Annotated in this window: 55 protein-coding genes (1 of these 55 only partly in view); 13 read left to right on the top strand and 42 right to left on the bottom strand. The window is 65.0% G+C overall.

The window, feature by feature from the left end:
• Positions 1-85: 85 nt before the first annotated feature.
• The 3 genes from LDO29_RS02580 (at position 86) to LDO29_RS02570 (ending at position 2,963) form a co-directional block, all read left to right on the top strand.
• A complete protein-coding gene (locus tag LDO29_RS02580) occupies positions 86-1,069 on the top strand; it encodes a tripartite tricarboxylate transporter substrate binding protein BugE (RefSeq protein ID WP_224078216.1) in 984 nt (327 codons plus the stop codon).
• 13 nt (positions 1,070-1,082) lie between these two features.
• Positions 1,083-1,973, top strand: a complete 891-nt coding sequence (locus LDO29_RS02575; protein WP_224078215.1) for an N-formylglutamate amidohydrolase — start codon at positions 1,083-1,085, stop codon at positions 1,971-1,973.
• A gap of 204 nt (positions 1,974-2,177) precedes the next feature.
• Positions 2,178-2,963: a BspC domain-containing protein gene (locus LDO29_RS02570; RefSeq protein ID WP_368013926.1), complete on the top strand. Its 786-nt coding sequence runs from the start codon at positions 2,178-2,180 to the stop codon at positions 2,961-2,963.
• A gap of 83 nt (positions 2,964-3,046) precedes the next feature.
• Here LDO29_RS02570 and LDO29_RS02565 read toward each other — a convergent pair whose 3' ends face one another.
• Both LDO29_RS02565 and yaaA read right to left on the bottom strand, forming a co-directional pair.
• Positions 3,047-4,189: a M14 family metallopeptidase gene (locus LDO29_RS02565; protein ID WP_224078214.1), complete on the bottom strand. Its 1,143-nt coding sequence runs from the start codon at positions 4,187-4,189 to the stop codon at positions 3,047-3,049.
• Between the two features lie 23 nt (positions 4,190-4,212).
• Positions 4,213-4,998, bottom strand: coding sequence for a peroxide stress protein YaaA (gene yaaA / locus LDO29_RS02560; RefSeq protein ID WP_224078213.1), 786 nt, complete (start codon positions 4,996-4,998; stop codon positions 4,213-4,215).
• A 39-nt stretch (positions 4,999-5,037) separates the two neighbouring features.
• On the opposite strand from yaaA, the gene LDO29_RS02555 reads away from it, so the two are divergent.
• Positions 5,038-5,562: a putative toxin-antitoxin system toxin component, PIN family gene (locus tag LDO29_RS02555; protein ID WP_224078212.1), complete on the top strand. Its 525-nt coding sequence runs from the start codon at positions 5,038-5,040 to the stop codon at positions 5,560-5,562.
• A gap of 88 nt (positions 5,563-5,650) precedes the next feature.
• Positions 5,651-6,823, top strand: coding sequence for a pyridoxal phosphate-dependent aminotransferase (locus LDO29_RS02550; protein WP_224078211.1), 1,173 nt, complete (start codon positions 5,651-5,653; stop codon positions 6,821-6,823).
• An 83-nt stretch (positions 6,824-6,906) separates the two neighbouring features.
• On the opposite strand, the gene LDO29_RS02545 is transcribed toward LDO29_RS02550, so the two are convergent.
• Positions 6,907-7,548 (bottom strand): glutathione S-transferase, encoded by a 642-nt coding sequence (locus tag LDO29_RS02545; RefSeq protein WP_224078210.1) that lies wholly within the window; start codon positions 7,546-7,548, stop codon positions 6,907-6,909.
• A 183-nt stretch (positions 7,549-7,731) separates the two neighbouring features.
• Here LDO29_RS02545 and LDO29_RS02540 point away from each other — a divergent pair, with 183 nt between their 5' ends.
• The 5 genes from LDO29_RS02540 (at position 7,732) to LDO29_RS02520 (ending at position 13,250) form a co-directional block, all read left to right on the top strand.
• On the top strand, positions 7,732-9,255 hold the full coding sequence (locus tag LDO29_RS02540; RefSeq protein WP_224078209.1) for a 3-hydroxyacyl-CoA dehydrogenase: 1,524 nt from the start codon (positions 7,732-7,734) through the stop codon (positions 9,253-9,255).
• Between the two features lie 42 nt (positions 9,256-9,297).
• Positions 9,298-10,077 carry an oxepin-CoA hydrolase, alternative type gene (locus LDO29_RS02535; protein ID WP_224078208.1) on the top strand — a complete coding sequence of 260 codons (780 nt, stop codon included), beginning with the start codon at positions 9,298-9,300 and terminating at the stop codon, positions 10,075-10,077.
• A gap of 87 nt (positions 10,078-10,164) precedes the next feature.
• Positions 10,165-10,890, top strand: coding sequence for a histidine phosphatase family protein (locus tag LDO29_RS02530; protein ID WP_224078207.1), 726 nt, complete (start codon positions 10,165-10,167; stop codon positions 10,888-10,890).
• 61 nt (positions 10,891-10,951) lie between these two features.
• A complete protein-coding gene (locus LDO29_RS02525; RefSeq protein ID WP_224078206.1) occupies positions 10,952-12,028 on the top strand; it encodes a phosphotransferase in 1,077 nt (358 codons plus the stop codon).
• A 220-nt stretch (positions 12,029-12,248) separates the two neighbouring features.
• Complete coding sequence (locus LDO29_RS02520; RefSeq protein ID WP_224078205.1) at positions 12,249-13,250, top strand: Bug family tripartite tricarboxylate transporter substrate binding protein; 1,002 nt, start codon at positions 12,249-12,251, stop codon at positions 13,248-13,250.
• 82 nt (positions 13,251-13,332) lie between these two features.
• On the opposite strand, the gene ggt is transcribed toward LDO29_RS02520, so the two are convergent.
• The 3 genes from ggt to LDO29_RS02505 form a co-directional block, all read right to left on the bottom strand.
• On the bottom strand, positions 13,333-15,216 hold the full coding sequence (gene ggt, locus LDO29_RS02515) for a gamma-glutamyltransferase (RefSeq protein WP_224078204.1): 1,884 nt from the start codon (positions 15,214-15,216) through the stop codon (positions 13,333-13,335).
• Positions 15,217-15,340: 124 nt separating this feature from the next.
• The gene (locus tag LDO29_RS02510) at positions 15,341-16,510 is read right to left on the bottom strand and encodes a CAP domain-containing protein (protein ID WP_224078203.1); all 1,170 of its coding nucleotides are present in this window, start codon (positions 16,508-16,510) and stop codon (positions 15,341-15,343) included.
• Between the two features lie 210 nt (positions 16,511-16,720).
• The gene (locus tag LDO29_RS02505; RefSeq protein WP_224078202.1) at positions 16,721-17,659 is read right to left on the bottom strand and encodes a LysR family transcriptional regulator; all 939 of its coding nucleotides are present in this window, start codon (positions 17,657-17,659) and stop codon (positions 16,721-16,723) included.
• 176 nt (positions 17,660-17,835) lie between these two features.
• Between LDO29_RS02505 and LDO29_RS02500 the strand changes: the two genes are divergently transcribed.
• On the top strand, positions 17,836-19,098 hold the full coding sequence (locus LDO29_RS02500) for an acyl-CoA dehydrogenase family protein (RefSeq protein WP_224078201.1): 1,263 nt from the start codon (positions 17,836-17,838) through the stop codon (positions 19,096-19,098).
• A gap of 137 nt (positions 19,099-19,235) precedes the next feature.
• Entirely contained in the window at positions 19,236-19,928 is a 693-nt protein-coding gene (locus LDO29_RS02495; RefSeq protein ID WP_224078200.1) for a glutathione binding-like protein, read from the top strand.
• A 50-nt stretch (positions 19,929-19,978) separates the two neighbouring features.
• On the opposite strand, the gene LDO29_RS02490 is transcribed toward LDO29_RS02495, so the two are convergent.
• Positions 19,979-20,818 (bottom strand): hypothetical protein, encoded by an 840-nt coding sequence (locus LDO29_RS02490; protein WP_224078199.1) that lies wholly within the window; start codon positions 20,816-20,818, stop codon positions 19,979-19,981.
• A 262-nt stretch (positions 20,819-21,080) separates the two neighbouring features.
• Here LDO29_RS02490 and LDO29_RS02485 point away from each other — a divergent pair, with 262 nt between their 5' ends.
• Positions 21,081-21,470 (top strand): helix-turn-helix domain-containing protein, encoded by a 390-nt coding sequence (locus LDO29_RS02485; protein ID WP_224078198.1) that lies wholly within the window; start codon positions 21,081-21,083, stop codon positions 21,468-21,470.
• A gap of 6 nt (positions 21,471-21,476) precedes the next feature.
• Here the strand turns inward: LDO29_RS02485 and ureG are convergent, their stop codons facing one another.
• From ureG to LDO29_RS02310, 35 genes are all read right to left on the bottom strand, one after another.
• Positions 21,477-22,106: an urease accessory protein UreG gene (ureG, locus tag LDO29_RS02480; protein WP_224078197.1), complete on the bottom strand. Its 630-nt coding sequence runs from the start codon at positions 22,104-22,106 to the stop codon at positions 21,477-21,479.
• A gap of 14 nt (positions 22,107-22,120) precedes the next feature.
• Positions 22,121-22,813: an urease accessory protein UreF gene (locus LDO29_RS02475; RefSeq protein ID WP_224078196.1), complete on the bottom strand. Its 693-nt coding sequence runs from the start codon at positions 22,811-22,813 to the stop codon at positions 22,121-22,123.
• Between the two features lie 21 nt (positions 22,814-22,834).
• The gene (gene ureE, locus LDO29_RS02470; RefSeq protein WP_224078195.1) at positions 22,835-23,416 is read right to left on the bottom strand and encodes an urease accessory protein UreE; all 582 of its coding nucleotides are present in this window, start codon (positions 23,414-23,416) and stop codon (positions 22,835-22,837) included.
• 19 nt (positions 23,417-23,435) lie between these two features.
• A complete protein-coding gene (gene ureC / locus LDO29_RS02465; protein ID WP_224078194.1) occupies positions 23,436-25,151 on the bottom strand; it encodes an urease subunit alpha in 1,716 nt (571 codons plus the stop codon).
• Positions 25,151-25,456 carry an urease subunit beta gene (locus LDO29_RS02460; RefSeq protein WP_224078193.1) on the bottom strand — a complete coding sequence of 102 codons (306 nt, stop codon included), beginning with the start codon at positions 25,454-25,456 and terminating at the stop codon, positions 25,151-25,153. The genes ureC and LDO29_RS02460 overlap by 1 nt, the downstream gene beginning before the upstream one ends.
• 10 nt (positions 25,457-25,466) lie before the next feature.
• Complete coding sequence (locus LDO29_RS02455) at positions 25,467-26,078, bottom strand: HupE/UreJ family protein (RefSeq protein ID WP_224078192.1); 612 nt, start codon at positions 26,076-26,078, stop codon at positions 25,467-25,469.
• A 31-nt stretch (positions 26,079-26,109) separates the two neighbouring features.
• A complete protein-coding gene (locus tag LDO29_RS02450; RefSeq protein ID WP_011297175.1) occupies positions 26,110-26,412 on the bottom strand; it encodes an urease subunit gamma in 303 nt (100 codons plus the stop codon).
• Between the two features lie 45 nt (positions 26,413-26,457).
• Positions 26,458-27,327 carry an urease accessory protein UreD gene (locus tag LDO29_RS02445; protein WP_224078191.1) on the bottom strand — a complete coding sequence of 290 codons (870 nt, stop codon included), beginning with the start codon at positions 27,325-27,327 and terminating at the stop codon, positions 26,458-26,460.
• A 134-nt stretch (positions 27,328-27,461) separates the two neighbouring features.
• Positions 27,462-28,154: an urea ABC transporter ATP-binding subunit UrtE gene (gene urtE, locus LDO29_RS02440; RefSeq protein WP_224078190.1), complete on the bottom strand. Its 693-nt coding sequence runs from the start codon at positions 28,152-28,154 to the stop codon at positions 27,462-27,464.
• A 2-nt stretch (positions 28,155-28,156) separates the two neighbouring features.
• The gene (urtD, locus tag LDO29_RS02435; RefSeq protein WP_224078189.1) at positions 28,157-29,005 is read right to left on the bottom strand and encodes an urea ABC transporter ATP-binding protein UrtD; all 849 of its coding nucleotides are present in this window, start codon (positions 29,003-29,005) and stop codon (positions 28,157-28,159) included.
• Positions 29,002-30,219 (bottom strand): urea ABC transporter permease subunit UrtC, encoded by a 1,218-nt coding sequence (gene urtC / locus LDO29_RS02430; protein ID WP_224078446.1) that lies wholly within the window; start codon positions 30,217-30,219, stop codon positions 29,002-29,004. The genes urtD and urtC overlap by 4 nt, the downstream gene beginning before the upstream one ends.
• The gene (gene urtB, locus LDO29_RS02425) at positions 30,219-31,880 is read right to left on the bottom strand and encodes an urea ABC transporter permease subunit UrtB (protein ID WP_224078188.1); all 1,662 of its coding nucleotides are present in this window, start codon (positions 31,878-31,880) and stop codon (positions 30,219-30,221) included. The genes urtC and urtB overlap by 1 nt, the downstream gene beginning before the upstream one ends.
• Before the next feature lie 137 nt (positions 31,881-32,017).
• Entirely contained in the window at positions 32,018-33,274 is a 1,257-nt protein-coding gene (gene urtA, locus LDO29_RS02420; RefSeq protein ID WP_211951526.1) for an urea ABC transporter substrate-binding protein, read from the bottom strand.
• Between the two features lie 350 nt (positions 33,275-33,624).
• Positions 33,625-33,975, bottom strand: coding sequence for a cytochrome o ubiquinol oxidase subunit IV (cyoD, locus tag LDO29_RS02415; RefSeq protein ID WP_224078187.1), 351 nt, complete (start codon positions 33,973-33,975; stop codon positions 33,625-33,627).
• The gene (cyoC, locus tag LDO29_RS02410) at positions 33,976-34,626 is read right to left on the bottom strand and encodes a cytochrome o ubiquinol oxidase subunit III (RefSeq protein ID WP_224078445.1); all 651 of its coding nucleotides are present in this window, start codon (positions 34,624-34,626) and stop codon (positions 33,976-33,978) included.
• Between the two features lie 5 nt (positions 34,627-34,631).
• Entirely contained in the window at positions 34,632-36,605 is a 1,974-nt protein-coding gene (cyoB, locus tag LDO29_RS02405; protein ID WP_224078444.1) for a cytochrome o ubiquinol oxidase subunit I, read from the bottom strand.
• Between the two features lie 8 nt (positions 36,606-36,613).
• Positions 36,614-37,585, bottom strand: coding sequence for a ubiquinol oxidase subunit II (gene cyoA, locus LDO29_RS02400; protein ID WP_224078186.1), 972 nt, complete (start codon positions 37,583-37,585; stop codon positions 36,614-36,616).
• A gap of 569 nt (positions 37,586-38,154) precedes the next feature.
• On the bottom strand, positions 38,155-38,631 hold the full coding sequence (locus LDO29_RS02395; RefSeq protein ID WP_224078185.1) for a MaoC family dehydratase: 477 nt from the start codon (positions 38,629-38,631) through the stop codon (positions 38,155-38,157).
• 39 nt (positions 38,632-38,670) lie between these two features.
• Positions 38,671-39,114, bottom strand: coding sequence for a MaoC family dehydratase (locus tag LDO29_RS02390; protein ID WP_224078184.1), 444 nt, complete (start codon positions 39,112-39,114; stop codon positions 38,671-38,673).
• Positions 39,115-39,272: 158 nt separating this feature from the next.
• Positions 39,273-40,391: an acyl-CoA dehydrogenase family protein gene (locus tag LDO29_RS02385; protein ID WP_224078183.1), complete on the bottom strand. Its 1,119-nt coding sequence runs from the start codon at positions 40,389-40,391 to the stop codon at positions 39,273-39,275.
• A 13-nt stretch (positions 40,392-40,404) separates the two neighbouring features.
• The gene (locus LDO29_RS02380) at positions 40,405-41,607 is read right to left on the bottom strand and encodes an acyl-CoA dehydrogenase family protein (RefSeq protein WP_224078182.1); all 1,203 of its coding nucleotides are present in this window, start codon (positions 41,605-41,607) and stop codon (positions 40,405-40,407) included.
• An 86-nt stretch (positions 41,608-41,693) separates the two neighbouring features.
• Positions 41,694-42,152 (bottom strand): DUF1178 family protein, encoded by a 459-nt coding sequence (locus LDO29_RS02375; RefSeq protein ID WP_224078181.1) that lies wholly within the window; start codon positions 42,150-42,152, stop codon positions 41,694-41,696.
• A gap of 155 nt (positions 42,153-42,307) precedes the next feature.
• The gene (locus LDO29_RS02370; protein ID WP_224078180.1) at positions 42,308-42,922 is read right to left on the bottom strand and encodes an NUDIX domain-containing protein; all 615 of its coding nucleotides are present in this window, start codon (positions 42,920-42,922) and stop codon (positions 42,308-42,310) included.
• A 45-nt stretch (positions 42,923-42,967) separates the two neighbouring features.
• Complete coding sequence (locus LDO29_RS02365) at positions 42,968-43,276, bottom strand: DUF2818 family protein (RefSeq protein ID WP_011297158.1); 309 nt, start codon at positions 43,274-43,276, stop codon at positions 42,968-42,970.
• Between the two features lie 19 nt (positions 43,277-43,295).
• On the bottom strand, positions 43,296-44,771 hold the full coding sequence (gene nuoN / locus LDO29_RS02360) for an NADH-quinone oxidoreductase subunit NuoN (RefSeq protein WP_224078179.1): 1,476 nt from the start codon (positions 44,769-44,771) through the stop codon (positions 43,296-43,298).
• Positions 44,772-44,789: 18 nt separating this feature from the next.
• Positions 44,790-46,256 carry an NADH-quinone oxidoreductase subunit M gene (locus LDO29_RS02355; protein ID WP_224078178.1) on the bottom strand — a complete coding sequence of 489 codons (1,467 nt, stop codon included), beginning with the start codon at positions 46,254-46,256 and terminating at the stop codon, positions 44,790-44,792.
• 27 nt (positions 46,257-46,283) lie between these two features.
• Entirely contained in the window at positions 46,284-48,371 is a 2,088-nt protein-coding gene (gene nuoL / locus LDO29_RS02350; protein WP_224078177.1) for an NADH-quinone oxidoreductase subunit L, read from the bottom strand.
• A 61-nt stretch (positions 48,372-48,432) separates the two neighbouring features.
• Positions 48,433-48,738, bottom strand: a complete 306-nt coding sequence (nuoK, locus tag LDO29_RS02345; RefSeq protein ID WP_011297154.1) for an NADH-quinone oxidoreductase subunit NuoK — start codon at positions 48,736-48,738, stop codon at positions 48,433-48,435.
• A gap of 17 nt (positions 48,739-48,755) precedes the next feature.
• A complete protein-coding gene (locus LDO29_RS02340) occupies positions 48,756-49,400 on the bottom strand; it encodes an NADH-quinone oxidoreductase subunit J (RefSeq protein ID WP_224078176.1) in 645 nt (214 codons plus the stop codon).
• Positions 49,401-49,542: 142 nt separating this feature from the next.
• Positions 49,543-50,034, bottom strand: a complete 492-nt coding sequence (nuoI, locus tag LDO29_RS02335) for an NADH-quinone oxidoreductase subunit NuoI (RefSeq protein ID WP_011297152.1) — start codon at positions 50,032-50,034, stop codon at positions 49,543-49,545.
• A 68-nt stretch (positions 50,035-50,102) separates the two neighbouring features.
• Positions 50,103-51,167 (bottom strand): NADH-quinone oxidoreductase subunit NuoH, encoded by a 1,065-nt coding sequence (gene nuoH / locus LDO29_RS02330; RefSeq protein WP_224078175.1) that lies wholly within the window; start codon positions 51,165-51,167, stop codon positions 50,103-50,105.
• A 27-nt stretch (positions 51,168-51,194) separates the two neighbouring features.
• Positions 51,195-53,570 (bottom strand): NADH-quinone oxidoreductase subunit NuoG, encoded by a 2,376-nt coding sequence (gene nuoG / locus LDO29_RS02325; protein ID WP_224078174.1) that lies wholly within the window; start codon positions 53,568-53,570, stop codon positions 51,195-51,197.
• A 12-nt stretch (positions 53,571-53,582) separates the two neighbouring features.
• The gene (gene nuoF, locus LDO29_RS02320) at positions 53,583-54,878 is read right to left on the bottom strand and encodes an NADH-quinone oxidoreductase subunit NuoF (RefSeq protein ID WP_224078173.1); all 1,296 of its coding nucleotides are present in this window, start codon (positions 54,876-54,878) and stop codon (positions 53,583-53,585) included.
• A 1-nt stretch (position 54,879) separates the two neighbouring features.
• Positions 54,880-55,377: an NADH-quinone oxidoreductase subunit NuoE gene (gene nuoE / locus LDO29_RS02315; RefSeq protein WP_224078172.1), complete on the bottom strand. Its 498-nt coding sequence runs from the start codon at positions 55,375-55,377 to the stop codon at positions 54,880-54,882.
• A gap of 193 nt (positions 55,378-55,570) precedes the next feature.
• Positions 55,571-56,024: the 3' portion of an NADH-quinone oxidoreductase subunit D gene (locus tag LDO29_RS02310; RefSeq protein ID WP_224078171.1), read on the bottom strand. Its footprint extends 800 nt past the window's final position; the window shows 454 of its 1,254 coding nt (coding positions 801-1,254); its start codon lies beyond the right edge, outside the window; it ends in the stop codon at positions 55,571-55,573.

The following is a 56,024-nucleotide window of genomic DNA, read 5'->3' as shown; positions in this document are numbered from 1 at the left end:
CGTTTGCCGCGCCCTTGCCCGCGCGAGCAGAATCGGGGAAACCGCTTTTCTCCCCACTCCAATCCCTCCCTGCTTCGCAAGAACCATGCAACGTCGACAACTCTTCCGCGTTCTCGTCGCAGCCTCGGCCGCTTTTGCCGCCGCCGCGCTGCCTGCCGCCGCCCAGACCAACTATCCGACCAAGCCGATCACGCTGGTGGTGCCCTTCCCGGCCGGCGGCACGACCGACATCGTGGCGCGCATCGTCGCCGACAAGCTGGGCCAGCAGCTCGGCCAGGCTGTGGTGGTGGACAACCGCGGCGGCGCGGGCGGCAGCATCGGCACTGCCTACCTGGCCAAGGCCGCGCCGGATGGCTACACGCTCGGCATTGCCACGGCCTCGACGCACGGCATCAACCCGGCGGTGTACCCGCGGCTGTCCTATGACGCCACCAGGGACTTCACGACCATCACGAACCTGGCGTCCGTGCCCAACGTGATGAGCATCAACCCGGCGGTGAAGGCCACCGACATGAAGTCGTTCATTGCGCTGGCGCACTCGCAGCCGAACAAGCTGGCCTACGGCTCGGCCGGCAATGGCAGCGTGTCGCACATGATGGGCGAGTTGTTCAAGATGAGCAGCAAGACGGAATTGCTGCACGTGCCGTACAAGGGCGTGGGACCGGCGCTGAATGACGCGCTGGCCGGCCAGGTCCAGGTGCTGTTCGACAACCTGCCGTCGTCGCTGCCGTTCATCGAAGGCGGCAAGCTGCGCGCGCTGGCCGTGGCCGCGCCCAAGCGCATCGCCGCACTGCCCAATGTGCCGACGTTTGCCGAACTGGGCCTGCCCGAGGTCAACGACGCCGCCTGGTTCGGCCTGATCGCCCCGGCGAACCTGCCCGCCGACCTGCAGAACAAGCTGAACGCGGCTGCCGTCAAGGTACTGGCGTTGCCCGAGGTGAAGGCTAAACTGGAAAAGCTGGGCGCCACGCCGGTGGGCAACTCGCCTGCGCAGTTTGCCGCGCAGATCAGGAGCGAAGTGGCCAAGAACAAGCGCGTCGCCGCCGCAGCCAAGATCTCCCTCGACTGATTGCCGCAGCACCATGACCGAAGCAGACCGAAAGAGCGCGGACAGTCCTTACCAGCTTTACATGCCGGAAGGCCCGGTGAGCGCGCTGTTCCTTGACTCGCCGCACAGCGCCACCACCTATCCCACGGACTTCCGCCCGGATGCCAGCCTGCCCCTGCCGCTGCTGCGGCAGGCCGAAGACACCTTTGTCGACGAGCTCTACGCGGGCGCCCCGGCACGCGGCATTCCGCTGCTGTGCGCGGGCTTTCCGCGCAGCTACCTGGATGCCAACCGCGCGCTCGAGGAAATCGACGAAGCCCTGCTCGACGCGCCGTGGCCCGGCGCGAAGCAGGAAACGGCAAAAACCCGCCTCGGCAAGGGACTGGTCTGGCGTGTGCTCGACACCGGCGAAGCGATCTACGACCGCAAGCTGAGCGTGGAGGAAGTGCAGTCGCGCATCAACCGCTGCTACCTGCCCTACTATGCCCAGTTGCAGAAGCTGGCCGACCGGGCCGTCGCCGAACACGGCGCGGCCTGGCATATCAATTGCCATTCGATGCCGAGCCAGGCGGCCCAGTACGCCACCGAGTTTCCGGGGCTGCAACACCCCGATTTCGTGGTGGGCGACCGCGACGGCACCACCTGCGACAAGCGCTTCACCGACCGTGTCGAAGGCGTGCTCAAGGACATGGGCTATGACGTCTGGCGCAACCACCCCTACAAGGGCGTGGAAATCGTGCGCGTGGTGGGACAGCCGCAGACCGGCCGCCACAGCCTGCAACTCGAGATCAACCGCAAGCTCTACATGGACGAAGCGGGCCTGACCCACACCGCCGGCTTTGCCAGGCTGCGGCACGACCTGAACGCCATGCTCGATGAACTGCTGAAGTTCACGCGGTCCATGCCTGCCCGCGCGCTGCGCTAAACCGCGGCGCAATGCTCACCGGATGCAGCGTGCTGCATCCGGGTTCATCTCAGTTGCACGATATGCAGGCTTTCTGCTAAGCCCCACAATCGCCGGTGTATTAGAAGAATGGGTAACAAAGTTTAGGAACTTTGCAAGATAGGTTTCCTCTATCATGGCAATCCTTTGCGAACCCATACTTGCCGGAATGGCAAGACAGACACCGTGATCCGACGAATTTCCGAACTGATCGGCAGCCGCCTCAGCATGCTGGCCGCCGCAGTCACCGGCGCGTTGGTGCTGGCGGGCTGCGCCAACATGCCGGCTGATGGCACCGATGCCGCCAGCCAGTCCGCGGCCCCTGCCGCGCCTGCCCGCCCTGCCGCCGCGTCCGCTGCCCCGCCAGCGCCCGCCGCCGAGCCGACCAAGACCATCACCCTGCCCGACCGCGGCCGCGTCAGCCTGGCCGAATACCGCGCCAGGATGCGCGAGCAGTTGATGAAGACAGAGAACGCGACCAGCGATGTGGCCGACTGCGCAGCCCACGCGAGCTGGGTCGTGCCGCGCTCCGCCAGCTACGACGCGCTCAAGATCCCCACCGGCGCGCTCGCCAACGGCCATGCCGCGGTGGAACCCTGGAACGGCCGTTTCTCGCAGGGCAAGCAGGCCGTGCCGGTCAGCTCGGTGGTGACATTCTCTGCGCTGGCCCACAAGCGTCGTGGCGAAGAACAATGGCAGCCTGTCAAGGTGCGCTGCGGCTATGACGACGGCATGATGCTGGCCTACGAACTGCTGGATAGCAGCGGCGCCACCATCTCGGAACCCGCAGCGGCACCGGCCGTCGCGACGTCCAGCCGCGCCTCGGCCAGCAAGAGCCGCAAGGGTGCGAAGGGCAGCAAGGCCAAGGCCGCGTCGACAGGCACGTCCAAGAGCAGCAGCGCGTCGGCAAAATCTTCGGCGTCCTCGTCCAAGTCCTCGGGCAAGAGCACGAGCAAGAAGAAGTCGCAGTAAGCGAATCTGTTCGGCGGGTTTCTCTCCTCTCCCACATCGCGGGAGAGGAGAGAAACCGTCAGGCCCGAGCCCTACTGCCTGCCTCAGCCGAGGAAATCCAGAACCGCCTCCAGCATCGCCGTGCCCAGCAGCGCGCTGCGCGCACCGTTCCAGCCCACCACGGCATCGGGCAGGTCGGCATTGTCCTTGAATGGCATTTCCAGCGTCAGCGACAGGCAGCCGAAGGTATGGCCGATGTACTTCGACGCCAGCTTGAGCGCGTCGGCGTTGTACTTGCTGGCCGCATAGCCGTGCACATCCTGGAAGTCCGGGGTGGCACGCTTGAAGGCTTCGATAAAGCGTGCCTGCTCGTCGCGCTGCTTCTCGCTGAAGCTCGGCAGCATCTCGCTGCCGGCGACGAAGTTGTAAGGCAGGCCCTCATCGCCGTGAATGTCGAAGAACAGGTCACAGCCGGTGGCCTCGATCGCGCGGCGCACGTGCCAGACCTCGGGACTCGTGTCCGGGCTCGGCGTCATCCATTCGCGGTTCAGGTTGGCGCCCGCGGCATTGGTGCGCAGGTTGCCGCGCGCCGAGCCATCCGGGTTCATGTTCGGCACGATATGGAACACAGCGCGTTCGAGCAGCCGGCGCGCGACCGGGTCGTGCGCCCACATGCCGGTGCCGGTCAGGCGCTGCAGCACGCCCTCGCAGAACCATTCGGCCATGCTTTCGCCGGGATGCTGGCGCGCGATCATCCAGATCGTCTTCTTGCCCGGGCCAGGCTGCCCCACGGTGACGCGGGTCATGTCGCGGCCATCGACCGTGCTCCCCAAGTGCGAGAGCCTGGCCAGCGGCGAGCGCTGGCAGGTCGCCAGCAGCGACAGGTGGCGCTCTTCCGGATAGGGCTCGAAATAGGCGAACCACACGCTGTCATGCTGAGGCGTGAATTCGACGGTCAGCGCCTGGCCGTCATAGCGCGTCGGCACGCGGAACCAGTTGGCGCGGTCGTACGATGCCACCGCGCGGTAATCGCGCCAGCCGTCCGGATAGGTGCAGTCGCCGGCGTTGAGGAACTGCAGCCGGCACGCCTGCCCGGCCGCGCCTTGCAGGCGGAAGTGGAACCACTGGCGGAAGTCCGCGTGTGAATCGGCGCGGATGCGCAGGCGGATGTCGTCGGCATGGTCGAGCGCTTCGACTTCGATCGCACCGGAATCAAAGTGGGTCGAGATATGCAGGCCTGAAGTCATGAAGGGGAGCTCCGTGGCAGGGTTCAGTCTTCAAGGCGGCGGCGGAACACCCAGCGGCCGTCGTCGGAAGCGGCGGCATCGAAGGCGTAGCCGTCTTCGGCAAAGCGCTTGAGCGCAGCCGGCTCCGTAACGCGATGCGTCACTGCATAACGGGCCATGGTGCCGCGCGCACGCTTGGCATGGAACGAGATGATCTTGTAGCGCCCGCCCTTCCAGTCCTCGAACACCGGCGTGATGATGCGCGCATTCAGCACCTTGGGGCGCACCACCTTGAAATACTCTTCCGACGCGAGATTGACCAGCGTGGGCGCACCCTCGTGCTTGAGCGCGGCCATGTCACCGTTGAGCATCTGCGTGACATCGTCGCCCCAGAACGCATAGAGGTCCTTGCCCGTCGCCGTGTCGAGGCGCGTGCCCATCTCCAGGCGGTAAGGCTGCATCCAGTCCAGCGGGCGCAGCACGCCGTACAGGCCGGACAGGATGCGCACGTGCTTTTGCGCAAAGCCGAGGTCATCGGCCGACAGGTTCTTCGCATCAAAGCCGTCGTAGACGTCGCCGTTGAAGGCCAGCACCGCCTGCTTGCTGTTGGCAGCGGTAAATGTCTCCGACCAGTCCGCATAGCGCGTGACGTTGAGTACGGCCAGCTTGTCGGAGATATCCATCAGCGCGCCGACATCCTGCGGCGCGAGCTTGCGCAGGCGCTCGATCAGCACTGCCGAGCGGTCGATGAAACGGGGCAGCGTATGGGTCTTGATGCGCGCGGGTGTCTCGTAGTCCAGGGACTTCGCGGGAGACAGGACGATGAGCATGGCAAAATCGCGGGAAACACAAAGCCAAGATTGTAGCGAATGACCAACCTGAACTCCGGCGACACTTCGGCGCCCAGCCTCGCCGGCATCACATCCGCCGCCGGCAATCCCCCGCGCGTGGTACTGGACTCCAATATCTGGGTCGACCTGCTGGTCTTCGGCGACCCGCACGTCACGCCGATCCGCGCCGCACTGGAGGCCGGCACCATTGCCCCGGTGATCCGCGCCGACTGCCGCGAAGAACTGCGCCGCGTGCTGGCCTATCCGCAATTCGCGCGCTTTGCCGTCGATATCGACGCAGCGCTGGCTATTGTGGACCGTTTCAGCACGCTGCAGCCCCTGCCCGCCCGGGAAGATGCCGAGGCCATCCGGCTGCCGCGCTGCAAGGACACCGACGACCAGAAATTCGTCGAACTCGCGCACTTCTCGCAGGCCGCCTGCCTAGTGTCGAAGGACAAGGCCGTGCTCAAGCTCAGGAGCCGGCTGCGCCGCTCCAGCGGTGTGGAAGTGATGACGCCGCCCGCGTTCGGCCAATGGCTGGCCGCGCTGGCAGCCGCAGCCTGATCGCCCGAATCCCTTTAGAATTGCCGCTATCGCCGCCAATGCCGCTCCGGCAAGCCGTTTCCCGCCCTCGCACCCCAACGTCGCAGCCATGTCCGCAGACTCCACCCTCGCCCCGCTGACTCCGCCCTTGTCGCGCCTGCCCTCGGTCGGCACCACGATCTTTACCGTGATGTCGGCGCTGGCGGCCGAGAAGAACGCCGTCAACCTGGGGCAGGGCTTCCCCGACTTCGATTGCGACCCGCGCATCGTCGATGCCGTGGCCCACGCGATGCGCACCGGCCACAACCAGTACCCGCCCATGGCGGGCGTGCCGCGCCTGCGCCAGGCGATCGCCGACAAGATCGCCACGCTGTACGGCCACCGCTACAGCTGGGAAAGCGAGATCACCGTCACGGCCGGCGCCACACAGGGCATCCTCACAGCCATCCTGTGCGCGGTGCGCCCCGGCGACGAGGTGATCGTGCTCGAGCCGTGCTACGACAGCTACCTGCCCGCCATCGAGCTGGCCGGCGCCACTGCGGTACCGGTCACGCTGGAGGCCCCTGACTTCCGCGTGCCGTTCGACCGCATGGCCGCGGCCATCACGCCGCGTACGCGGATGATCCTCATCAACACGCCGCACAACCCGACCGGGACGATCTGGCGCGCCGCCGACATGGACAAGCTGGCGCAGCTGCTGGCCGGCACCGACATCCTGCTGCTGTCGGACGAGGTCTACGAGCACATGGTCTACGACGGCCAGCCGCACGCCTCGGTGTCGCGCCATCCGGAACTGGCGCGGCGCAGCTTCGTGATTTCCAGCTTCGGCAAGACCTACCACGTGACAGGCTGGAAAGTCGGCTACGTGGCCGCGCCCGCGGCGCTGTCGGCCGAGTTCCGCAAGGTCCACCAGTTCAACGTGTTCACCGTGAATACGCCGATGCAGCACGGCCTGGCCGACTACATGGCCGATCCCGCGCCCTACCTTGAGCTACCTGCGTTCTACCAGGCCAAGCGCGACTATTTCCGCGCGGGGCTGGCCAACACGCGCTTCAAGCTGCTGCCGTCCGAAGGCACGTACTTCCAGTGCGTGGACTATTCCGCGATCTCCGACCTGAGCGAAGCGGACTTCTCCATGTGGCTGACGCGCGAGATCGGCGTGGCGGCGATCCCGGTCTCGGCCTTCTACACGCAGCCGCGCGAATCCGGCGTGGTGCGCTTCTGCTTCGCCAAGAAGAAAGAGACGCTGGCGCTGGCACTGGAGCGGCTGGCCAAGCTCTGAATTCCGGCAACCGGATAGGGAAACGCCCGCGCATGTGCCGCGGGCGTTTTGCTTCATTTTGTGCCTTGCGCAGTGACCGGCGCCTACTTGTTCCGGCTCAGCATCAGCTCGGTATTGGCCTTGCGGTCGGCATTGACCTTCTGCACCGACGGGCGCTCCGACAGCGTCTTCAGGTATTCCTTGACCGGCAGGTCGGCCAGCAGGTCCTTGCCGTAGATGATCTTCGTGCACGAAGACACCAGCGGCAAATGGACTGCGGCGGCGCAATCGGCCAGCGTGAAGGTATCGCCCGCCACATAGGGCGAGAACTTCGCCAGCTTGGCGAACGCGGGAATGTAGCGCGTCAGCAGCTTGAGCTGGCGTTCCTTCACGTTATCGCTGACCTTGCCGCCGAAGAACGCTTCCGGATACAGCTCGCGCGCGGTCAGCTCCAGGTACAGCTCCATGAATGTGATGATCTCGCGTACCTTGCCGGCCTGCATCGGGTCACGCGGCAGCAGCGGCGTCTGCGGATAAGCGGCTTCCAGGTACTCGTTGATGACTTCCGACTCGCACAACGAACCCGATTCAGTGATCATGTAGGGCACCTTGCCTGTCGGCGTTGCGGCCGGGTCAGTCTCGCCGATCCACGCCAGCACCTCCTCGAACGGCACATTCTTCTCCAGCAGCGCCAGCTTGACCTTGTTGTAGTAGTTGCTGGCGGCAAACCCGCACAGTTTCAGCATGTCGTCTCTCTCCTGTTGGAATCGTCGCTTGCGGTGCAAGCCCGCAGCGATTGTGAACCATCCCGGTCTTCTGGTGCCGCCGGACTGGCCGATCAGCGCACGCCGCCTGCCTTCCGGCCATTTCCGGAAAGATGCAAAAAACGTACGATCGTGCTAATTTAACCACAACTTTAGGGACGCAAGATGAGCACTTTCACTATCGAGACGCTCGGTATCGTGGGGACCGGCGCCATGGGCCGCGGCATCGCGCAGATCGCCGCGCAGGCGGGCCTGACCGTCAACCTGTACGACGCCAACGCGCAAGCGGTGGAAGCGGCGCGCAAGTACCTGCAGGATACGCTCGCCAAGCTGGCTGAAAAAGGCAAGATCTCGGCAGCGGACGCTGAAGCAACTCTGGCCCGCGTGAAGCCGTGCGGTGCGCTCGAAGACCTGGCCGGCTGCGACATGGTGGTGGAAGCCATCGTCGAGAAGCTCGAAGTGAAGCGTGACCTTGTGGCCAAACTCGAGGCCGTGCTGCGTCCCGACGCGATCATCGCTTCGAACACCTCGTCGCTGTCGATCACCGCGGTCGCCGTCGGCGCGAAGGAACCGGGCCGCATCGCCGGCTACCACTTCTTCAACCCGGTGCCGCTGATGAAGGTGGTCGAGGTGATCGACGGACTGTCCGGCAACCCGGCCGTGGGCGATGCGCTGATGGCGCTGTCGCGCCGCATGGGCCATACGCCGGTGCGGTGCAAGGACATGCCCGGCTTCATCGTCAACCATGCCGGCCGCGGCATGAACATCGAAGGCATCAAGGTTGCGCAGGAAGGCGTGGCCGGGTTCGCCGACATCGACAACGTCATGCGCGAGCAGGCCGGCTTCCGCATGGGGCCGTTCGAGCTGATGGACCTGACCGGGCTGGATGTGTCGCATCCGGTGATGGAGTCGATCTACAACCAGTTCTACCAGGAGCCGCGCTACCGCCCGTCGCCGATCACGGCGATCCGCTCGGTCGGCGGGCTGATCGGCCGCAAGGCTGGCGCCGGCTTCTATCGCTATGTGGATGGCCAGAAGCAGGTTCCGGCCACGGCTGTCGTCCCCTCAGCGCGTCCGGCCAGCGTGTGGGTCAGCCGCGCCAGCGAACGCGGCCATGCCATGGTGACGAAGCTGCTCGGCGCGCTCGGTGTCACGCCGGAAAGCGGCGACCAGCCTTCCACCGATGCGCTGATCGTGGTCACGCCGCTGGGCCTGGATGCCACCACCACTGCGCTCCAGCAAGGCCTGGACGCCTCGCGCACGGTTGCCATCGATACCCTGCTGCCGTTCGAGGCTACGAAACGCCGTACGCTGATGACCACGCCCGCCACCGGCGCCGCCGCGCGTGACGCCGCGCACGGCCTGTTCGCGAGCGACGGCGTGCCGGTCACGGTGATCCGCGACTCGGCCGGCTTCGTCGCCCAGCGCGTGCTCTGCTGCATCATCAACATCGCCAGCGACATCGCCCAGCAGCGCATTGCCTCGCCGGCCGACATCGACCTGGCCGTGAACCTCGGCCTCGGCTATCCGAAGGGTCCGCTGGCCCTCGGCGACGCCGTCGGCCCGCAGCTCGTGCTGGAAGTGCTGCGCAACATGGAGACCCTGACCGGCGACATGCGCTACCGTCCGAGCCCGTGGCTGTGGCGCCGCGCCGGCCTGGGCCTGTCGCTGCTGACCGAAGAGAACTGAGGAGCCTCGGCTCCCCCGCCCCCGCAACGCCCGAGGCTGCCCATGACCGCACAATTGCTTTCGTCCCGCGTCGATTCGACGCTGGTGCTGACCATCTCGAATCCGGAGGCCCGCAATGCGCTGCATCCGGACATCTACGCCGCCTCGTTCGAGGCACTGAACGCCGCTGCCAGCGATGATTCGCTGCGCGCCGTCATCATCACCGGTGCTGACGGCATCTTCTGCGCCGGTGGCAACCTGAACCGGCTGCTCGGCAACCGCTCAAAGCCGCCCGCGGTGCAGGCGGAGAGCATCGAGACCCTGAACCACTGGATCGAAACGCTGCACGCATTTCCCAAGCCGGTCATCGCGGCGGTGGAAGGCGCGGCGGCCGGTGCGGGCTTCTCGGTGGTGCTGGCCTGCGATTTCGTGGTGGCGGCCAGCGACGCCAAGTTCGTCATGGCCTACGTCAAGGTCGGCCTGACGCCCGACGGCGGCGGTTCGTACGAACTGGCGCGCGCACTGCCGCGTGCGTTGGCCAGCGAACTGATGATGGAAGGCAAGCCGGTGGATGCCGCCAGGCTGGCGCAGTTCGGCCTGGTCAACCGCGTGGTGCAACCGGGTCAGGCGCTGACCGAATCACTGCGCCTGGCCGAGGGGCTGGCCGAGCAGTCGCCGCACGCGGTCGGCCGAATCAAGGGCCTGATCAACCACGCGGCCACGGCCTCGCTCTCCGAACACCTCGTGGCGGAGCGCGACAATTTCGTGGCCGCGCTGCACCACCCGGACGGCGGCGAAGGCATCAGCGCCTTCCTGGAGAAGCGCAAGCCGCGCTACCGCTGAACATTGCGCCGAACATGGCGGCGCTTCACGGCGCCGCCGCAGCCAGCCCGCGCAAGACGGGCCTGCTCACACAAGAGGGAGACATGCATGGAATTGCCACCGTCCTCGCGCCGCCGCATCTACCTGATGCGCCATGGCGCCGTCTCATACTTCGATGAAGGCGGCCGCCCGGCGCTGCCGGAGATGGTGCCGCTCAACGAGACCGGCCGCATGCAGGCCACCGCCGCGGGGCGGGCCTTCGCGGCCGAGAACATCCGCTTCGACCGCGTCATCGTCAGCGGCCTGCCCCGCACCGTCGAGACCGCGCAGCGCGTGCTGGCCGAGTTGCCGGACATGCAGGGCGTGCAGCCCGATATCTGGCCGGAATTTCAGGAGATCCGCGGCGGCGACCTTTCCGCCATTGCCACCGAGGACCTGCGCGATGCCTTCGTCGGCGCCTTCGAAGGCGAGGTGCCAGAGAACAAGCGCTTCCTGAACGGCGAGACCATCGGCCAGTTCCTCGACCGCGTCCTGCCCGCGCTGCAACGCCTGCGCGATGACCCGGGCTGGGACACGGTGCTGCTGGTCTTGCATGGCGGCACCAACCGCGCGATCCTGTCGCAGGCCATCACCTGCGGCCACCGGGTATTCTTCGGCTCGCTGCTGCAGACCGCCGGCTGCATCAATGTGCTGGACATGGGCGACGATCCGCTCGACTGGGTATTGCGCATGACCAACTATTCACCGCCCACACCGGTGCACAGCGGCACGCGCCACACCACGATGGAAGTCCTGCTGCACCAATACCTGCGCGGACGGCAGCCCGCTGCCTGAATCCACCAGCCCGCATACCGATCTTCATACCCGATACCGTCAAAAAATCACCGGAGACAGCATGAGCAGCAACGTATCGCACTTCGAAGGCACGCGCCCCGTGGCGGACCAGCAGCGTTTCGACACCGCCGCGCTGGAAGCCTGGATGCGCCAGCATGTGGACGGCTTTGCCGGCCCGCTGACCGTGGAGCAGTTCAAGGGCGGCCAGTCCAACCCGACCTTCAAGCTCATCACGCCGGGCCAGACCTACGTGATGCGCGCCAAGCCCGGCCCCAAGAGCAAGCTGCTGCCGTCGGCCCACGCGATCGAGCGTGAATACCGCGTGATGGCCGCGCTGGCCGGCACCGATGTGCCTGTGGCAAAGATGTATGCGCTGTGCGAGGACGAATCGGTGATTGGCCGTGCGTTCTACATCATGGAATTCGTCAGCGGCCGCGTGCTGTGGGACCAGTCGCTGCCCGGCATGACCCCGGCCGAACGCGCCGCCATCTACGACGAGATGAACCGCGTGATCGCAGCCATGCACAGCGTCGACTACCAGGCCATTGGCCTGGGCGACTACGGCAAGCCCGGCAATTACTTCCAGCGCCAGATCGAACGCTGGAGCAAGCAGTACAAGCTGTCCGAGACCGAGTCGATCCCGGCCATGGATTCGCTGATGGACTGGCTGCCGCAGCATATTCCGCAGGAGGATGCCGACCTCACCTGCATCGTCCACGGCGACTACCGCCTCGACAACCTGATGTTCCACCCCACCGAGCCGCGCGTGCTGGCCGTGCTGGACTGGGAACTGTCGACGCTGGGCCATCCGATGGCGGACTTCGGCTACCACTGCATGAGCTGGCACATCGCACCGGGCCAGTTCCGCGGCATCGCGGGCCTGGACCATGCCGCGCTGGGCATCCCCGACGAGGCAACCTATCGCCGCATGTACGAGCAGCGCACCGGCCGCGCCATCACCGGCGACTGGAACTTCTACCTGGCCTTCAGCATGTTCCGCATTGCCGGCATCCTGCAGGGCATCATGAAGCGCGTGGTGGATGGCACTGCATCCTCGGCACAGGCGCTCGACGCCGGCAAGCGTGCGCGGCCGATGGCGGAAATGGGCTGGGAATACGCGAAGAAGGCGAAGCAGTAAGTTCCGGTCCGGCGGAAGCCCACGGCTCCGCCGCCCGAACCCAGTCATCAGACAACAGCGCGCTACGGCGCGCTGTTGCGTTTTCGGCCCGTAACCCCTCATTTCATAGGGTTATGCAGGTTTCTCAGTATTTTCCCGATGTCGAAGTCTCGCAAAGCCGTCTAATATTCAAGTCATGTTGTATGACGACTGATAATTAAGCGATTTCCGGAGACATTGTATGACCTCTCGTCGCATTTTCCTGCAGCAAGCATCCAGCCTGGCCGCGCTTGGCGCGCTTGGCGGCGCGTCTGTGGCGGTGCCACGCCTGGCCCGCGCCGCCGACGCGTGGCCCAACCGCCCGATCCGCCTGATCGTGCCCTACCCCGCCGGCGGCTCGTCGGACATCATCGCGCGGATGATCAGCAAGCAGCTCGGCGAGGCGCTGGGCCAGCCCATCGTGGTGGACAACCGCCCCGGCGCCAATGGCAACATTGGCGCAGCCATGGCCGCGCAGGCCGGCTCGGACAACCACACACTGCTGCTCTGCGACGTGGGCGCGCTGGCCATCAGCCCGTCCGTGTACACCAAGCTGACCTTCAATCCGGCCAAGGACCTGAAGGGCGTGGCGATGCTGGCCTATTCGCCGCACCTGCTGGTCGTGCATCCGTCGATCAAGGTGTCGAACCTGAAGGAGCTGGTGGACCTGTCGCAGAAGACGCAGCTGAACTTCGCCGTCACGGCCATTGGCAGTGCGCCGCACCTGGCCGGCGTGGCCGTGGCCCAGGCTACCGGCGCAAAGTGGCAGTACGTGCCCTACAAGGGCGGTTCGCAGGCGATTGCCGATACCGTCGGGGGCACCGCGCAGGTGCTGATGAACGGCATGCTCGCCACGTTGCCGCAGGTGCAAGCCGGCAAGCTGAAGCTGCTTGCGGTGTCCAAACGCACGCGCATGCCGCTGGTGGGCCAGACGCCGACCATCGCCGAACAGGGCGTGCCTGGCTTCGAATCGGGCACTTGGCAAGGCGTGATGGCGCCGGCCGGCATGCCCGATGCGATCGTGGCCCGGGTCAACGCCGAACTGGTCCGCATCATCCGCTCGCCGGATATCCGCGCTCAGTTGGCCGGCCAGGGGGCTGAAGTGGTGACGATGACGCCTGCGGAAACCAGCCGCTTCTTCCAGACCGAGGAAACGCGCTGGGCCAAGGTGGTCAAGGTCGCCGGCGTGAAGCTGGACGCCTGAAGGCACCCGGCGTATTGAAGAAAGTCCGATAGAAAACAAAAAAGGCGGGACCGCAGATCCCGCCTCCGCCTGCCTCAGGCGCTCAGTCCCCGAGCGCCACCCCTTCGCGCCGCGGATCGGCACCGCCTGCCCAGACCAACCGCCCGTCCGCGCGCTGACGCCGCATGATGGCCTGCGTGCCGCTGGTCATCTCGATTTCCGCCACCTGGTGGCCACGCTGCTTCAGGGCCTCGGCCAGCGCCGGCGTAACCAGTCCCTTTTCCAGCTCGGTCGGCCCGTTGCGGCTGCCGAAGTTCGCCATGCCGATGGCCGCCTGCACGTCCATGTTCCAGTCCAGCAGGCCCACCAGTGTCTTGGAGACGTACTCGATGATCTGCGAGCCGCCCGGCGAACCCACGGTACCCAGGAACTTGCCGCTCTCCCGTTCGAACACCAGCGTCGGCGCCATGGTCGAGCGCGGGCGCTTGCCCGGCTCGACACGGTTGGCCACGGGCTTGCCGTTCTCGCTCGGCAGGAAGGAAAAGTCCGTGAGCTGGTTGTTGAGCATGAAGCCGCGCACCATCAGGTGCGAACCGAAGTAGGACTCCACCGTAGTGGTCATGGAAATGGCGCCACCGCGGCTGTCCACGGCGACGATCTGCGACGTGGAGATACGCGGCGGCGAGCGGTCCGGCGCAAATGCCACCGTGGTGCCTGGCGGCACACCGGGCTGGGCCTTGCCCATGCTTTTATCGCCGATCAGCGCCGCGCGCTGCTCCAGGTAGCCGGGGTTGACCATGCCAGCGATGTCGACCGGCACGAAATCCGAGTCCGCCACGTAGAGGCCGCGGTCGGCATAGGCCAGCCGGTCGGCCTCGGAGATCGCGTGGACGGCATCAGGATTGGCTTCCATCACGGCCGGCGTGCTGACGGCAGTCGGCTTGAGCGCCGCCAGCGCGTACTTCGGGTTGCGCGTCTCCAGCGCCTGCAGCGTACCGAGGATCTGGGCCAGCGCGATGCCACCCGACGACGGCGGCGGCATGCCGCAGACCTTCCAGCGCTTGTAGTCGGTGCAGACCGGCACACGCAGCTTGGCCCGGTAGGTCGACAGATCGCGCGTGGACAGGCTGCCGGGATTGGCACTGCCGTTGACCTTGGCGACGATATCGCGCGCGATCGGGCCGGTGTATAGCGCATTCGGGCCGTATTTGGCGATCGTACGCAGCGTCTGCGCGAGCTGCGGGTTCTTCAGGATCGTGCCCGCCGGCTTGGGCTTGCCCTGCGCGTCGAGGAAGTACGCGGCCATTTCAGGTGAATTCGCCAGGAACTTGTCGCTGGTCACCTGTGTGTAGAGGCGCGGAGAGATCGGGAAGCCCTTCTCCGCCAGCGAGATCGCGCGCTGGAAGAGTTGGGCCCACTTGAGCTTGCCGTGCTCGCGGTGTGCCATTTCCAGCGCACGCAATACGCCGGGCGTGCCCACCGAACGCCCGCCGATCTGGGCTTCACTGAACTCCATCGGCTTGCCATCGGGCCGCAGGAACAGGTTCTCGGTGGCACCGGCCGGGGCGGTCTCGCGGCCGTCGAAGGCCTGCACGCGCTTGCCGTCCCAGTACAGGATGAAAGCGCCGCCGCCGATGCCGGAGGCCTGTGGCTCCACCAATGACAGTACCGCCTGCATGGCAATGGCGGCGTCGATGGCCGAGCCGCCCTGGCGCAGCACGTCGCGCCCGGCTTCGGTGGCAAGCGGGTGGGCCGCCGCCGCCATGTACCGCTCGGCGTAGACCGTCGACATGTCGGTGCGGTAGCCCGACGCAATCTCCGGTGCGGGCGGCAGCGTTGCCGTGGCGGGAGGGGGTGCCGCGGGCGTGGCCGTGGCTGTGGGCGCTGCGGGGGCGCCGCCCTGCGTGCCGCAGGCAGCCAGCAGCGCAGAAAGCGCCACAATCATTGAACCGCGCCACGCCGATCGGGATGCAAGCAGGTGAGCCATGCGATATCTCCGCCAGGAACGATCTGCCGATTGTAGTGGCCGCGGGCGCACGGCGGTGTCAGACAAAACCTGACAGGATCCCACCGGCTCCTGCCGGTGGGCGTGGCAAGGTGGCGAAGGCGGCTCAGCGCGTGGTGAACGACCAGCCCAGGTTGACCGCCTGCCCGCCCAGCTTGCCGCTCACGGCAACGTTGTAGCGCTGGCCGCTGGCCAGCGGCGCCAGCGGTGTGCAGATCGCCAGGCCGCGCGCCGCGCCGGACAGGCCGGACGAGCGGCTGTCCACTTTCAGGCAGTCGACATTGCGGCCCTGCGCGTCGGTGATGGTGAAGCTGTCGGCATCGAACTGCAGCGACGTGTTGATTGCCTGCAGCGACACCGGATAGCCCAGCGTCTTGCCGTCGTAGCCGGGCGCCGGATTGGGGCTTTCCGAGTTGACCCAGCTGGCCGGCACGTCGGCCTGCCCGTCGAACGGATACGCGACCATCTGGTTATCCGTGCCGCCCTTGGACGCATCGGCCAGGTCGATGGTCTGGTAGTAGTAGGCCGCGGTGCCGCTGCCATTGGGGCCCACGCTCTCGGCATAGCCGCTGCCCGCGGACCCGTAGCTGCCCAGCAGCGCGGCGCGGTGGAATGGCGCGTTGACGAGATCCGACACGAGCGAATCTTTCGGCGACAGCGATAGCTGCGCGTTGGCCACCGAAGTGAACTTGTTCGCGCCCGCCACCACTTCCGCATCGGCATTGGTCGGGTATGCAGCCTGGATACGCGCATCAGGCGTTGCGCCGGTATAGCCGGGCTTGCCCGAGACTTCGTCGTGCGTCAGCGTCTGGTTGGCCAGCATGTAGTCTGTGTGGTCCTGCGCAACCTTGTTGAGCGCATCGCGGGCCGTCAGCGGCGGCAGGCCAACCTGCTCGCGCCGGTAGTTGGCATAGCACAGGCCCGCACTGCGCGCGTCGTCGAGCACGCGATAGTCGCTGACGGCGCTGCCGCGCGCGGGCAGCAGTGTCACGCCACCGCCGGACGGCGCGGAAGGCCTGGTGCCGCTGACCGTGTAGCAGCCACCGGCAGTCACCGGCGTCGTCGACCCCGCCTGGGTCGAACTGCTCTGGCCCGATGGCTGCGTGCTGCCGGCCGCCGCCGTGCCACCGCCGCCATCCCCACCATCACCGCCGCCACCGCAGGCCGCAAGCGCTGACAGCAGCACGGCGCCGCAGAGCGTTCGCAGACGCAGCGGCACCGTGCGCGAAACAGATGAAATGGATGTGTTCTCGGCAGGCAAGCGTTTCCCGGTCATCGATCTGGATAGTCGTGGTTCTGATGGAGAAACTGCCCGTGGCAGCCCGGCAAGGCGAGCGCAGCAGGACATCACCGGAACGCAGGCGCGGGCTTGCGGGGTGACGCCGGGGGCAGACGTGACCCGACGATGGTAGGGAGGGGGTATGCGCGCGTCCAGCCTGCTAACAATGGCTTACGTGTGACCCGCGCGCGCTGCACCAGCGCGGTATCAGGCCGCCGGCGCGGGTTCCGGCGTGCCGCCGCTGAGCGAGGACATCACGGCCATGAGCTGCTCGCGCAGCCAGCGGTTGGCGCCATCGTTCTCGCCGCCGGCATGCCAGTACAGGTGCAGCTCGAGCGACGGCACCTTGAACGGCAGCGACAGGATGCGGTTGGCATAGGGTTCGTTGGCGATGCGCGCGTAGCGCAGCGGCAGCGTGGCCAGCAGGTCCGTGCAGCTCACCACGCGGCAGGCCGCTGCGTAATGCTGGCAGCGCAGCCGTACCCGGCGCGTCAGCCCCATGCGATGCAGCGCCTGGTCTTCCAGCCCGGCGCCGCGCCGCCGCGAGGACACATGCACGTGCTCGGCGGCCAGGTAGCGCTCCAGCGTCAGTTCCTTCTTCACCAGCGGATGGTCGCGGCGCGCCAGCACGATCATCGGGTCCGCCATGAACGGGGCATGGTGGATCGCGGGCGATACCGGCAGCAGGATGTCGATGGCGGCATCGATGGTCCCGGCAAGCAGCTCCGACTCCATCTCGCGCCGGTCAAAGCGGATGGCGGCGATCTCCACCTGCGGCGCCACCGCGGTCACGCGCGCCATCAGCGGCGGCAGCAGCGTGGATTCCAACGCGTCGCGCATGCCGATAGTGAAGCGGCGCACGGTGTTGATGGGATCGAAATGCGGCGTGTCCTGCAGCGTGCGCGCAAAGGACTGCAGCGCCGCGCGGACCTCGGAGGCCAGCGAGCGCGCCAGCGGCGTCGGCGCCATGCCCTGCCCGCGCCGCTCGAACAGCGGGTCATCGAACAGGCCCCGCAACCGGCCCAGCGCGTGGCTCACGGCGGGCTGCGTCAGGTTGAGCTGGCGCGCGGCCGCAGTGATGCTGCCTTCGCTGTAGATGGCGTCGAACACCACGAAGAGATTGAGGTCGATGCGGGATAGCTGCATGGCTGCCATTCTGGCACGGAATGCAGGACATTGATACTGACAAATCCAGAAAATTCATTTTTGTTATTACCAGGTTTCAGATAGAGTGCATTCCATCGGCATATGCCGCGTACTGACCGTACCAAACCGTGCCGCCGGAACCCCGGCTCACCATCACCTGGTTGCGAGGAGACCACATGCAATTCGAGTACACGCCGAAGGTCAAGGAAATGCAGGCCAAGCTGCTGGCCTTCTTCGACCAGTACATCTACCCGAACGAAAAGCGCTTCTACGAGGAAGTCAACGCCAACCGCCAGGCCGGCAACGCCTGGGTGCCCACCAGGCTGATCGAAGAACTGAAGCCGAAGGCGCGCGAAGCCGGCCTGTGGAACCTGTTCCTGCCGCGCTCGACGCGCGCACCGGAAGGCCTGTCGAACCTGGAATACGCACCGATGTGCGAGATCATGGGCCGGGTACCCTGGTCGGCCGAGGTCTTCAACTGCGCCGCGCCCGACACCGGCAACATGGAAACGCTGGAGCGCTACGCGTCCGAGGAACTGAAGGACCAGTGGCTGGAGCCGCTGCTGCGCGGCGAGATCCGCTCGGCCTTCCTGATGACCGAGCCGGCAGTCGCATCGTCGGACGCCACCAACATCGAATGCCGCATCGAGCGCGACGGCGACCACTACGTGATCAACGGCACCAAGTGGTGGTCGTCGGGCGCCGGGGATCCGCGCTGCAAGGTCTACATCGTGATGGGCAAGACTGATCCGAACGCGGGCCGCCACGAGCAGCAGTCGATGATCGTGGTGCCGGCCGACACGCCGGGCATCACCATCAAGCGCTTCCTGCCGGTGTTCGGCTATGACGACGCGCCCCACGGCCACATGGAGATCGAGCTCAAGAACGTGCGCGTGCCGGCTTCGAACATCCTGCTTGGCGAAGGCCGCGGCTTCGAGATCGCGCAGGGCCGCCTCGGCCCGGGCCGCATCCACCACTGCATGCGCAGCATCGGCGTGGCCGAGCGCGCGCTGGAGCTGATGTGCAAGCGCAGCCTGGAACGCGTGGCCTTCGGCAAGCAGATCGCGCGCCAGGGCGTGACCCAGGAGCGCATTGCCGAGGCCCGCTGCGAGATCGAGATGGCCCGCCTGCTCACCCTCAAGGCCGCCTACATGATGGACACCGTGGGCAACAAGGTGGCCAAGGCCGAGATCGCGATGATCAAGGTGGTCGCCCCGAACGTGGCGCTGAAGGTCATCGACTGGGCCATCCAGGTGCACGGCGCGGCCGGCGTGTCGAGCGACTTCCCGCTGGCCAACTGGTGGGCACACCAGCGCACGCTGCGCCTGGCGGACGGCCCGGACGAGGTGCACCGCAACGCCATCGCCAAGCTGGAACTGGCCAAGCACATGGGCCTGGACCCGAAAGAGGTGAAGATGCCGGTGGCACGCGGCTTCTGAGCCCGTCCCGGACGAACTGCCGGTCACCCCTGCCGGCAGTATGGAAACGCGCAGCCTGTCTGCGCGTTTTTTTCTTCTGTGCTTAAATCGCTCCGCCCTTCCCTGAACCACGTATCGCAGCCAGGAGGCTTCTTGCGATGATCGATGTCTACAGCTGGCCGACGCCCAACGGCCACAAAGTCCATATCATGCTCGAGGAGTGCGGCCTCGAGTACAGGGTCCACCCGATCAATATCGGCGCTGGCGACCAGTTCGGCGAGGACTTCCTCAGGATCAGCCCGAATAACAAGATCCCCGCCATCGTCGACCCCAACGGCCCGGACGGCGAGCCAATCTCGCTGTTCGAGTCCGGCGCCATCCTGCTCTACCTGGCCGGCAAGACCGGCAAGTTCCTGCCGGAGAGCGTGCGCGGCAAGTACGACGCGCTGCAATGGCTGATGTTCCAGATGGGCGGTGTCGGCCCCATGCTCGGCCAGGCCCATCATTTCCGCATCTATGCACCCGAGAAGATCGAGTACGCTGTCAACCGCTACACCAATGAAGCAAAGCGCCTGTACGGCGTGATCGACACGCAGCTCGCGCGCCACGAATGGCTGGCCGGCGACCAGTACACGATTGCCGACATCGCCACCTTCCCGTGGCTGCGCAGCTGGCAGAACCAGGGCGTGGAACTCGACGACTACCCGAACCTGAAGCGCTGGTTCAACACCATCGCCGAACGCCCGGCCGTCAAGCGCGGCGTGGAAGTCCTGGCCAACGCGCGCAAGCCGCTGCAGGACGACAAGGCGCGCGAAATCCTGTTCGGCGCCACGCAGTACAAGCGCCACTGATGCCGATGGCCGCTGGCGGCATGCGTTGCCACCAGCGGCTGCGCTGCCGTTCAGGCCGGCAGGCACTCCGCCTGCGTTCCGTACGGTGCTCGCGGCATTTCGACGACGCCACCACGCCCGACCGGCAGTCGACAAACGGCGCTGAACGCATCCATCGCTTCGGTCTCTGTGGCATCGCTGCAGTACAGCAGCCCGGTGGCGGGCAGCAGCACTTCCACGCTGTACGATTCGTGCGAATCCGGCACGAACAACGTGCCCGGTTGAACGAAATTCAGATAATTCTCCCCGCCCTGACGCCAGCGCAGGCACAGCGCGCCACGATGGCATAGCGCCCAGCGCAGTCCGCTGGCGAGCAGGCACTCCCCTGCCTGCAACTGCGCGAACCCGGCGTGCCTGCTCGCGGCGGCAGGCGACTCGCCGTCCGCAATCTCCAGCATCGGGCCTGCCTCATTGCCGAGCGCGGCGACACACCCCAGGGAATAACGCAGCACCTCACCTTGCAACAAGGTGTCTTCGGATGGCCGTGCATCGGCTGACGACGGGCTATCATCCGGCGCGACACGAATCAGGATGCTGTCGAGCACGACATGCACCTGCATTGGCAAGTCAGGCGTCGGCGCAAACATGTCGGCGCTACCGATCAGCACGGGCTCATGGCCCGGCGCGGCAATGCGGATGCCTCCGCGCAGGCACGCCCACCATTCACCGCGCCCGGCCACGAAGACCTGCTGCGTCTGGCCAGCTTGCAGGAAGACGTAGTCGCATGTGGTGTCCGGCCCCGCGCAGGGCGGCAACAGGCGTGAATGAAATCCGATGAGAAGGTCCGCGGAAGCTGCGCGGCCATGGCTGAAGGCACGCATCGGCGCGTCGAACAGCGAGTAGATCTGCATGGCAATCCCCTGACAGAGCGAAGGAGACACGATGGTCCCCATAGACGCAACGACACCCGCGCATTCGACGCGAGCCTGCCTTTGCGTGTTGCCCCGTTTGGCACGGCCACCAGGCCGCCCGGTTCATGCCATGGTGCCGCGCCTTTTATCTTGCGCATCCCTCGAACTGCGGATCAGGCACCAATGGTGAGTGCGAATATAAGTTGTCGTGACCGCAGCGTCAAACTCCTAGCCTCTGGCCGATCGAAAAGCCACATCCCCCATGACTGAACAGACTCTCAGACAATTCGGATTGCATCTTGCCCGGCTGCGCAAGCAGCGCGGCTGGTCGCAGGAAACGCTCTCGCTGGAAAGCGGACTGGCCCGCTCGTACCTGAGCGGTATCGAACGCGGCAAGCGCAACCTGGCGCTGCTCAACATCTGCATGCTGGCGGACACGCTGGGCGTGCCGCCTTCGCAGATGCTCGACTTCGAAAAGCATGGCAGCACTGCCGTGCAAGTGGAAGAGCCGCGCTCGGTGTTCGGCAATGCGCAGAACGCCGCCATCGAAGCGACGCTCCGGCACATGGCCGAACTCAACGAAGCCGAGGTGGACCTGGTGGCTGCCGTGGCCCGCGCGCTCGCGCGCAAGGGCAGCTACAGGCAGGGCTGAATGGGCTCAGACGCCCAGCATGCCCTGGCGCTCGATGAAGCGGATCACCTCATCCAGGCCCTGCCCGGACTTGACGCTGCCCATCACGAACGGGCGCTCGCCGCGCATCTTGCGCGCATCGCTTTCCATCACGTCCAGCGAAGCGCCGACATACGGCGCCAGGTCGGTCTTGTTGATCACGAGCAGGTCGGACTTGGTGATGCCCGGACCGCCCTTGCGCGGGATCTTCTCGCCGCCGGCCACGTCGATCACGTAGATGGTCAGGTCGGACAGCTCCGGGCTGAACGTGGCGGCCAGGTTGTCGCCGCCGGACTCGATGAAGACCACGTCGGCATCCGGGAACTTCGCCAGCATGCGGTCGACGGCTTCCAGGTTAATCGACGCGTCCTCTCGGATGGCCGTGTGCGGACAGCCGCCGGTTTCCACACCCATGATGCGCTCGGCAGGCAAAGCGCCGGAGATCGTCAGCAGGCGCTGGTCTTCCTTGGTGTAGATGTCGTTGGTGATGGCGACCAGGTCATAACGGTCGCGCATCGCCTTGCACAGCATCTCCAGCAGCGTGGTCTTGCCGGAGCCTACGGGACCGCCGACGCCGACGCGCAGCGGAGGATGCTTCTTGGTACGAGCCTGGGTCATGATGGCTTCGGGATTCAGGAACGGAACAGCCGGGAGTATTGCGTTTCGTGCCGCGACGAAAGCAAACCCAGCATCGGTGAAAACGTGGAAAGTTGCGGCGGTGACGCCGCGGCGCGCTGCACGGCCTCTTCGACCGTAGCCAGCACGGCATCGTGCAGACGCCGCAACATGTGCTGCCCGGCCACCTGGCCGAGCGGCACTGCCTTGATGGCGGCAGCCACCTGGTTCTCCGCCCAGTTGAAGCAGTAGGCGGCGAGGCCCTCTCGCTCGTCCACCTCCAGGGCCACGCAGGCAGCGGCAAAAGCGGTGGGCAGGCAGATCGGCGACAGCGTGGCCAGATGCTCCCGCAGGGCCTTGTCGCCCCACGCCATCTGCCCCACCAGCTTCGCCAGCGACCACCCCATCTGCTCGGTCTCCAGGCGCAGCTCGGACGTCTCGCGCGTGGCGTGGAACCAGTCGTTCCACTCGCGCACCGCCTCGACGTCCATGGCCTGCCAGTGGCGATGCAGCAGCAGCCACAACGGGGCCTCGCATTGCGCCTGTACATGCAGCAGGTTGTCGCGTATCCAGCGTTCGGCGGAATCCGCGTCGCACACATGGCCGTTGTCGATGGCGGCTTCGAGGCCTTGCGAGTAGCTGAAGCCGCCGATGGGGAGTGCGGGTGAAGCCAGGTGCAAGAGGGAAATGAGCTGACGCAGCGGTGTCATGGCCGGCGAGGCGTTCTGCACTCAGTGCTTGTGTCCGCAACTGGGGCCGTGGACGTGCCCCGCTTCGCCATGACCATGGTCGTGCCCATGATGCTCATGAAACACCGCCTGCGCCGCCGCATAGTCCTCTGCGAACGTCGCATCATGGCCATGCTTGTGTCCGCCGCCATAGGCACCTGCCTCGGGCTCGAACGGCGCGTCGGCCTGTACGGCCTGTACACCGAGGCGTGCAAGCATGTCAGCCAGCACCGGATCGAACTCCAGCCGCAGATAGTCCCGCCCCACCTCCACTGGCGTGTGCCGATTGCCAAGGTGATACGCCGCACGCATCAGCGCGTGCGGGTCTGCAGCGCGCACTTCCAGCACGCGTTCCGGCGCGGCCTGCACTTCGACAAAGCTGCCATCCTCGGCAACCAGCAGATCGCCGCCGCGCAGTACCGTGCCGCGCGGCAGGAACAGCGCGGCTTCTTCGCCGTTGTCGAGCACCGCGCGCAGGCGGCTCTTGCTGCGTTCGGCGAACGGCAGGACCAGCTTCGGGGCGCGGCGCACCAGCACGGCGGCAATGCCGTGCGGAGCACTCAGGACTTTATCGATCTTCAGCATGCGGGAAATGCGGAGAATGTCAGAACAAGAAGTAACGCTGCGCCATGGGCAGCTCGGTCGCGGGCTCGCACATCAGCAATTGGCCATCGGCCACGACCTGGTAGGTCTCCGGGTCCACGGTGACGTGCGGCTGCCAGTCATTGTGCACCATGTCGCGCTTGCTCACCGTGCGCGTGCCGCGCACCGCCGACAGCGTCTTGGCCAGGCCGTAGCGCTCGCCGATGTTTGCCGCGAGTGCGGCCTGCGAGACAAAGGTCAGCGACGACCGGTGCAACGCCCCGCCCGCCGACGCGAACATGGGACGGTAGTGCACCGGCTGCGGCGTCGGGATCGAGGCATTGGGATCGCCCATCGCCGCGGCGGCGATCATTCCGCCCTTCAGGATCAGGCTCGGCTTCACGCCGAAAAACGCCGGGCGCCACAGCACGAGGTCCGCCCATTTCCCCACTTCGATGGAACCGACCTCATGGGCGATACCATGCGTCAGCGCCGGATTGATCGTGTACTTCGCGATATAGCGCCTGACGCGGAAATTGTCGTGCCCGCCACGCGCGTCGTGCGGATCGCCGGGCAGCTTGCCGCGCTGCGCGGCCATCTTATGCGCGGTCTGCCAGGTGCGGATGATGACCTCGCCCACGCGTCCCATGGCCTGCGAATCGCTCGAGATCATCGAGAACGCGCCGAGGTCGTGCAGGATGTCTTCCGCGGCAATGGTCTCGCGGCGGATGCGGCTTTCCGCAAAGGCGATGTCCTCCGCAATGGCCGGGTCCAGGTGGTGGCACACCATGAGCATGTCGAGGTGCTCGTCCAGCGTGTTCACCGTGTACGGCCGCGTCGGATTGGTCGACGACGGCAGCACGTTGGCCTCGCCGCACACCTTGATGATGTCAGGCGCATGGCCGCCGCCGGCGCCTTCCGTGTGGTACGTATGGATGGTGCGGCCCTTGAACGCGGCGATGGTCGCCTCGACGAAACCCGCCTCGTTGAGCGTGTCGGTGTGGATCGCCACCTGGGTATCGGTCGCATCGGCCACGGACAGGCAGGTATCGATCGCCGCCGGCGTAGTACCCCAGTCCTCGTGCAGCTTGAGGCCGATGGCACCCGCTTCCACCTGCTCCAGGATCGGCGCCTGCTGGCTCGCGTTGCCCTTGCCCAGCAGCCCGATATTCATCGGGTACGCATCGATGGCCTGCAGCATGCGCTCCATGTGCCACGGCCCCGGCGTGACGGTGGTGGCGAACGTGCCCGTGGCCGGGCCCGTGCCGCCGCCGATCATGGTAGTCACGCCGCTCATCAGTGCCTCCTCGATCTGCTGCGGGCAGATGAAGTGGATATGCGTATCGATGCCGCCTGCGGTGACGATCATGCCCTCGCCCGCAATCACTTCGGTGCCGGGACCGACCACGATGGTCACGCCCGGCTGGATGTCCGGGTTGCCGGCCTTGCCGATCCCGGCGATGCGCCCGCCCTTCAGCCCGATATCCGCCTTGACGATGCCCCAGTGGTCCACGATCAGCGCATTGGTGATGACGGTATCGACGCAGTCCTTCGCCATGCGCTGGCTCTGCCCCATGCCGTCGCGGATCACCTTGCCGCCGCCGAATTTCACTTCCTCGCCGTAGACCGTGAAGTCCTTTTCGACTTCGATCACCAGCCCGGTATCGGCCAGCCGTACGCGGTCGCCGTTGGTCGGGCCGAACATTTCCGCATAGGCCTGCCTGGAGATCTTCACCATCACAGCGCTCCCATGATCTTGCCGTTGAAGCCGTAGACAATGCGGTCGCCGTCGAGCGCCACGAGTTCCACGGTGCGCGTCTGGCCCGGCTCGAACCGCACCGCGGTCCCCGCCGCGATATTGAGGCGGAAGCCACGCGTGGCCTCGCGATCGAACGACAGTGCGGCGTTGGTTTCGTAGAAGTGAAAATGCGAGCCCACCTGGATCGGCCGGTCGCCGGTATTGGCGACCGTCACGCTCACCGTGGGACGGCCCGCATTGAGCTCGATCTCGCCGTCCGCTGGCATCAGTTCACCGGGAATCATCGCCGTCTCCTCAGGCCACCAGCAGGCCGACACCGTACAGCGCCACGCCCGCACCCGCCACGCGCGCGAGCCACCCCGCGCGATGGCGCAGATACGTGCCCGCCACGATGCCCAGCAGATGCAGCGCCATGGTGGCTGCCGCAAAGCCACCGACATACGCCAGCACGGCCGGCAGCGCCGCTGCGGTACCGGGCAGCTCGGCGCCATGCGCATAGCCGTGGAACACAGCGAAGCCGCCAACGACCGCCATGCCGGCCCACGCCGGCAGCTTTGCGCGAATCGCGACCAGCACGCCGACCACGAGCAGCGAGGCGGCAATCATCGGCTCCACCGCGGGCAGCGCCAGCCCGGCCAGTCCGAGCGCTGCGCCGACCAGCATCAGCGCGACGAAGGCGAGCGGCAGGCGCAGCGTATCTGCGGCCGAGCGCGCGCACAGTGCGCTCCAGACGCCCACCGCGGCCATCGCCAGCAAGTGGTCAACGCCCGTGAACGGATGCAGCAGGCCTGCCCACAGGCTGGCAGTGACGGTGGCGGCATCATGGCCCGGGTGGGCAAAGGCGGAGACTGCAGCGAGGGACAGCGTGGCGCCCAGGGCCATGCGCGTGCAGGCGGAACGGTTCATATCGGCTCTCGGTTGATGTTGTTGGTGTTCGTCAGACGATGGGATGGTGTACGGTGACCAGCTTCGTGCCATCCGGGAAGGTCGCTTCGACCTGGATCTCGGGGATCATTTCCGCCACGCCGTCCATCACGTCGTCGCGGCTCAGCACGGTGGTGCCTTCGTGCATCAGTTCGGCAACCGTGCGGCCGTCGCGCGCGCCTTCCATGATGGCCGCGGTGATCAGCGCCACCGCCTCCGGATAGTTCAGCTTGAGGCCGCGCGCGCGGCGCCGCTCCGCCAGCAGCGCGGCGGTGAAGATCAGCAGCTTGTCTTTCTCTCTCGGTGTCAGTTCCATCGTCGGTGTCCTTGTTGTTCTCGTATTCGTTGCCCTTGCCGCCGTTCACGTGGCCCACAGGCGCAGCGGCCGCGCCGGCACGCCGTGGATCGGCTCGCGCAGCGCGCTCCACGCTTCGACCATGAGCTGCCGCACCGGCTCCATCTGTCGGCCCAGCACACGCAGCAGCAGCATCGACTGGCCCGGTGACGACAGGCAAGTCACACCGGCGCGCAGGTCAGCCGTGTACGGCAGGCGTTCGGCCAGCGACTCGGCCAGTTCCTGCGTCGCCCCGCTGCCCACCGCCCAGAGCGTGCCCAGCACGGACATGCCGTCCAGGCCTGGCACTGCGCCACGCAACGGCGACGCGGCATCGAAATGCGACTGCTCGATCCACAGCGCGCGGTCGCCGCAGCGCACCTGCGTATCGAGCCAGAGCGCGCCCCGCGCCCATTGCTCGCCGGACGCCTGCCGCCCGAGCACCACGGCATCCCAGCCGATGGCGCTTCCACCCGGCGCGATGGCAACCTCGGTGGCAATGCGCGCGCGCGCATCGTCGAACACGATGTTCTCTTGCGGCAGCCAGTCGATCCGCGCACCCTCATCCACGGTCAGGCGCACATGCTGCGACGCGTCACGGCCCAGCGACTTGTACCACTTGGTGGCACCCGGTGTGGCGATCACGGCATGCGTGCCGGCTTCCGCATGCACGGCGATATCGAGGATGTCGCCGCCGGCCACGCCCGCGGGCGGATGCAGAACGACGGCATGGCAGATGCCGCCTTCCGGATAGAGCGGCTTCTGCACCATCAACGGGCCGCGGTGCTGCCGCCCGGCCAGGACGGTGCGCCCGCCGCGCGCGGCAAAGCGCAGGCACAGGCTGGCCTGCCATGCGGGCGGCACGGCAAGAGTCGAAGGAAAATCGGGATGACGCATGGCTCGATGAATAGACCGGCGATGCAAGCGGGGGCAAGCTGCGGCATACGCCGCGGCAGATGCCGGAAATCATAGCGCGCTGCTCGCCGCCACGGAAGCGCAGCGAACGGCACCGGCTTCCCCGCCCTGCCCCATCACACGGCAATCAGCTCCCGCACGCCGTCCTGCTCCATATTCGCGCCTTCGCCCTTTGCCACGACTTCGCCTCGGCTCATCACCACGTAGTGATCGGCGATGTGGCGCGCGAACTCGTAGTACTGCTCCACCAGCAGCACCGTCATGCCGAACTCGTCGACCAGCAGGCGCAATGCGCGCCCGATGTCCTGGATGATGGACGGCTGGATGCCTTCGGTCGGCTCGTCCAGGATCAGCAGGCCCGGCTCGCTCATCAGCGCGCGGCCGATGGCAAGCTGTTGCTGCTGCCCGCCCGACAGGTCGCCGCCGCGGCGCTGGCGCATGGTGCGTAGCACGGGAAACAGCTGGTAGATCCGGTCCGGCACGCCGGATGGCCGCGCACGGCTGGCGGCGCCGATCAGCAGGTTCTCTTCCACCGTCAGCCGCGGGAAGATCTCGCGCCCCTGCGGCACATAGGCCAGCCCCGCGGAGACCCGCTCGTAGGGCGGCTTCTTCTCCAGCGCGCGGCCATCCCAATGGATGCTGCCGCTGCGCGTCGGCACCACGCCCATCAGGCACTTGAGCAACGTGCTCTTGCCCACGCCATTGCGGCCCAGCAGCGTGGTGAGCTTGCCGCGCGGCACCTCGAAGGTGACATTGCGCAGAATGTGGCTGCCGCCGTAGAACTGGTTCAGTGCGTTGACCTGCAGCATGGCTATCTTCCCAGGTAGGATTCGATCACGCGCTCGTCGCGCTTGACGCTGTCGAGCGTGCCTTCGGCCAGCACGCTGCCTTCCGCCAGCACCGTGACCCTGCCCTCGTCGCCGGCCAGCGCCGCGACGAACTCCATGTCGTGCTCGACCACCATCATCGAGCAGCTCCCTCGCAGGCTGTTCAGCAGCGCGGCGAGCTGCATGGTTTCCTCATCGGTCATGCCGGCCACGGGTTCATCCAGCAGCAGGAGCTGCGGCTGCTGCATCAGCAGCATGCCGATTTCCAGCCGCTGCTTCTGGCCATGCGACAACAAGCCTGCCGGACGGTAGGCTTCGTCTTCCAGCCCGGTCAGCGCCAGCGTTTCCTCGATGCGCCGATGCCCTTCCCCGGTCAGCCGCGCCCGCAGCGACGACCACCAGCGCTTGTCGGCCTTCATCGCGAGTTCCAGGTTTTCCCAGACGGCATGCTGTTCGAACACCGTCGGCTTCTGGAACTTGCGGCCAATGCCGACCTGCGCGATGCGCGGCTCGGTCATGCGCATCAAATCGATGGTCTGGCCCAGGAACACGCGGCCGCTCACGTTGGCGTTGCGCGGGCCGGTCTTGCCGGTGATGACATCCATCATCGTGGTCTTGCCCGCGCCGTTGGGGCCGATCACGCAGCGCAGTTCGCCGTGGTCGATCGACAGGCTCAGCCTGTTGAGCGCGCGGAAGCCGTCGAACTGCACCGTCAGGTCTTCCAGGTAGAGGATGGGACCATGCGAGACATCGATCGTGCCCGGCTCCACCACGCGGCCAAGTCCCGTGGCATTGCCGCTTTCCGCCTGGCCGTATTCGAGCGCGGCATTCATGCTTCACCTCCGGTACGTCCTGCCACGGCGGCGGGACTGGATACGGCTTCCGCGGGCGCGGGCGCCGCCGGCGTCGCGCGGCTGCCGCGTTCGCGCAGGCGCTTCCACAGCCCGATCACGCCATCCGGCAGATACAGCGTGACCAGCACGAACATCGCGCCGAGCAGGAACAGCCAGTATTCGGCGAAGTACGCCGTGAACATCGTCTTGGCGCCATTGACCAGGAACGCGCCGATCACCGGCCCGAGCAGCGTGCCGCGGCCGCCCACGGCGACCCACACCGCCATTTCGATCGAATTGCCCGGCGACATCTCTCCTGGATTGATGATGCCCACCTGCGGCACGTACAGCGCACCGGCGATGCCGCACAGCACGGCCGAGAACGTCCACACGAACAGCTTGTAGCCGAGGGGGTTGTAGCCCGAGAACATCACGCGCATCTCGGCATCGCGCACCGCTGTGACCACACGGCCCAGCTTGGACGTCACGATATAGCGGCACGCCACGAACCCGGCGATCAACGCCAGGAACGTCAGCACGAACAGCGCCGTGCGCGTCTGCGGCGCGGCAATGGCAAAGCCGGCGATGCGCTTGAAGTCGGTGAACCCGTTGTTGCCGCCGAAGCCGGTCTCGTTGCGGAAGAACAGCAGCATCGCCGCATACGTCATGGCTTGGGTGATGATCGACAGGTACACGCCCTTGATGCGCGAGCGGAACGCGAAGAAGCCGAACAGCCATGCCAGCACGCCGGGCACGAGCACCACGAGCAGCAGTGCATAGCCGAGGTGCTCGGTGCCATGCCAGAACCACGGCAGCTCCTTCCAGTCGAGGAACACCATGAAGTCCGGCAGGTCGCTCTTGTACACGCCTTCGCGGCCGATGGCGCGCATCAGGTACATGCCCATCGCATAGCCGCCCAGCGCGAAGAACAGGCCATGGCCAAGGCTCAGGATGCCGCAGTAGCCCCACACCAGGTCCAGCGCGATCGCCGCGAGCGCGAAGCACATGATCTTGCCGACCAGCGTCAGCGCATACGCCGACAGATGCAGCGGATGGCCTTCGGGCACCAGCAGCGCGCACACCGGCACACCGACCGCCACCACGAGCGTCAGTATCGCCAGCATTGCCCAGGCTTGCCGCGTGAAAAGCGGCTGGCGCTCGGGCACGGCAAGCCGGAACGGCGTGACGGGGGAGTTGGAATGAACGCTCTGCATCATGCCTCCGCGCTGCGCCCCTTGAGCGCAAAAAGTCCCTGCGGCCGCTTCTGGATAAAGAGCACGATCAGCACCAGGACGAAGATCTTGGCCAGCACCGCGCCATAGAACGGCTCGATGAACTTGTTGATGATGCCCAGCCCGAAGGCGCCGACGATGGTACCGGCCAGTTGCCCCACCCCGCCGAGCACCACGACCATGAAGGAATCGATGATGTAGGCCTGGCCCAGGTCCGGGCCGACATTGCCGATCTGCGACAGCGCGCAGCCGCCCAGGCCGGCAATGCCCGCGCCGAATGCAAACGCGTAGCTGTCGACCTTCCAGGTGCGCACGCCCACGCACGCGGCCATGGTCCGGTTCTGCGTCGTGGCCCGTACGAACAGGCCGAGGCGCGTACGGTTGAGCACTGCCCACGCGATTGCAACGACGGCCAGCGCAAACAGGATGATCACGATGCGGTTGTAGGGAATCACGAGACCCGGCATCCATTCGACGCCGCCGCTCATCCACGCGGGATTGGCCACTTCAACGTTCTGCGCGCCGAACAGCGTGCGTACCGCCTGCATCAGCAGCAGGCTCACGCCGAACGTAGCCAGCAGCGTCTCCAGCGGGCGGCCATAGAGATGGCGCAGCACCAGCCGTTCGAGCACGAAGCCGACGATGCCAGCCGCCAGGAACGACGCCGGCAGCGCGGCGGGCAGGTACCAGTCGAACGCACCGGGCGCATAGGTGCGGAACAGCGTCTGCACCACGTAGGTTGCATAGGCGCCAATCATCAGGAATTCGCCATGCGCCATGTTGATGACGCCGATCAGGCCGTAGGTGATCGCCAGGCCCAGCGCGGCCAGCAGGAGCACGCTACCCAGGCTCAGGCCCGCGAACAGGTTGCCGACCAGCTCCGAGCGGCGCTGATCGCTGCGCAGCGCATCGAGGGCTTGCTGCGCGGCGACGCGCACCTCGACATCGGACTCGCGGTACTTGCCGTCGCTGCCGCGCTCGACCAGCGGCGCGAGCTTCTGGCGGCTTTGCGGATTGCTGTCGCGGCCGAGGATGCGGATGGCTTCGAGCCGCGCCTCACGCTGCGCCGCGTCATCGGGCTTCGCCTCTTCCGCGAGCACGGTCGTGGCCCAGATCACGTCCAGCCGGGCACGCAGGCCGGGATCGGCCTCGGCCTTGCGCGCGGCTTCCACGCCGGCACGCGAAGCGTTCTCGGGCTGGTCGTACAGGGTATTGATCGCCTGCGTGCGTACCGAGATATCGGGCGACTGCAGCAGGAAACTGCTTGCAGCGCTATCGACGATCGCGCGCAGGCTGTTGTTCAGGGTCAGCGACTCCAGTTCATCGGCCTTGACCGTCACCGGCTTGCCGGTGATCGCATCGACGGCCTTGTCACCTTCCTGGCGCACCATGCCCACCGATGGCGCATATTGCAGCGTATCGTCCTGCAATGCCTTGAGGATCGGACCGGCCTGCTCGGCCGGGGCCTTGGCCAGCGCGGACAAGGCCGCGGTCTTGGCATCGAAATCGTCCTCGGCCAATGGCTTGAGGTCGGCCTGCGTCAATGCGCCCGCGGCGGCGGCCCATAGTGGCGCCGCAAGCAGCAGCGCAGCCAGCATGGCGCGCAGCCACGACATGGCGATCTTCGGTAACGATTGGGACATAGGTGCTGGCGATTGGGCGGCGCGTGGCCGCGCCTGCTTTTTTCTGGGAACCCCCGGCCTGGCTGGCCCGCACCGCCACCAGCCGGCAACGGAGAGCCGGCGGTGCGCGCCCGCCAGGGGTGCAGCGGCTGGCTGCCTTACATCACCTTGTCCGGCTTGCCTTCGTTGCCGGAGATGAACGGGCTCCACGGCTGCGCGCGGATGGGCTTGGCCGTCTTCCATACCACCGTGAACTGGCCGTCGCCCTTCACTTCGCCGATCATCACCGGCTTGTAGAGGTGATGGTTGTCACCCATGGTCAGCGTGAAGCCATCCGGAGCCTTGAAGGTCTGGCCATACATGGCGGCGCGCACCTTGTCCGGATCGGTCGTACCGGCCTTTTTCACGGCCTGCGCCCACATGTGGATGCCGACATAGGTGGCTTCCATCGGGTCATTGGTCACACGCTTGTCGCCGCCGGGCAGGTTGTTCGCCTTGACCCAGGCCGCCCATTGTTTCTTGAACGCCTCGTTCTCGGGGTTCTTGACCGACATGAAGTAGTTCCATGCCGCCAGGTGGCCCACCAGCGGCTTGGTGTCGATGCCGCGCAGTTCTTCCTCGCCCACCGAGAAGGCCACCACCGGCACGTCCTTGGCCTTCAGGCCGGCGTTGCCGAGCTCTTTATAGAACGGCACGTTGGAATCGCCGTTGATGGTGGAGATCACGGCTGTCTTGCCGCCCTGCGCGAACTTCTTGATATTGGCGACGATGGTCTGGTAGTCGCTGTGGCCGAACGGGGTGTAGACCTCTTCGATGTCCTTGTCCGCCACGCCCTTGCTCTTCAGGAACGCACGCAGGATCTTGTTGGTGGTGCGCGGGTAGACGTAGTCGGTGCCCAGCAGGAAGAAGCGCTTGGCGCCGCCGCCCTCCTTGCTCATCAGGTACTCAACGGCCGGGATCGCCTGCTGGTTAGGTGCCGCGCCGGTATAGAAGACGTTCTTGGACATCTCCTCGCCTTCATATTGCACCGGGTAGAACAGCAGCGAATTCAGTTCCTCATAGACCGGCAGCACCGACTTGCGCGACACGGAGGTCCAGCAGCCGAACGTGACAGCGACCTTGTCCTTGGTAATCAACTGGCGCGCCTTCTCGGCGAACAGCGGCCAGTTCGATGCCGGATCCACGACCACGGGCTCAAGCTTGCGGCCAAGCACACCGCCGCTCTTGTTGATCTCGTCGATGGTCATCAGCGCCACGTCCTTGAGCGACGTCTCGGAAATGGCCATGGTGCCGGACAGCGAATGCAGGATGCCGACCTTGATCGGCTCCTTGGACTGCGCCATCGCCAGCGGGCTGGCGCTGATCATCGCCGCGGCGGCTACCGCCGACAGCTTCAGCATGTCACGTCGTTTCATTGCAGCTCCCAGTTTGTCGTGTGGTTACGGGACTCAACGCACCCCGGGTGATGCATCTGCAACTAGCGTGCCATGGCATGCCGGGCGACGCGCCCACGGCCGGACGCCGCCGGGCGACCGGCGAGAGACAATTCCCTGGGAGATTACGCGCGGAAGCACCACGCTGGTGCTGCGCTGGGGTGGATGGCCACGCACCGCCATCGTGCACGGCGCAATCGGGTGCAGGCGGGCCGCAGACCGCGCCGAGTTGGGGAAGCCGCCGCCGGGGAAGGCGGCGCCGCGGTGCGTGATGCACCGCCACAAACACGAACGGGGCCCGAAGGCCCCGTTCACTCAATGCCGAAAGACGATTACTTCACCATCCACGGCATCATGTTCGCGTTCATGTTGTGCATGATCCAGAGCGAGCCGGCCAGCACGATGAACAGGATCAGCAGCGTGAACAGGAACGACATCACGTTCCAGCGCTGTTCCTTCGAACCGTCCATATGCAGGAAGTACTTCAGGTGGACGACGACCTGCACCGCGGCCATGCCGAGGACGATCAGCAGCATCGTGCCGCGGTCCATGGTGCCGTCCATCACGATCTTGAACGGGATGACGGTCAGGATCACCGCCAGCACGAAGCCGATCGCATAGGACTTGAAGCTGCTGTGGCCGTGCGACTCCGCGTGTGCGGACGCTGCGTGTTGCTGTGCCATTTACATTGCCCCCATCAGGTAGACCACGGTAAAGACGCCGATCCAGACGATGTCCAGGAAGTGCCAGAACAGGCTGAGGCAGTTCAGGCGCTTGGACATCACCGGGGTCAGGCCCTTCTTGCTGACTTGCCACATCAGGACCAGCATCCACACCATGCCGCTTGCGACGTGCAGGCCGTGGGTGCCCACCAGCGTGAAGAACGACGACAGGAACGCGCTGCGGTTCGGGCCGGCGCCTTCGGCGATCAGGTGATGGAACTCGTTGATTTCCATGTACATGAACGCGGCGCCCAGCAGGAAGGTGATAGCCAGCCAGACCAGCACCCGCCCCTTCGAGCGGTTCTGCAGCGAGATCATCGCAAAGCCGTACGTGATCGACGAGAACAGCAGGATGAAGGTCTCGCCCAGCACGTAATTGAGCTCGAACAGCTCTTTGCCCGACGGGCCGCCCGCCACTTCGCCGCGCAGGACGGCGAAGGCGGCGAACAGGCACGCGAACACGATGCAGTCGCTCATCAGGTACAGCCAGAAACCGAAGACGGTGTTCTCGCTGGTGTCGTGGTGATGCGCGTGGTCGTGCGCCTCGTCATGCGAGTGCGCGTGCGCGGGGGCTTGCGCCGCCCCGAAGCGATCAAGGACTTCTGTCGACATGGTCATCAGGCCTGCGATGCAATGCGCTGCAGTTGGCGCGTTTCAATCTGCTCGACCTCGGCGGCCGGCACGTAGTAGTCGATGTGGTCGTCGTTGGCGCGGCGGATGAACGCCACCACCATGCCGACCAGGCCCACGGCGGCAAGCCACCAGATGTGCCAGGTCAGGGCAAAGCCGAGCACCAGGCTGAACGCGCCCATGTAGAAGCCGGCGCCGGTGTTCTTCGGCATGTGGATCTGCTCGTAGCCGCTGGTCGGCAGCTTCTCGCCACGGGCCTTCATGTCGGCGAACGCGTCCAGGTCACGCACGACCGGGGTGTGCGCGAAGTTGTAGAACGGCGGCGGCGACGACGTGGCCCATTCCAGCGTGCGGCCACCCCACGGGTCGCCCGTCACGTCGGCCAGCTTCTTGCGGTCGCGGATCGACACAGCGATCTGCAGCACCTGGAAGAAGACGCCCAGCGCGACAAACACCACGCCAACCACGGCCAGGTGCAGCCACGGCGTCCAGGCCGGGTTGTCGGTGTGGTTCAGGCGGCGGGTCATGCCCATCAGGCCCAGCACGTACAGCGGCATGAAGGCGAAGTAGAAGCCCACCAGCCAGCACCAGAACGCGTACTTGCCCAGGCGCTCGTTCAGCTTGAAGCCGAACGCCTTCGGCCACCAGTAGGTGATGCCGGCCAGGTAGCCGAACAGCACGCCGCCGATGATCACGTTGTGGAAGTGGGCGATCAGGAACAGGCTGTTGTGCAGCACGAAGTCGGCTGCCGGCACGGCCATCAGCACGCCGGTCATGCCGCCGATCACGAAGGTGATCATGAAGCCCAGCGTCCACAGCACCGGCGTGGTCATCTGCACGCGGCCGCGGTACATGGTGAACAGCCAGTTGAAGATCTTCACCCCGGTCGGGATGGAGATGATCATGGTCGTGATGCCGAAGAACGCATTGACGTTGGCGCCGGAGCCCATCGTGAAGAAGTGGTGCAGCCACACGATGAACGACAGCACCATGATGGCCGCGGTCGCATACACCATGCCCTTGTAGCCGAACAGCTTCTTGCCCGAGAACGTAGCGATGACTTCAGAGAAGATGCCGAACGCCGGCAGCACCAGGATGTAGACCTCAGGGTGGCCCCAGATCCAGATCAGGTTCACGTACATCATGGCGTTGCCGCCACCATCGTTCGTGAAGAAGTGCATGCCGAAGTAGCGGTCCAGGCCCAGCAGCGCCAGCGACACGGTCAGCACCGGGAAAGCGGCCACGATCAGCACGTTGGTGCACAGGGCGGTCCACGTGAACACCGGCATGCGCATCAGGGTCATGCCCGGGGCGCGCATCTTCAGGATGGTCACCAGGAAGTTCACGCCGGTCAGCAGCGTACCCAACCCCGATATCTGCAAGGACCAGAGGTAGTAGTCCACCCCCACGCCCGGGCTGTAGTCCAGGCCGGACAGCGGCGGGTAGGCCAGCCAGCCGGTGCGGGCGAATTCGCCGACGCCCAGCGAGACGTTCACCAGCATGGCGCCGGCCACGAACAGCCAGAACGACAGCGTGTTCAGGAACGGGAAGGCCACGTCGCGCGCGCCGATCTGCAGCGGCACCACGAGGTTCATCAGGCCCGTCATCAGCGGCATGGCCACGAAGAAGATCATGATCACGCCATGGGCGGTGAAGATCTGATCGTAGTGTTCCGGCGGCAGAATGCCGTGGGCACCGTTCGTGGCAAGCGCCAGCTGGGTGCGCATCATGACCGCGTCGGCAAAGCCGCGCAACAGCATGACCAGCGCAACCAGGCAATACATCACGCCGATCTTCTTGTGATCGACGGAGGTGAACCACTCGTTCCAGAGGTAGTTCCACTTCTTGAAGTAGGTGATCGCACCGAACAGCGCCAGCCCGCCAAGGGCGACGCAGGTCAGTGTGACCATGATGATCGGCTCATGAAACGGAATCGCCGACAAACTCAATTTGCCAAACATCATTGCTCCTAGGATTGCGCGCCCAGCGCCGGCTTGGCCGGCGTGGCCATGGACACCCGCTCTTCGCCGAGCGTGTTACGCGACGTGCAGACCGGGCCGCCATCAAAGCCTTCGCGGGCCATGGCGTGGCCGTCGTTGCCCATGTATTGGTGCAGGATGCCGGTGAACAGGCCGTCTTCGACCTTGCCGTAGTAGGCCACCGGTTCCGCTTCGCTCGGCTTGGCCAGGACCTTGTAGTCCGCGCTGGCGAGCTGACGTTCGGACGCGCGCACCTTGGCGACCCACTGGTCGAACTCGAAGTTCGACATGGCCGTCGCCTTGAACTTCATGCCTGAGAAACCGCCACCGCTGTAGTTGGCGGACATGCCGTCATACGTACCGGCCTCGTTGGCAATCAGGTGCAGCTTGGTCTCCATCCCGGCCATGGCGTAAACCTGGCTGCCCAGTTGCGGGATGAAGAAGGAGTTCATGATCGAATCGGACGTAATCTTGAAGTTCACCGGCGTGCCCACCGGGAACGCGATCTGGTTGACCGTCGCGATCTTCAGTTCCGGATAGATGAACAGCCACTTCCAGTTCATCGCGACCGCCTCGACGGTGATCGGCTTCTGCTTGGATTCCAGCGGCTTGTACGGATCCAGGTCGTGCGAAGACTTCCACGTGATGATGCCCAGCGCGATGATGATCAGGCAGGGAATCAGCCACACCACGACTTCGATCGCGGTCGAGTGCGACCAGTCGGGCTCATAGCGCGCCGAGGTATTGCTCGCGCGGTACTTCCAGGCAAACACCAGCGTCAGGAAGATCACCGGCACCACCACCAGCAGCATGAGCCAGGTGGCGATCAGGATGATGCCTTTGATGTCGACGCCTACCTGCCCTTTCGGGTCGAGCAGCGTCATGTTGCAGCCGGCGAGCAGCAAGAGCAGGCCGAGGCTTGGCAGGGACCGCGTCCACCGCGGCAGTATGGGTTTCTTCATGTCACGACTGGTTTGGTTAGGCTGCGCTTGGGCAAAGCGCGGCTTCACCGCCTGATGCCGGAAGCAAGAGGCGTTGGGCTGAGGGAAAACCGGAAGGACGTGTCCTTAGCTGGCGTTGCGGTCTGGCGGATCTAACGCCGGGTGACCATGCGGCCTGACAACGCCATGAACACGGAAGGACAACTGACGACTGCGCGAGCGGCCCGCCTTAGGCGGTGGCACTGCGGCACCTGATGGCCGAAACCGCGAACGGTCCCGGCTCAAGACTGCGGCCGGGTAGCGTTGAACCACGAAGTTTTTGCACTTCCCGGCAGGCCTGCCTTGTGAGCAAGCGCGGTTTCCGGCCGGAATGTGCAACACGTAAAACATCGTGGGCGCGACTGTACCGCAATGCAGCATTACGGGTAAACCCAACGACACAGAACACACTGTTCAGAAAAACGGACAATTGTAATAAGCGCCGTTGCAAGCACTGAAAATGTGTTGCAGTGTCCTCATTACCATCAAAAATTGAAAAAGGCTGCCTTTCGGCAGCCCTTTTCTTCCTGTATCAACAAAACAACAGTACTTCAGCCGTAGCGGCGGCTGATGGACTCCGCCACGCACACCGGGCGGTCGCTGCCCTCGCGCTCGATCGTCACTTCCCAGGTCGACTGCGCACCGATCAGTTCGGGAGATTTCGGCAGCGGATCGAGGCGCTCGACCTTCTGCAGCTTGATGCGGGCGCGCAGCTTGCTGCCCACCGGCACCGGCGCGGTGAAGCGCACGCGGTTCAGGCCGTAGTTCACGCCGATCTTCGACGGCATGTGCAGCGCGTTGTGCATGAACTTGGGCACCAGCGACAGCGTCAGGAAGCCGTGCGCGATCGGGCCGCCATAGGGCGATTCCTTTTTGGCGCGTTCCACGTCGACGTGGATCCACTGGTGATCGCCGGTCGCCTCGGCAAACAGGTTCACCTGCTCCTGGGTGATCTCCATCCAGTCGCTGACGGCGACCTCCTGCCCTTGCAGGCTTTCCAGTTCTTCGAGCGATGCGATGGTACGCATGTCGGCTATCTCCTCGGTGTTTAAGTAGTAGGTGCGGTTTCAGGCGGGGCGGCGGCCGTACATGCCCATGCCCTTGACCGTGCAGACCAGTTCGCCGCGCTGGTTGGTGGCTTCCCACTGGGTATGCACCACGCCGCGGTCCGGCTTCGATTGCGACGGCCGGGTATCCAGCACATTGAGCACGACAGTCAGCGTGTCGCCGGCATAGACCGGCTTCAGCCAGCGGATCTCGTCGACGCCCGGCGAGCCCATGCTGGCGGCCTTCCCGGTGGTGCTCAGCACCAGCAGGCGCATCATGATCGAGCATGTCATCCAGCCGCTGGAAATCAGCCCGCCATAGATGCTCTTGGCGGCGGCGTCCTTGTCGATATGGAAGGGCTGCGGGTCGTACTGGCGGGCAAAGCTGAGGATCTCTTCCTCGGTGACGAGGTAGGAGCCAAGTTCGCGGCGGCTGCCGACTTCAAAGTCCTCGAAATACAGCATCGGTTGTGTCTCCGTAGTCGCTGGCTGTTGACTTGTCATCGCGATGATCGCATGGCGGGTGGCGGCGCGCGTCCGTATTTGCCGAACCCGCCCCTAACATCGCACAAAGAAAAAACCGCGCCTGGGACTACGGCGCGGTTTCGATTGGCATCGCTGGATCAGGCAGCTTCCTGGAAGCTTGCCAGGCCGGCGAACCGGCCAAGATGGTGGTCGACGTCACCGAACGTGGTGTTGATGAGCGTCAGGCGCTTGAACATGTGCGCGGCCGGCAGTTCGTTAGTCACGCCCATGCCGCCGTGGATCTGCACCGCCTCCTGACCTACGTAGCGCGCGGCCTGGCCAACGCGGGCCTTGGCAGCGGAGACGTAGCGGCGGCGCTCTTCCGGCGTCACCTCTTCAAAGCGGGCCGCGGCCAGCAGCGTGATCGAGCGCGACTGCTCGGCCTGGATGAACATCTCGACCATGCGGTGCTGCAGCGCCTGGAAGCGTGCGATCACCACGCCGAACTGCTGGCGGGTCTTGGCGTATTCGAGCGTTGCGGCGTTGAGCGTGTCCATCACGCCAACGGCCTCGGCGCATAGCAGTACCGCGGCGTAGTCGGCCACCTGCTCGATCTGCGCGAAGGTCTTGCCGGCCTCGCCCAGCAATTGGGCGGGCGCATCCTGGAACGTGATATCAGCCGCGCGCAGGTTGTCTATGGTGCGGTAGTCCTTGATGCTGACGCCGGCGCCCCTGGCATCGACCAGGAACAGCGAGATACCGTCCTGGTCTGTGTCCGCGCCGCTGGTGCGTGCCGACACGATCAGCTTGTCGGCCTGGCCGCCGTGCAGCACCACGGTCTTGCGGCCGTTGAGCTTGCCGTCGCGGGCCGTCACGCGCACGTTGTTCAGCTCGTAGCGTGCCTGCGGCTCGTTGAAGGCCACGGCAAGCTTGAGTTCGCCGCCAGCCACCTGCTCCAGCAGCGCCTCCTGGCCACCGGCCAGGCCCAGGGCATAGGCGCCCACGACGGTCGCCAGGTACGGCTCGACGATCAGGCCGCGGCCGAGTTCCTGCTGCACCACCATCATGTCCAGCGCCTTGCCCGCGAAGCCGCCCTGCGCTTCCGGCACCGGCAGCGCGGTCAGGCCAAGCTCGACCAGCGAGCCCCAGGCGGATTCACCGTAGCCGGCCTCGCTTTCGTAGCGCTTCTTGCGCGACTCGAAGTCGTAGTCCTTGTCGATGAAACGGCGTACGGCATCAGCCAGCTGCTTCTGTTCGTCGCTGAGATTGAAGTTCATGTTCCGTGTCTCCTCACAGCCCCAGGATCATCTGGCTGATGATGTTGCGCTGGATTTCGTTGGACCCGCCGTAGATGGAGGTCTTGCGATAGTTGAAGTAGTAGGCGGCTAGCGGGGCGGCGTCGTCGTAGCCGGTCACCGCATGCTCGTGCTCGCACTCCAGGTAAGCCGGATCGAACGGCTGCGCGTACGGGCCGACGGCTTCGACCATCAGCTCGGTCAGCAACTGCTGGATCTCGGTACCCTTGATCTTCAGCATCGAGGCTTCCGGGCCGGGCCCCTTGCCTGCCGCTTCGCTCGACACCACGCGCAGCACGGTGATCTCCAGCGCCATCAGTTCGATTTCCAGCGCGGCAACCTTGGCGCCGAACACCGGATCCTCCAGCAGCGGCTTGCCATTCTTCTGCTGCTGGCGCGCGACACGCTTCAGGAAGCCCAGTTCGCGCTTGGACGCGCCCACGCGGGCGATGCCGGTGCGCTCATGGCCGAGCAGGTACTTGGCGTAGGTCCAGCCCTTGTTCTCCTCGCCAACGCGGTTTTCCACCGGCACCTTGACGTTGTCGAAGAACACTTCGTTCACCTCATGCTCTTCGTCGAGCATGATGATCGGACGCACGGTGATGCCCGGCGTCTTCATGTCGATCAGCAGGAACGAGATGCCTTCCTGCTTCTTGGCTTCGGGGTCGGTGCGGACCAGGCAGAAGATCATGTCGGCGTGCTGGCCGAGCGTGGTCCAGGTCTTCTGGCCATTGACGATGTAGTACTTGCCGTCCGGCGTCAGCTCGGCACGGGTCTTGAGCGAGGCCAGGTCGGAGCCCGAGCCCGGCTCGGAGTAGCCCTGGCACCACCAGTCGGTGCAGTCCAGGATGCGCGGCAGGTAGTATGACTTCTGCTGCTCGTTGCCGTACTTCATGATCACGGGCGCGACCATGGCAACGCCGAAGGGCAACACGCCAGGGGCGCCGACGCGGGCGTTTTCCTCGTCCCAGATGTGGCGCTGCGTGGCGTTCCAGCCCGTGCCGCCGTATTGCACCGGCCAGTGCGGTGCCGACCAGCCCTTGCCCGCCAGGATCTTGTGCCAGCGCACCAGGTCGTCGCGGTTCGGCCGGCGATGGTTGAGCACCTTGCCGCGGATATCCGCCGGCAGATTGGCTTCCAGCCAGCTACGCACTTCCTCGCGGAAGGCGTTGTCGGACGCCGAGTAATTGAGATCCATGCCCGTCTCCAGTGATGCCGGCACGGTGCCGGCAAGTAGTTCTGCCTGCGCGTCTTGCGCCGACAACCACGGGCACAGGACGCAATTCAGTGAGCCGTCTGCTTCAACGCATCCGGCACCACGAGCGGGAATGTTTCGATGCCCTCTTCCGCCAGCGCCTGCACTTCCTCCGCGGAAGCCGAACCGCGGATGCCGCGCTCCGGCGCCTCGTCGTAATGCATGCGCCTGGCCTCTTCGGCAAAGCGGTCGCCCACGTCCTCGGTCTGCGCCATCACCTGCCGCACGGCCTTCATATAGGCCGCCTGCAAGGCTTCCAGGGCGGCCGGCGCTGGCGCCGCCTGCCCTCCCTTCGCCTGGCCGCGCTGCGCCTGCGTCGCACCCGAGATATTCAGGCGCGGCGCGCTCGGCAGCCGGCTCACGGCATGGTCACCACAGACCGGGCAGTGGACGAGGTCACTTGCGATTTGCGACTGCGCATCGTCCTCAGAGGAAAACCAGCCCTCGAAACGATGGTCTTGCGCACAGCGCAGGTCGAGCACCTTCATGATCTTTCCAGCCCGTCAAAGTCAATAGTATCCGTGAATCCGAATTTTGTGAACGGTCGTGCTAATTTTTACCCAAAGGGATTTCCCGCATTCATGTGGCGCCCAAAGCATACCGTTCAGTTCTTGGCCGGCTATCGCCGTTTTTCTTCAGCGCTTCAAGACTGAAGCGGCTGCTCACCGGGTTGCCAGACCCCCGAGATTACCTTCTCCAGCCAGAACGCGCCGATGATGGTCTTCACGTCGGTAATGCGGCCCTGGCGCACCCAGTCCAGCACTTGGCCGGCCGGGACGATGAAGGTTTCGAGGAATTCCCCGTCATCGAGCTTCGCCTGCCCTGCAGTCAGGTCACGTGCGAGGAACACGTCGATGAATTCGGTCGAATAGGAGATCACCGGGTGGATCCGGGTCAGGTAATCCCAGCGCGCCGCGCTGTAGCCAGTCTCTTCTTCGAGCTCGCGCTCGCCGCAGCGCAATGCGCCTTCCTGTGGATCGAGCTTGCCGGCCGGGAATTCGAGCATGACTTCGCCAACCGGGTAGCGGAATTGCCGCTCCATCAGCACGGTGCCGTCGTCGAACAGCGGAATCATCATGACCGCGCCGGGATGCACCACGTACTCGCGGCCGGTCTGCTTGCCGTCGGGCAGGCGGACGATGTCTTGCTTCAGCGTGAGGAATTTGCCGCGATGGACGGTTGCCGAAGCAACGCAGACTTCCTTGAGCCCTTCATCGCCTGCTGGCGGGGCGAGGTTGTCCTGGATCTTTTCCGTCATGAGCACTCCGGGTGATTGGCACGCCCGGCGGCTTCATGACCGGCTTCAGGCCGTGCGGTGTTTGACGAGGTACTGCCAGGTAAAGCCGGGGAAGGCGAACACCAGCATCATGCAGGCGGTGATGGCATAGAACTGCCAGCCTTGCGGAAAGGCATTGCCAAGGCTCGCCTCCACCGCAAAGCCGGCCAGGCCGGCTGCCGCATACCAGCAGATCAGTTCCAGCAGCCGCAACCACAGCGGCTTGCGGCTCCAGCGCAGCGGGATCACCGCGAACAGGCGCTGGTTGACGAACGGCAGGTTGGCACAAACCAGTGCCAACAAGATGACAAACCAGCCGCCCGCCGGGGAACTCATGTCTTGCTGCCTCGAACGATCACGAGGCGAGCGTTGCGCGGATGGCCTGGTAGCACAGGTTCATCAGCGCCGCCGGGAAAATACCCAGCAGGATCACCACCGCGCCGTTCAGGCTCAGCATCGAACGCAGGCCGGTGGTTGCCTCCAGCGGCTCTTCGCCAGCCGGTGCATCGAAGTACATCAGCTTGACCACGCGCAGGTAGTAGAACGCGCCGATCAGCGAGAACATCACCGCCACCACGGCAAGCCAGCTCATACCGGCCTTCACCACGGCTTCCAGCACCGACAGCTTGGCATAGAAGCCCACCGTCGGCGGAATGCCGGCCAGCGAGAACATCATCACCAGCATCAGGAAAGCGAACCACGGGTTGCGGCGCGACATGCCCTTCAGGTCTTCCAGCGTCTCTGCTTCGAAGCCCTTGTTGGTGCGCAGCAGGATCAGGCCAAAGGTGCCAAGCGTGGTCAGAAGGTAGGTGACAGAGTAGAACATCGACGCGCTGTACGCGTTGGCGGCGCCATCCGCCTTGTTGGCCACTACGCCGGAGAGCATGCCCAGCAGGACGAAGCCCATGTGCGAGATGGTCGAATACGCCAGCATCCGCTTCAGGTTGGTCTGCACGATGGCGGTCAGGTTGCCGATCGCCAGCGACAGGATGGCCAGCAGCACCAGCATCGTCTGCCAGTCGGCGGCCAGCGGCAGCAGGCCTTCCACCAGCACGCGCACGATCAGCGCGAATGCCGCCACCTTCGGGCCGCCGGCAATCAGCAGCGTCACCGCGGTCGGCGAGCCTTCATAGATGTCCGGGATCCACATGTGGAACGGCGCGGCCCCCAGCTTGAACGACAGCCCGGCAACGATGAACACCACGCCGAAGGCCAGCATGGTCGTGTTGACGCGGCCCGATTCGACCACGCGGAACACTTCGCCCAGGTTCAGCGAACCCGTCGCGCCGTACATCATCGAAATGCCGTACAGCAGGAAGCCGGAAGCCAGCGCGCCCAGCACGAAATACTTCATGGCCGATTCCGACGTCACGCGCGATTCGCGGCGCAGCGCCACCAGCGCGTACGACGACAGCGACAGCAACTCCAGGCCCAGGTAAAGGGTCAGGAAGTTGTTGCCGGTGATCATGACGATCTGGCCTCCCAGCGCGAACAGCGCCAGTTGGTAGAACTCGCCGGCAAACATGTCGCGGTCAGCCAGATAGTTGCGGGTATAGACCAGCGTCAGGAACAGGCCAGCCGAACAGAACGCCGACAGCACGTTGGCCAGCGGGTCGATCACGACCAGGTTGGCAAAGGCGTAGTGCGTCTCGCCGGTCGACGCATTGATGCCGAACCAGACGGTCAGCACCAGCGTGAACAGCAGCGACAGCGGGTAGGCGACGCTTTGCTTGCCCTTGCCCCGGGCAAGGTCGATCCAGTTGACCGCGGCGATCGCGATCGCCAGGAAAATAATCGGCGCCACAGGGGCGAGAGTCGAGGACGGTTGCATAGTGTTATCTCTCCCCGATTACAGCTTGGACTGCGCCACGTGGGACAGCAGGTTGACCACCGAGGCGTGCATCACGTCGGTGAAGGGCTTCGGGTGCAGGCCCATGTACAGCGTCATGATGGCGAGCAGGCCCAGCATCACGAATTCGCGCTTGTTCAGGTCCACCAGTTCGCGGACGTGCTGGTGCACGATATCGCCGAAGATCACGCGCTTGACCATCCACAGCGAATAGGCTGCGCCGAGGATCAGGGCGGTGGCCGCGAGCAGGCCGATCCAGAAGTTGTATTCCACCGAGCCCAGGATCACCATGAACTCGCCGACGAAACCGGAGGTAGCCGGCAGGCCGCAGTTGGCCATCGCAAAAAACACAGACAGCGCGGCGAACTTCGGCATGGTGTTCACCACGCCGCCGTAGTCGGCGATCTGGCGCGAATGCACGCGGTCGTACAGCACGCCGATGCACAGGAACATCGCGCCCGAGATGAAGCCGTGAGAGATCATCTGCACGATGCCGCCCTCGACGCCGATTTCACTGAAGATGAAGAAACCGAGCGTCACGAAGCCCATGTGCGCGATCGACGAATACGCCACCAGCTTCTTCATGTCGGCCTGCACCATCGCCACCAGGCCGATGTAGATCACGGCGATCAGCGAGATCGTTATGATGAACCCGGCCAGCGAGTGGCTTGCATCAGGCGCGATCGGCAGCGAGAACCGCAGGAAACCGTAGGCACCCAGCTTCAGCATGATCGCGGCCAGCACCACGGAACCGCCGGTTGGTGCTTCCACGTGGGCGTCGGGCAGCCAGGTGTGCACCGGCCACATCGGGACCTTGACCGCGAAAGCCATGAGGAAGGCAATGAACAGCGCGATCTGCTCGTTCATCGACAGCTTGGCCTGATGCCACTGCAGGATCTCGAAGGTACCGGTCTTGTTGTACAGGTACAGCAGCGCGATCAGGGTCAGCAGCGAGCCCAGCAGCGTGTACAGGAAGAATTTGAAGGCTGCGTAGACACGGTTCGGGCCGCCCCACACGCCGATGATGATGTACATCGGGATCAGGGTCGCCTCAAAGAACGTGTAGAACAGCACGCCATCGAGTGCTGCGAACACGCCGACCATCAGGCCCGACAGGATCAGGAACGAGGCCATGTACTCGGCCACGCGCTCGGTGATCACTTCCCAGGCCGAGATCACGACGATCACGGTGATGAAGGCCGTCAGCACGACGAACCACATCGAAATGCCGTCAACGCCCAGGTAGTACTGGATGTTGAAGCGTTCGATCCAGGTCGACTTCTCCACGAACTGCATCGCGGCTGTGGACTTGTCGAAGTGGAATACCAGCGGCAGCGTGACGATGAAGCTGACGATCGAGCCGAACAGCGACATCCACCGCACGTAGCAGGCACTGCGGTCCGAGCCGGAGGCCAGTACCAGCAAGCCGAAGAAGATAGGCAGCCAGATTGCGAAAGACAGAACCATTTCTTTGTTTTCCTTACTCGGTGCCTATCACTTGGTGCCGATCACGCCCGAGATGGTGAGCGTCAGCAGCACCAGCATGCCCACGATCATCGCGAATGCGTAGTGGTAGATGTAGCCCGATTGCAGGTAGCGGCTGGCAGCGGCAAACGAAGCCACCACGCGCGCCGAACCATTGACGAACAGGCCGTCGATGAAGCTCTGGTCGCCACCCTTCCACAGGCCGGTACCCAGCAGGCGGGCACCGCGTGCGAACACGGCCTGGTTGATGGCGTCCATGTAGTACTTGTTGTCGAGCAGCGTGTACAAGCCCGAGAAGCGGTTCTTGATCGCCTCGGGAATATCCGGGCGCTTCATGTAGAAGAACCACGACAGCACGACACCGGCAATGGCCAGCCACAGGACCGGGGTGGTCAGCGAATGGATCGCCATCGGCACCCAGCCGTGGAAGGCTTCTTCCAGCTCCTTCATGGCGTGGTGGTTCTCGCCGACGAAGATCACGTCCTTGAACGCCACGCCGTGCTTGAAGAACTCGCCGAACAGCATCGGCTCGATGGCGATGGCACCGATGATGACCGACGGAATGGCCAGCAGCACCAGGGGCAGCGTCACGACCCACGGCGACTCGTGCGGCTTTTCGCCGGCAGCCAGGCCATGGTGGTGGTCATGCGAGACCTCCTCGTCCTCGTGGTCGCCTTCGTGGCCATGGTGAGCATGGTTCTGGCCCCAGCGCTCCTTGCCATGGAAGACCAGGAAGTACATGCGGAACGAGTAGAACGCGGTCACGAACACGCCGGCCAGCACGGCGAAGTAGGCAAAGCCCGAACCGGCGATGTGGGACTCCGCCACGGCCTCGATGATCGAGTCCTTGGAGTAGAAGCCCGCGAAGAACGGCGTGCCGATCAGCGCCAGCGAACCGACCAGCGAAGTGATCCAGGTGATCGGCATGTACTTGCGCAGGCCGCCCATGTTGCGGATGTCCTGGTCGTGGTGCATGCCGATGATGACCGAGCCCGCACCGAGGAACAGCAGTGCCTTGAAGAACGCGTGCGTCATCAGGTGGAACACGGCCACCGAATAAGCCGAAGCGCCCAGCGCCACGGTCATGTAGCCGAGCTGCGACAGCGTCGAGTACGCGACCACGCGCTTGATGTCGTTCTGGATAATGCCGAGGAAGCCCATGAACAGCGCGGTAATCGCGCCGATCACCAGCACGAACGACAGCGCCGTGTCCGACAGCTCGAACAGCGGCGACATGCGGCTGACCATGAAGATGCCGGCCGTCACCATGGTGGCGGCGTGGATCAGCGCGGAAATCGGGGTCGGGCCTTCCATCGAGTCGGGCAGCCAGACGTGCAGCGGGAACTGGGCGGACTTGCCCATGGCACCAATGAACAGGCAGATGCAGGCAACCGTCAGCATCATCCAGTCGGTGCCCGGGAAGATCACCGTCGCCAGCTTCTCGCGGGCGGCGAACACGTCCGTATAGTTCATGCTACCGCTGTAGGCCAGCAGCAGGCCGATGCCCAGGATGAAGCCGAAGTCACCGACGCGGTTCACCAGAAAGGCCTTCAGGTTCGCGAAGATCGCGGTCGGGCGGGTGTACCAGAAGCCGATCAGCAGGTACGACACCAGGCCCACCGCTTCCCAGCCGAAGAACAGCTGCAGGAAGTTGTTGCTCATCACCAGCATCAGCATCGAGAAGGTGAAGAGCGAGATGTACGAGAAGAAGCGGTTGTAGCCGGGGTCCCCTTCCATATAGCCGACGGTGTAGATGTGCACCATCAGCGAGACGAAGGTCACCACGACCATCATCATCGCGGTCAGCGAGTCGACCAGGAAGCCGACCTCCATCTTCAGGTCGCCGATGGCCATCCACTCGTACACGGTGCCGTTGTAGCTCGCGCCGTTCATCACGTCGAGCAGCACCATCACCGACAGCCCGAAGGAAATGGCCACGCCGAGAATCGTCGCGGTGTGGGCCACGATCCGGCCGCCGCGCGACTCCGAGGAAAACAGGCCAAAGAACTTGGTGCCGAACAGGCCGGCGATGGCTGAGCCGACTAGCGGCGCCAGCGCAATCGCGAGCAGCAGGTTGGGGTTGAGCGTGGTTGCCATAGGACGCTTATTGGTGTGCGAGCGGTGAGCAGTCTTGGTTCATTGCGCAGGACGTCATGGATCAGTACTTCAGGGTATCCATGTCGTCCACGTTGATCGTGTCCAGATTGCGGAACAGCACGACCAGGATTGCCAGACCGATTGCCGACTCGGCTGCGGCCACCGTGAGGATGAAGAAAACGAAAACCTGTCCGGCCAGGTCGCCCATGTAGTGCGAGAAGGCGACGAAGTTCATATTGACCGCAAGCAGCATGAGTTCGATCGCCATCAGCAGCACGATCACGTTCTTGCGGTTCAGGAAAATACCGACGATGCTGATCGCGAACAGGATCGCACCGAGCACGAGGAAATGGGCGAGAGAGAGCACAGCGTTTCTCCGTGGCTTTAGTTCTTGTTGGCAGTAGCCGCGGCGTCGGCCTGGGCGGTAGGGCTTTCCGCCGCCATGGCCACCAGGCGCACGCGGTCATCGCGACGGGTACGCAGCTGCGACGGGATATCCTGGCCCTTGACGTCCTTGCGGCGGCGCAGGGTCAGCGCCGTAGCCGCAATGATCGCCACCAGCAGGATGATGCCGGCGACTTCGAAGGCGTAGATATAGTCGTTGTAGATCAGCTTGCCGAGCGCGCCGGTATTCGAGTAACCCGGCTCCTGCGAACCGGCAGCCACCACCGGCGCAGTCGTGCCGATGAAGTTGCGCACCAGCACGACGGCCATCTCGGCGATGATCAGCGCGCCGACCACCGAAGCAAGCGGCACGTAGGTCCAGAAGTCCCGGCGCAGGTGCTCGATGTCGATATCGATCATCATCACCACGAACAGGAACAGCACCATCACCGCGCCGACATACACCAGCACCAGCAGGATGGCGAGGAATTCCGCCTTGAGCAGCAACCAGATCGCCGCAGCCGTGAAGAACGACAGTACGAGGAACAGTGCGGAGTGCACCGGATTCTTCGCGGTGATGACCTTCAGTGCGGAGAGCACCAGCACCAGCGCAAAGACGTAGAAGATGGTGGTCGTGAGTTCCATGGTCCGTGTCGGATCCTCTCTTGGCCTTTGGCACAGCCCTTCCCTTCCGGGTGGTCCGCGCCTGCGGCATCCTTCCATTGGCCCCTTGCGAGGCCCGATTCAAATTCACTTGCAGCACCGGCTACGCCGGCACCAACGGATATCAGCGGTACTTCGCGTCCGCGGCCTTCGCCGCGGCGATCTGCGGCTCGTAGCGGTCGCCCACTGCCAGCAGCATGTCCTTGGTGAAGTACAGATCGCCGCGCTTCTCGCCGTGGTATTCCAGGATCGGAGTCTCGACGACGGCGTCGACCGGGCAGGCCTCTTCGCAGAAGCCGCAGAAAATGCACTTGGTCAGGTCGATGTCATAGCGCGTGGTGCGGCGGGTGCCGTCGGCACGCACGTCCGACTCGATCGTGATGGCCAGCGCCGGGCACACGGCCTCGCACAGCTTGCAGGCGATGCAGCGCTCTTCGCCGTTCGGGTAGCGGCGCAGCGCGTGCAGGCCACGGAAACGCGGCGAGATAGGCGTTTTCTCTTCCGGGAACTGGACGGTGACCTTGCGCGCGAAGAGATAGCGGCCGGTCAGGGCCATACCCTTGAAGAGTTCCTTCAGGAGCAGGCTGTTGAAGAAGTCCTTGATGGCGAGCAGCATGACGATTGCTTCCTAGTATTTCCCGAGACGCGCGCCGCAGCGTTGCAGCCTGCGCCTCGCTTGGCCGTTCAGTGCCAGATATTCCAAGGCGACTTGATCCAGATCGCCACGATGATCAGCCAGCCCACGGTCAAAGGAATGAACACCTTCCAGCCCAGGCGCATGATCTGGTCATAGCGGTAGCGTGGGAACGAAGCGCGAATCCAGATAAAGACCGACAGCAGCAGGAATACCTTGATCAGCAGCCAGAAAAAGCCGGGGATCGCGTTCGTCACGAAGCTCGAGAACGGAGGCGCCCAGCCACCCAGGAACATCAGCGCGGTCATCGTCGAGATGACGATCATGTTGATGTACTCGGCCAGGAAGAACAGTGCGAAGCCCATGCCCGAGTATTCGATCATGTGGCCGGCCACGATTTCCGATTCGCCTTCGACCACGTCGAACGGGTGGCGGTTGGTTTCGGCCACGCCGGAGATGAAGTACACCCCAAACATCGGCAGCAGCGGAATCCAGTTCCACGACAGGATGTTGATGCCCATGTCAGCGAAATAGCCGGCGTTCTGGCTGTTGACGATGGCGGACAGGTTCAGGCTACCCGACACCATCAGCACCGTCACCAGGGCAAAGCCCATGGCGATTTCGTACGACACCATCTGCGCGGCGGCGCGCATGCCGCCCAGGAACGCGTACTTCGAGTTCGACGCCCAGCCGGCGAGGATCACGCCGTAGACGCCGACCGAGCTGATCGCCATCACGTACAGCAGGCCGGCGTTGACGTCGGCCATCACCACTTCAGCCTGGAACGGGATCACCGCCCAGATGGCCACGGCCGGCATCAGCACCATCAGCGGGGCAATCAGGTACATGCCCTTGCTGACTTGCGTCGGCGTCATGACTTCCTTGAGCAGCAGCTTCAGCACGTCGGCAATCGGCTGCAGCAGGCCCAGCGGACCGACACGGTTCGGGCCCAGGCGCACGTGCATCCAGCCGATCAGCTTGCGCTCCCACAGAATCAGGTAGGCCACGCACAGCAGCAGCGGCACCACGATAAGCACGGCACGGATGAGGATCCACAGCGGCGTCCAAGCGCCGCCGAAGATGGCGTGGCCTTGCGAGGTAATCCAGTCGATCATGTTGCGTTCTCGCTATTCTTGTATGGCTCAGGCCGCGCCGGCTGCTGCAGCCGCCTTCTGGCCGGCAGGCAGGTCCACGGCCTTCTCGACCTTGACCGTGCCGAACATGGCGCCGAGGCTGACGGCTGCCGGCGTTGCGGCCGGGACGCGCACGGTGTTGGCCGGCAGCGTGTTTTCCAGCACGCCGGGCAGCACCACGCTACCCTCGCCCTGCGTCACGCGGACCGGGTCTCCCGACTGGATACCCAGGCCGGCGAACAGGTCGGCGGACAGCGCCACCTGCTGCGCGCGGCGGGCCGCGGCGGTCAACTGCAGCGATTCGGCACGGCGCACGATCGGGTCGGCATGGTAGATCGGCACGTCGGCAATCCGCTCGATGCCATTGACAGCGGCCGAAGTCACGCGGATCGGCGCGTCAGTGGCATTGCTCAGTTGCGGTGCAACCGGACCGGCCAGGACTTCGGCACGGACGGCTTCCGCGCTGTCGTAGTCGAAACCGGTCACGTCCAGCAGGTTGCCCAGGACGCGCAGCACCTTCCAGGCCGGACGCGATTCGCCGAGCGCGCGCACCACACCGTTGAAGCTCTGCGGCAGGCCTTCGCAGTTGACGAAGGTGCCCGCGGTTTCGGTGAACGGCGTGACCGGCAGGATCACGTCGGCGTATTGCATGGCCGCTTCCGAACGGAACGGCGACAGCACCACCACCGTGCCAGCCTGGGCCAGCGCCGCCAGCGCCTTGCGCGGATCGGCGGCGTCGAACTCGGGTTCGGTGTTGAGCAGCACGTAGGCCTTGCGCGGCGACTCCAGCATCGCCTGGGCATTGGCACCGCCCTGCTTCGGCAGTGCACCGGCGATATAACCGCCCACGGTGTTCGCAGCCTCGGTCAGGAAGCCCAGCGTGGCGCCGGTTTCCGTGGCGATCCACTGTGCCAGCGCGTGCAGCGCGGCGAACTGCGGGTGACGCACGGCTTCATTGCCGAGGAACACGGCACGGCGCTCGCCCGAGAGCAGGGCTTCTGCGGCCTTGCGGGCAGCATCGCCGCCATCAAAACCTTCTGTGCCGGCCGGGGCAGCAACGCCCTTGGCGGTGGCCACGGCGCGGGCAACGCCGGCCAGCGCAGCAGTCCAGCCCGACGGCGCCACGTCGATGCGAGCGGCCAGCGGCATCAGCAGGTCTTCACCGCCGGCGCCCAGCACGGCAACGCGGGCGCCCTTCTTGCCAGCCTGGCGCAGGCGCGAAGCCAGCAGCGGGTGATCCTTGCGCAGCGACGAGCCGATCACCAGCACGCGTTGCAGCGCGGACACGTCAGCCACTGGCATGCCAAGCCACGGCGCGCCCTTCAGGGCGGCCGAGAAATCGGACTGGCGCAGGCGGAAGTCGACGTTGTCGCTGCCGAGGCCGCGCATCAGCTTGCCCAGCAGGTACAGCTCTTCCAGCGTGCTGTGCGGGCTGGCCAGCGCGGCGATCTGGTCGGCGCCATGGTCGCGCTTGATGCTCGCGAGGCCGTTGGCCACATATTCGAGCGCGGTCTGCCAGTCGGTTTCGATCCACTGGCCGCCCTGCTTCAGCAGCGGGCGGGTCACGCGGTCGGCGCTGTTCAGGCCTTCATACGAGAAGCGGTCCTTGTCCGAGATCCAGCACTCGTTGATGTCCTCGTTCTCGAGCGGCAGCACGCGCATGACGCGCTGGTTCTTGCTCTGGACGACGAGGTTGGCACCCAGGCCATCGTGCGGCGACACCGACTTGCGGCGTGCCAGTTCCCACGTACGGGCCGAGTAGCGGAACGGCTTGCTGGTCAGCGCGCCGACCGGGCACAGGTCGATCATGTTGCCGGACAGTTCCGAATCCACGGTCTGGCCGACGAAGGTCGTGATTTCCGAGTGCTCGCCGCGGTTCAGCATGCCCAGCTCCATCACGCCGGCCACTTCCTGGCCAAAGCGTACGCAGCGGGTGCAGTGGATGCAGCGGGTCATCTCCTCCATGGAGATCAGCGGGCCCACGTTCTTGTGGAACACCACGCGCTTCTCTTCCTTGTAGCGCGACTCCGATGCACCGTAGCCCACGGCCAGATCCTGCAACTGGCATTCGCCGCCCTGATCGCAGATCGGGCAGTCGAGCGGGTGGTTGATCAGCAGGAATTCCATCACGGACTTTTGCGCCTTGACGGCCTTCTCCGAATTGGTGAAGACCTTCATGCCAGGCGTCACAGGCGTGGCGCAGGCGGGCAGCGCCTTGGGCGCCTTTTCAACCTCGACCAGGCACATGCGGCAGTTCGCCGCGATGGACAGTTTGCGGTGGTAGCAAAAGTGCGGGATGTAGGTGCCCAGCTTGCGGGCCGCTTCCATCACCAGGCTGCCTTCCGCAACCTCAACCTTCTTGCCGTCGATCTCGAGTTCAACCATGTTCTGCCACGCTTAGATGTAGGCCGGAACCATGCACTGCTTGTGTTCGACGTGATACTCGAACTCTTTCCAGTAGTGCTTGAGCATGCCGCGGACCGGCATCGCCGCGGCATCGCCGAGCGCGCAGATGGTGCGGCCCATGATGTTTTCCGCGACGTTGTTGAGCAGGTCCAGGTCTTCCTGGCGCCCTTCTCCGTGTTCAATACGATTGACCATGCGGTACAGCCAGCCGGTGCCTTCGCGGCACGGCGTGCACTGGCCGCACGACTCTTCAAAATAGAAATACGACAGGCGCAGCAGCGAGCGCACCATGCAACGCGTCTCGTCCATGACGATCACGGCGCCCGAGCCCAGCATCGAGCCGGCCTTGGCGATCGAGTCGTAGTCCATGTCGGACGCCATCATCATGTCGCCCGGCACCACCGGCGCGGACGAGCCGCCCGGGATCACCGCCTTGATGCGCTTGCCGCCACGCATGCCGCCGGCCAGTTCCAGCAGCTTGGCGAACGGCGTGCCCAGCGGGATCTCGTAGTTGCCGGGACGCTCGACGTCGCCGGAGATCGAGAAGATCTTGGTGCCGCCGTTGTTCGGCTTGCCCAGCTTCAGGTAGTTCTCCGGGCCGACAGCCAGCAGGAACGGCACCGCGGCAAAGGTCTCGGTGTTGTTGATGGTGGTCGGCTTGCCGTACAGGCCGAAGCTGGCCGGGAACGGCGGCTTGAAACGCGGCTGGCCCTTCTTGCCTTCCAGCGATTCGAGCAGCGCGGTTTCCTCGCCGCAGATGTAGGCGCCATAGCCATGGTGGGCGTGCAGCTGGAAGCTGAAGCCCGAATCCAGGATGTTGTCACCCAGGAAGCCGGCGGCGCGCGCCTCTTCGAGGGCTTCCTCGAAGATCTTGTATTCGTTCCAGATCTCGCCGTGGATGTAGTTGTAGCCCACGGTGATGCCCATCGCGTACGCGCCGATGGCCATGCCTTCGATCAGCGCATGCGGGTTGTAGCGGATGATGTCGCGGTCCTTGAACGTACCGGGCTCGCCCTCGTCGGTATTGCAGACGAGGTACTTCTGGCCCGGGAACGTACGCGGCATGAAGCTCCACTTCAAGCCGGTCGGGAAGCCCGCACCGCCGCGGCCACGCAGGCCCGAGGCCTTGACGTCGGCGATCACCTGCTCGGGCGGGATCTTCTCGGTCAGGATGCGCTTGAGCTGCTGGTAGCCGCCGCGCTTGACATAGTCTTCCAGGTGCCAGTTCTTGCCGTCCAGGCCGGCCAGGATCAGCGGCTGGATATGGCGGTCGTGCAGACAGGTCATATTACTTGCCCCCCTTGGCAGCTTCGGCCTTCAGCTCGTCGACGAGCGCGTCGAGCTTGTCCTCGCTCATGAAGCTGCACATGCGGGTGTTATTGACGATCATCACCGGCGCATCGCCGCAAGCGCCCATGCACTCGCCCTCTTTCAGGGTGAAGCAGCCGTCAGCGGTGGTCTCGTTGTAGTCGATCCCGAGCTTGCGCTTCAGGTAGTCGCCGGCGCGCTCGCCGCCCGACAGGGCGCACGGCAGGTTGGTGCAGACGGCGAGCTTGTATTTGCCCACCGGCTTGGTGTCGTACATATTGTAGAAGGTCGCCACCTCTTCCACCCACACGGGCGGCATGTCGAGGTAGCTGGCGACAAACTGCATGACTTCGGGGGAAACCCAGCCCACCTCGCCCTGCGCCACGGCAAGCGCCGCCATCACGGCCGACTGCTTCTGGTCGGCCGGATACTTCGCGATCGCGCGATCGATTTCCTTGAGAGCTTCTGCTGATAGCATGGTCATTGCAGTAAAACGTCGGAGGCAGCGCACCGGGGCTTGCATCCGCAGGTTTGCAGCCGTCGCTGCCTGTTCCGCCGGCAGGCCTGAGGCCCTGCCGTTCCGCCGCGGATTTTCCCGTCGCCCCCGCATTACACAATCCGGGAGCGGCAAGAAAGCGCCCGGATCGTCGTCCGGGCCGGCGGCCAGTGAGTTAGCGGTCGATCTCGCCGAAGACGATGTCCTGCGTGCCGATGATCGTTACCGCGTCAGCAATCATGTGTCCCTTGGCCATCTCATCGAGGGCGGCCAAGTGCGCATAGCCGGGCGCACGAATCTTCAGGCGGTAAGGCTTGTTTGCGCCGTCCGAGATCGCATAGATCCCGAACTCGCCCTTCGGATGCTCCACCGCTGCATAAGCCTCACCTTCGGGCACGTGAACACCTTCGGTGAACAGCTTGAAGTGGTGGATCAGCTCTTCCATGTTCGACTTCATGTCCACCCGCGACGGCGGCGCAACCTTGTGGTTGTCCGTGATCACGGGGCCCGGATTGCGGCGCAGCCACTCGATGCACTGCTTGATGATGCGGTTCGACTGGCGCATTTCCTCGATACGCACGAGGTAACGCGCGTAGCAGTCGCCACCCACGCCCACCGGCACATCGAAG

Source organism: Cupriavidus laharis (assembly GCF_914271435.1).
Taxonomy (GTDB): domain Bacteria; phylum Pseudomonadota; class Gammaproteobacteria; order Burkholderiales; family Burkholderiaceae; genus Cupriavidus; species Cupriavidus laharis.
The sequence above is the reverse complement of the archived record's forward strand: the minus strand, read 5'-3'. Positions and strand labels throughout refer to the sequence as shown.

Coding starts and splice junctions, on each gene's coding strand:
- LDO29_RS02565 (WP_224078214.1), bottom strand. CDS start 4,189: ATGACTTCAGGCCTGCATATCTCGACCCACTTTGATTCCGGTGCGATC.
- ggt (WP_224078204.1), bottom strand. CDS start 15,216: ATGGCTCACCTGCTTGCATCCCGATCGGCGTGGCGCGGTTCAATGATT.
- LDO29_RS02355 (WP_224078178.1), bottom strand. CDS start 46,256: ATGGTTCTGTCTTTCGCAATCTGGCTGCCTATCTTCTTCGGCTTGCTG.
- urtB (WP_224078188.1), bottom strand. CDS start 31,880: ATGTCCCAATCGTTACCGAAGATCGCCATGTCGTGGCTGCGCGCCATG.
- LDO29_RS02535 (WP_224078208.1), top strand. CDS start 9,298: ATGACCGCACAATTGCTTTCGTCCCGCGTCGATTCGACGCTGGTGCTG.
- LDO29_RS02365 (WP_011297158.1), bottom strand. CDS start 43,276: ATGAGTTCCCCGGCGGGCGGCTGGTTTGTCATCTTGTTGGCACTGGTT.
- nuoN (WP_224078179.1), bottom strand. CDS start 44,771: ATGCAACCGTCCTCGACTCTCGCCCCTGTGGCGCCGATTATTTTCCTG.
- LDO29_RS02390 (WP_224078184.1), bottom strand. CDS start 39,114: ATGCTGTATTTCGAGGACTTTGAAGTCGGCAGCCGCCGCGAACTTGGC.
- LDO29_RS02385 (WP_224078183.1), bottom strand. CDS start 40,391: ATGAACTTCAATCTCAGCGACGAACAGAAGCAGCTGGCTGATGCCGTA.
- LDO29_RS02455 (WP_224078192.1), bottom strand. CDS start 26,078: ATGAACCGTTCCGCCTGCACGCGCATGGCCCTGGGCGCCACGCTGTCC.
- cyoD (WP_224078187.1), bottom strand. CDS start 33,975: ATGGCACAGCAACACGCAGCGTCCGCACACGCGGAGTCGCACGGCCAC.
- LDO29_RS02575 (WP_224078215.1), top strand. CDS start 1,083: ATGACCGAAGCAGACCGAAAGAGCGCGGACAGTCCTTACCAGCTTTAC.
- nuoH (WP_224078175.1), bottom strand. CDS start 51,167: ATGATCGACTGGATTACCTCGCAAGGCCACGCCATCTTCGGCGGCGCT.
- LDO29_RS02445 (WP_224078191.1), bottom strand. CDS start 27,327: ATGCGTCATCCCGATTTTCCTTCGACTCTTGCCGTGCCGCCCGCATGG.
- nuoI (WP_011297152.1), bottom strand. CDS start 50,034: ATGCTGCTCGCCATCAAGGACTTCTTCAACAGCCTGCTCCTGAAGGAA.
- ureG (WP_224078197.1), bottom strand. CDS start 22,106: ATGACCCAGGCTCGTACCAAGAAGCATCCTCCGCTGCGCGTCGGCGTC.
- LDO29_RS02395 (WP_224078185.1), bottom strand. CDS start 38,631: ATGCGTACCATCGCATCGCTCGAAGAACTGGAAAGCCTGCAAGGGCAG.
- cyoB (WP_224078444.1), bottom strand. CDS start 36,605: ATGTTTGGCAAATTGAGTTTGTCGGCGATTCCGTTTCATGAGCCGATC.
- ureE (WP_224078195.1), bottom strand. CDS start 23,416: ATGCTGAAGATCGATAAAGTCCTGAGTGCTCCGCACGGCATTGCCGCC.
- cyoA (WP_224078186.1), bottom strand. CDS start 37,585: ATGAAGAAACCCATACTGCCGCGGTGGACGCGGTCCCTGCCAAGCCTC.
- LDO29_RS02520 (WP_224078205.1), top strand. CDS start 12,249: ATGACCTCTCGTCGCATTTTCCTGCAGCAAGCATCCAGCCTGGCCGCG.
- yaaA (WP_224078213.1), bottom strand. CDS start 4,998: ATGCTCATCGTCCTGTCTCCCGCGAAGTCCCTGGACTACGAGACACCC.
- LDO29_RS02340 (WP_224078176.1), bottom strand. CDS start 49,400: ATGGAACTCACGACCACCATCTTCTACGTCTTTGCGCTGGTGCTGGTG.
- LDO29_RS02495 (WP_224078200.1), top strand. CDS start 19,236: ATGATCGATGTCTACAGCTGGCCGACGCCCAACGGCCACAAAGTCCAT.
- LDO29_RS02530 (WP_224078207.1), top strand. CDS start 10,165: ATGGAATTGCCACCGTCCTCGCGCCGCCGCATCTACCTGATGCGCCAT.
- LDO29_RS02475 (WP_224078196.1), bottom strand. CDS start 22,813: ATGACACCGCTGCGTCAGCTCATTTCCCTCTTGCACCTGGCTTCACCC.
- nuoF (WP_224078173.1), bottom strand. CDS start 54,878: ATGACCTGTCTGCACGACCGCCATATCCAGCCGCTGATCCTGGCCGGC.
- nuoG (WP_224078174.1), bottom strand. CDS start 53,570: ATGGTTGAACTCGAGATCGACGGCAAGAAGGTTGAGGTTGCGGAAGGC.
- urtD (WP_224078189.1), bottom strand. CDS start 29,005: ATGAATGCCGCGCTCGAATACGGCCAGGCGGAAAGCGGCAATGCCACG.
- LDO29_RS02580 (WP_224078216.1), top strand. CDS start 86: ATGCAACGTCGACAACTCTTCCGCGTTCTCGTCGCAGCCTCGGCCGCT.
- nuoE (WP_224078172.1), bottom strand. CDS start 55,377: ATGCTATCAGCAGAAGCTCTCAAGGAAATCGATCGCGCGATCGCGAAG.
- LDO29_RS02380 (WP_224078182.1), bottom strand. CDS start 41,607: ATGGATCTCAATTACTCGGCGTCCGACAACGCCTTCCGCGAGGAAGTG.
- LDO29_RS02545 (WP_224078210.1), bottom strand. CDS start 7,548: ATGCTGAAACTGTGCGGGTTTGCCGCCAGCAACTACTACAACAAGGTC.
- LDO29_RS02510 (WP_224078203.1), bottom strand. CDS start 16,510: ATGACCGGGAAACGCTTGCCTGCCGAGAACACATCCATTTCATCTGTT.
- LDO29_RS02500 (WP_224078201.1), top strand. CDS start 17,836: ATGCAATTCGAGTACACGCCGAAGGTCAAGGAAATGCAGGCCAAGCTG.
- LDO29_RS02485 (WP_224078198.1), top strand. CDS start 21,081: ATGACTGAACAGACTCTCAGACAATTCGGATTGCATCTTGCCCGGCTG.
- LDO29_RS02505 (WP_224078202.1), bottom strand. CDS start 17,659: ATGCAGCTATCCCGCATCGACCTCAATCTCTTCGTGGTGTTCGACGCC.
- LDO29_RS02370 (WP_224078180.1), bottom strand. CDS start 42,922: ATGACGGAAAAGATCCAGGACAACCTCGCCCCGCCAGCAGGCGATGAA.
- ureC (WP_224078194.1), bottom strand. CDS start 25,151: ATGGTGAAGATCTCCAGGCAGGCCTATGCGGAAATGTTCGGCCCGACC.
- urtE (WP_224078190.1), bottom strand. CDS start 28,154: ATGCTGCAGGTCAACGCACTGAACCAGTTCTACGGCGGCAGCCACATT.
- urtC (WP_224078446.1), bottom strand. CDS start 30,219: ATGCAGAGCGTTCATTCCAACTCCCCCGTCACGCCGTTCCGGCTTGCC.
- LDO29_RS02450 (WP_011297175.1), bottom strand. CDS start 26,412: ATGGAACTGACACCGAGAGAGAAAGACAAGCTGCTGATCTTCACCGCC.
- cyoC (WP_224078445.1), bottom strand. CDS start 34,626: ATGTCGACAGAAGTCCTTGATCGCTTCGGGGCGGCGCAAGCCCCCGCG.
- urtA (WP_211951526.1), bottom strand. CDS start 33,274: ATGAAACGACGTGACATGCTGAAGCTGTCGGCGGTAGCCGCCGCGGCG.
- LDO29_RS02525 (WP_224078206.1), top strand. CDS start 10,952: ATGAGCAGCAACGTATCGCACTTCGAAGGCACGCGCCCCGTGGCGGAC.
- LDO29_RS02490 (WP_224078199.1), bottom strand. CDS start 20,818: ATGCAGATCTACTCGCTGTTCGACGCGCCGATGCGTGCCTTCAGCCAT.
- nuoL (WP_224078177.1), bottom strand. CDS start 48,371: ATGGCAACCACGCTCAACCCCAACCTGCTGCTCGCGATTGCGCTGGCG.
- LDO29_RS02460 (WP_224078193.1), bottom strand. CDS start 25,456: ATGATTCCCGGTGAACTGATGCCAGCGGACGGCGAGATCGAGCTCAAT.
- LDO29_RS02375 (WP_224078181.1), bottom strand. CDS start 42,152: ATGAAGGTGCTCGACCTGCGCTGTGCGCAAGACCATCGTTTCGAGGGC.
- LDO29_RS02540 (WP_224078209.1), top strand. CDS start 7,732: ATGAGCACTTTCACTATCGAGACGCTCGGTATCGTGGGGACCGGCGCC.
- LDO29_RS02550 (WP_224078211.1), top strand. CDS start 5,651: ATGTCCGCAGACTCCACCCTCGCCCCGCTGACTCCGCCCTTGTCGCGC.
- LDO29_RS02555 (WP_224078212.1), top strand. CDS start 5,038: ATGACCAACCTGAACTCCGGCGACACTTCGGCGCCCAGCCTCGCCGGC.